Source organism: Streptomyces sp. CRN 30, assembly GCF_034105845.1.
This window is the reverse complement of the sequence record NZ_JAVRHI010000571.1, coordinates 1-57,671: the sequence shown is the minus strand read 5'-3', so window position 1 is coordinate 57,671 and position 57,671 is coordinate 1. Positions and strand designations below refer to the sequence as shown.

Genomic DNA, 57,671 nt, shown 5'->3' with positions numbered 1-57,671 from the left:
AACGGCTGGCCAAGGCGTTGCAGGAGCACGTCGAGGCGGCGGCCTTCTTCGAGGAGTCCTTCGAGGAGCGCGGCGAGGGCCCCGGCTAGCAATGATTTCGCGGGCAAGGGTGCCGGGTCGGTACGATCGCCCTTGCGAGCGCTCCGGTATGGCGCCGCGACCCACTTCAGTCAGGAGAGACCGGTGTCAGACGTCCGTGTGATCATCCAACGCGATTCCGAGCGGGACGAACGCGTGGTGACGACGGGCACCACGGCCGCCGAGCTCTTCGCCGGTGAGCGTTCGATCGTGGCCGCCCGCGTCGGCGGCGAGCTCAAGGACCTCGCGTACGTCGTCCAGGACGGCGAGACCGTCGAGGGCGTCGAGCTGTCCTCCCAGGACGGCCTGAACATCCTGCGCCACTCCACCGCGCACGTCATGGCCCAGGCCGTGCAGGAGCTGTTCCCCGAGGCCAAGCTGGGCATCGGCCCGCCCATCAAGGACGGCTTCTACTACGACTTCGACGTCAAGGAGCCCTTCACCCCCGAGGACCTCAAGCGCGTCGAGAAGAAGATGCAGGAGATCCAGAAGCGGGGCCAGCGCTTCTCCCGCCGCGTCACCACCGACGACGCGGCCCGCGAGGAGCTGGCGGACGAGCCGTACAAGCTGGAGCTGATCGGCCTCAAGGGCAACGCCGCGCAGGCCGCCGACGGCGCCGACGCGGAGGTGGGCGGTGGTGAGCTGACCATCTACGACAACCTCGACGCCAAGACCGGTGACCTGTGCTGGAAGGACCTCTGCCGCGGTCCGCACCTGCCCACCACCCGGAACATCCCGGCGTTCAAGCTGATGCGCTCGGCCGCCGCCTACTGGCGGGGCAGCGAGAAGAACCCGCAGCTCCAGCGCATCTACGGCACCGCATGGCCGTCCAAGGACGAGCTGAAGGCGCACCTCGACTTCCTCGCCGAGGCCGAGAAGCGCGACCACCGCAAGCTCGGCGCCGAGCTGGACCTCTTCTCCTTCCCCGACGAGCTGGGCCCCGGCCTCGCGGTCTTCCACCCCAAGGGCGGTGTGATCCGCAAGGTCATGGAGGACTACTCGCGCCGCCGGCACGAGGTCAACGGGTACGAGTTCGTGAACACCCCGCACATCTCGAAGGAGCACCTCTTCGAGATCTCCGGGCACCTGCCGCACTACGCGGAGGGCATGTTCCCGCCCATCCAGTTCGACGAGCAGAACTACCGCCTCAAGGCGATGAACTGCCCGATGCACAACCTGATCTTCAAGTCCCGGGGCCGCTCCTACCGCGAGCTGCCGCTGCGCCTGTTCGAGTTCGGCACGGTCTACCGGTACGAGAAGTCGGGCGTCGTGCACGGCCTGACCCGCTCCCGCGGCTTCACCCAGGACGACTCGCACATCTACTGCACCAAGGAGCAGATGCCCCAGGAGCTGGACACGCTCCTGACCTTCGTCCTGGACCTGCTGCGCGACTACGGCCTGACCGAGTTCGAGCTGGAGCTGTCCACCCGCGACGACTCCGACAAGTTCATCGGCTCCGACGAGGACTGGGAGGAGGCCACCGAGGCGCTCCGCCAGGCCGCCGAGAAGCAGAACCTGCCGCTCGTGGCCGATCCGGGCGGTGCCGCCTACTACGGCCCGAAGATCTCCGTCCAGGTCAAGGACGCCATCGGCCGCTCCTGGCAGATGTCGACGCTCCAGGTCGACTTCAACCAGCCCAAGCGGTTCGGCCTTGAGTACACCGCGGCCGACGGCTCCCGGCAGCAGCCGGTCATGCTGCACCGTGCGCTGTTCGGCTCCATCGAGCGGTTCTTCGGCGTCCTTCTGGAGCACTACGCGGGCGCCTTCCCGGCGTGGCTCGCGCCCGTCCAGGCGCTCGGCATCCCGATCGGCGACGCGCACGTGCCGTACCTGGAGGAGTTCGCCGTCAAGGCCCGCGCCGCCGGGCTGCGGGTGGAGGTCGACGGCTCCTCGGACCGGATGCAGAAGAAGATCAGGACGGCTCAGAAGCAGAAGGTGCCGTTCATGATCATCGTCGGGGATGAGGACATGAACGCGGACACCGTGTCGTTCCGCTACCGCGACGGATCGCAGGAGAACGGCATCCCGCGTGACCAAGCAATCGCCAAAATCGTTGACGTGGTCGAACGTCGCGTGCAGGTGTAGTCGTCGTCCCCGCTGGCGCGGGGATGCTCCAAAGATCCGCAAGGCGCACAGGCACAAGGTGCCGTCGTCCCCGCTGGTGCGGGGTTGAGGCCCCCGGGAATACCCGGGGGCCTTCCCCGTCCCCCCAGGCGGACGCCATATGCTGCACGTATGACGAGTGAGCCGGAGCAGCAGCTGGGAGTGGGAACGCCGGACGCGTTCCAGCGCCTGTGGACGCCCCACCGGATGGCGTACATCCAGGGCGAGAACAAGCCGAGCGGCCCGGGGGCCGACGACGGCTGTCCCTTCTGCTCGATCCCGGCCAAATCCGACGAGGACGGCCTGGTCGTCCGGCGCGGTGAGCACGTCTACGCGGTGCTCAACCTGTACCCGTACAACGGCGGCCACCTCATGACCGTGCCCTACCGGCACGTCGCCGACTACACCGAGCTGAACGCGGCGGAGACCACCGAGCTGGCGGAGCTGACCAAGCAGGCGATGACGGCGCTGCGCACCGCGTCCGGCGCGCACGGCTTCAACATCGGCATGAACCAGGGCTCGGTCGCGGGCGCGGGCATCGCCGCCCACCTCCACCAGCACGTCGTGCCCCGCTGGGGCGGTGACACCAACTTCATGCCGGTGGTCGGCCACACGAAGGTGCTGCCGCAGCTGCTGGGCGACACCCGCACGATGCTGGCGGAGGCATGGCCTCCGGCCTGACGATCCGGCGATATCCCAGCCCGTCCGGCGTCTGAGGACAAGGCCGCCAGGCCGTCAGGCAGTCACCCTGTACAGGGGGTCGTGGGCGCACCGCCCACGACCCCTACGCGTTGTACGTGTCCGCCTTGCCCGGTGTCGGGTCCTGCACCGCCCCGCTGAGGGATGCCGAGCGCGAACCGAACTTCTCCACGTTCACGCCGTTGTCCTCCAGCACCCGGATCGCCGCCGCGTGGACCACCCGCAGGACCGGCGTCGCGGCGCGCAACGCGTCGTCGGCCATGAAACGGTGCCGCCAGGGCTGCTCGGCCCAGGCGTGCCGCAGACCGAACGGCTCGGGCAGGGCCATCGAGCCGCCGAGCCAGTTCAGCGGCTTCGGGAACCGGTTGAGCGGGGCCCGCACGGCGAGGCGTACGACCTCCTGCGGCGGGACCAGCGGCAGCTTGACCGTGCGGCTCTCCCACGGCTTGAACGACTTGGGGACCGACTTGCTGGGCGCCGACGGCCCGCCGTAGAAGAGCCGGTGGACGGGGCCCAGCGCGTGGCCGGTGATCTCGATGCGCAGGGTCGAGTGCAGCACGGTCACCGTGACCAGCATCGTGAGGACCAGCTCGCCGTCCCACAGCACCCACTGGACGCCGAGGTAGTGGCGGTCGCCGCTGCCGAACTGCTGCTTGTTGCAGATCTCCTGCACCGCGTGCGGCTTGACCTGGTACGCCTCGACGTCCGTGCCGCCCGGCCGGCTCACCGCCCCGGCGTTCTCGTCGACCGGGGTGACGACCCAGTGCCGCAGCGACGGCTTGGGGAATCCGCCGGTGTTCAGCGGGCCGCGCTCCAGCATGCGCAGCTGGTCGTGGATGGACCGGATGACGTCCCAGCTCCGGAACGGGTTGATCTCCCGGGTCGGGTCGGCCGGCACCAGCTCCTCGGCCAGCTGCCAGCTGCCCCAGCGGGTGCCCATGCCGAGTATGCCCTTGGGGCCGGCGTAGAAGACCGAGTTGGACTGCTGCTCGGCGCCCAGCTCGGCCAGGGACTGGCGGAGCTTCTCGGCGTGCGTCTCACCGGGGTTGCTGGGCACCGCCTCGGGGATCTTGGCGCCCATGCCGCTGCCGGAGAGGACACCGCTCCAGCGGCTGCGCAGGTCCTTCGCCGTGCGCTCGCAGATCAGCTTGGCCCAGTACCAGCCGACGACGGGCATGATCACCGTCGCCCGCGCGTACCAGCCCCAGAAGCCGCCGAACGGCAGCTTGACCAGGAACAGCACGGCCAGCGCGCCGATCGCGAAGAGCAGGGCGGTGGCCAGGGCCCCGGCCTGCTTGTTGCTCGATCTGGCCACGGACGCCCGGATCTGGAAGATCAGCAGTCCGATGAGCAGCCCCGGCAGGAACAGCACCCCGCAGATCACGATCACCGCGGTCAGCTTGTCGTCCCGCTCCCGGCGGATGCGCAGCGCCGCCAGGCAGTGCTCGACGACCACCTGCGGCTCGGTCCCGAAGGACTGGATCAGGGGCTTGCGCCCGGACCCCAGCATGCGGTCCACGACGGCACGGGAGTACGCCTCGCCGAGCCGGGGACGGAAGAGCGCGAGCTTGCCCTTCTTGACCGTCGTCTTGTGCCACTCGTTGTCGGCCTTCTTGATCTCCTCCATCTCGCTGTCCCGGTACGCGGCCGAGGCCAGCGCGGCGGTCGGCGCCTGGCTGCCGTCCCCCGTCCGGGGCACCTGAGGCCCGAAGAAGTCCGCGTACCCGCCGTCGGTCATTCCCGCCCCCACTCGAAGCCGCTCTCGCATCTGCGGCCTTCCCGACTTCCGTGCTCCGCAACCCTGTTGATCAGGTCGTCAGCGTAACCCGCCGTTCCGGCGCACGTCGGCGGACGGCCGAGGCCGCCCGCCGACGGGAGGAAGGCGCCCCGCACGGAGACCGCCGGAGTGCGCCGGAGGCCGGCTACGCGCTCCCGCGCGCCTCCTCCCGGACCCGCTCCGCCACCTGCGGCGGCATCGGTTCGTGCCGGGCGTAGCGGCGGTCGAACCGGGCCGTGCCGTGCGAGAGGGAGCGCAGGTCCACCGCGTACCGCCCGATCTCGATCTCCGGTACCTCGGCCCGCACCAGGGTGCGCCCGCCGGCCGTCTGCTCGGTGCCGAGGACCCGGCCGCGCCGCCCGGACAGGTCGCTCATCACCGCGCCCACGTACTCCTCGCCGACCAGCACCGTCACCTCGGCCACCGGCTCCAGCAGATGGATGCGGGCGCCGGCCGCCGCCTCCCGCAGCGCCAGCGCCCCGGCCGTCTGGAAGGCCGCGTCGGAGGAGTCCACCGAGTGCGCCTTGCCGTCCAGCAGCGTCACCCGTACGTCGATCAGCGGGTGGCCGGCGGCGACGCCCTTGCGGGCCTGGGCCCGGACTCCCTTCTCCACGGACGGGATGAACTGGCGGGGCACGGCGCCGCCGACGACCTTGTCCACGAACTCGATGCCCGTCCCGCCCGGCAGCGGCTCCACCTCGATCTCGCAGATCGCGTACTGCCCGTGCCCGCCGGACTGCTTGACGTGCCGCCCCCGCCCGGCCGACCTGGTGCCGAACGTCTCCCGCAGCGACACCTTGTGCGCGACGACGTCGACCTGGACGCCGTACCGGCTGCGCAGCCGCTCCAGGGCCACGTCGGCGTGTGCCTCGCCCAGACACCACAGCACCACCTGGTGGGTGTCCTGGTTCTGCTCCAGGCGCATCGTCGGGTCCTCGGCGACCAGCCGGGCCAGCCCCTGGGAGAGCTTGTCCTCATCGGGTTTGCTGTGCGCCTGGATGGCCAGCGGCAGCAGCGGGTCCGGCATCTCCCACGGCTCCATCAGGAGCGGGTCGTCCTTGGCGGAGAGCGTGTCGCCGGTCTCCGCGCGGGCCAGCTTCGCCACGCACGCCAGGTCGCCCGCGATGACGTGCGTCACCGGGCGCTGCTGCTTGCCGAACGGCGTGGACAGCGCGCCGATCCGCTCGTCCGCTTCGTGGAGGGCGCGGCCCTCGTGGCCGCGGTCGGCCAGCCCGTGCCCGGAGACGTGCACCGTCCGGTCGGCGCGGAGCGTGCCGGAGAACACCCGCACCAGCGAGATCCGGCCGACGTAGGGGTCGGACGACGTCTTGACGACCTCCGCGGCCAGTGACTCCTCCGGGTCGCACGGCTTCAGCTCCCGCGCCCGGCCGTCCGGGGTGGTCACCCGGGGCGCCGCGCGCTCCAGCGGGGTGGGGAAGCCGCGCGTGACCAGCTCCAGCAGCTCCACCGTGCCGAGCCCCTGCCGGGCGCCCTCGGCCGCGGGGGCGGCGGCCAGGACGGGGAAGAACACCCCGCGCGCCACGGCCCGTTCCAGATCCTGCACGAGTGTCTTCACGTCGATCGGTTCGCCGCCGAGATAGCGGTCCATGAGGGTCTCGTCCTCGCTCTCCGCGATGATCCCCTCGATCAGCCGGTTGCGGGCCTCCTCGATCAGCGGCAGCTGGTCCTCGCCCGGCTCGGACTCCTTGCGCTCCCCGGTCGAGTAGTCGAACAGCTTCTGCGTCAGCAGCCCGGTGAGGCCCGTCACGGGCGCGTGCCCGTCGGGTGTCCGCGGTCCGTGCAGCGGCAGGTACAGCGGGAGCACGGCGTCGGGGTCGTCGGCGCCGAACGCCGCCGCGCAGATCCGCGTCATCTCCTCGAAGTCCGCCCGCGCGGCCTCCAGGTGTGTGATCACGATGGCGCGCGGCATGGAGACGGCCGCGCACTCGTCCCACATCATGCGGGTCGAGCCGTCCACGCCGTCCGAGGCCGAGACGACGAAGAGGGCCGCGTCCGCCGCCCGCAGACCGGCCCTCAGTTCACCGACGAAGTCGGCGTAACCGGGTGTGTCCAGGATATTTATCTTGATCCCGTCCCATTCGACGGGCACCAGGGACAGCTGCACGGAGCGCTGCTGCCGGTGTTCGATCTCGTCGTAGTCCGAGACACAGCCGCCGTCCTCCACGCGGCCGGCCCGGTTCAGCGCCCCCGCCGTCAGGGCGAGAGCCTCCACCAGAGTCGTCTTGCCCGAACCGGAGTGGCCGACCAGCACCACATTCCGTACGGACGCGGGATGGTCGGCCGCCTGTGCCCTGCCGGCGGCCCCGGGGTGTGTGTGCGCCTTGTCGCCCATGACTTGCCTCCCGTGCACGGTGAGGTCACTGTGGGCGCGGACACGCGTGAGCCGCGTGCGAGCGGCTCCGGCGACGCCCGCGGTGGTTCGAGCTTTCCACTCCCGTCACGCTGCGTCCATACGACGGACCCGAAGCCCCCGCGCGCGAGGCCCGCGGACCGGGCTCCGGGTGCCCGTCCCTCGCCCCCGCGCGCGCGTGGCTACGATGGGCCAGCCGGTGGCCAGCAGGGGCCGCGCGGCGACACCGACCGTCGGGAAGGCCATGCTGAACAAGTACGCGCGTGCATTCTTCACGCGTGTCCTCACACCGTTCGCCGCGTTTCTCATCCGCAGGGGCGTCAGCCCCGACACCGTGACGCTGATCGGCACCGCGGGCGTGATGGCCGGAGCGCTGGTCTTCTACCCCATGGGCGAGTTCTTCTGGGGCACGGTCGTGATCACACTCTTCGTCTTCTCCGACCTCGTCGACGGCAACATGGCCCGCCAGCTCGGCCGCTCCAGCCGCTGGGGCGCCTTCCTGGACTCCACGCTCGACCGGGTCGCCGACGGGGCCGTCTTCGGCGGCTTCGCCCTGTGGTACGCGGGCGGCGGTGACGACATCGTGCTCTGCGCCGTCTCGATCTTCTGCCTGGCCAGTGGCCAGGTGGTGTCGTACACCAAGGCGCGCGGCGAGTCGATCGGCCTGCCCGTCGCCGTCAACGGCCTGGTGGAGCGCGCCGAACGGCTCGTCATCTCGCTGGTCGCGGCGGGCTTCGCGGGCCTGCACAAGTTCGGCGTGCCCGGCATCCAGTACCTGCTGCCCGTCGCCCTGTGGATCGTCGCCGTCGGCAGCCTCGTCACGCTGATCCAGCGCGTCGTCACGGTCCGCCGGGAGTCCGCCGAGGCCGAGGCCGCGGCCGCGCGGGAGGCCCAGGGGAGCGAGGCCGCCAAGTGAGCGCCCAGGAGCGGCTCACCGACGCGCTGTACGGCGCCGGCTGGAGCACCGTCAAGAAGCTCCCCGAACCGGCCGCGGTCCGGCTCGGCCGCACTGTCGCCGACGCCGCCTGGAAACGCCGCGGCAAGGGCGTACTGCGACTGGAGGGCAACTACGCGCGCGTGGTGCCCGACGCGAGTCCCGAACGGCTCGCGGCGCTCTCCCGCGCGGGCATGCGCTCCTACCTCCGCTACTGGATGGAGTCCTTCCGGCTCCCCGCCTGGAGCCGCGAGCGGATCGCCGAGGGCTTCGACCCCAAGGACCTGCACCACCTCACCGAGGCCATGGACGCGGGCAAGGGCGCGATCCTCGCCCTGCCGCACCTGGCCAACTGGGACCTGGCCGGCGCCTGGGTCACCACCCACCTCGGCATCCCGTTCACCACGGTCGCCGAACGCCTCAAGCCGGAGACGCTGTACGACCGCTTCGTCGCCTACCGCGAGGGCCTCGGCATGGAGGTCCTCCCGCACAGCGGCGGCACCGCGTTCGGCACCCTCGCCCGGCGGCTGCGCGACGGCGGCCTGATCTGCCTGGTCGCCGACCGTGACCTGTCCGCCTCGGGCGTGGAGGTCGGCTTCTTCGGCGAGACGGCCCGGATGCCCGCCGGCCCGTCCCTGCTCGCCCAGCAGACCGGCGCGGCCCTGCTGCCGGTGACGCTCTGGTACGACGACTCGCCCGTCATGCGGGGCCGCGTACACCCGCCCGTCGAGGTCCCCGAGTCAGGCAACCGGCGCGAGAAGACGTCTGTGATGACACAGGCGCTGGCCGACGCCTTCGCCACGGGGATCGCCGACCATCCGGAGGACTGGCACATGCTCCAGCGCTTGTGGCTCGCGGACCTCGACCCCGCGAAGGGCCCCTCATGAGGATCGGCATCGTCTGCCCCTACTCCTGGGACGTGCCCGGCGGCGTCCAGTTCCACATCCGGGACCTCGCCGAGTACTTCGTCCGCCTCGGCCACGAGGTCTCCGTCCTCGCGCCCGCCGACGACGACACCCCCCTGCCCCCGTACGTCGTCTCCGCGGGCCGCGCGGTGCCGGTGCCGTACAACGGCTCGGTGGCCCGGCTCAACTTCGGGTTCCTGAGCGCCGCGCGGGTACGCCGCTGGCTGCACGACGGCGCGTTCGACGTCATCCACATCCACGAGCCGACCTCGCCCTCCCTCGGCCTGCTGGCCTGCTGGGCGGCGCAGGGCCCGATCGTGGCCACCTTCCACACGTCCAACCCGCGCTCCCGCGCGATGATCGCCGCGTACTCCATCCTCCAGGCCGCCCTGGAGAAGATCAGCGCGCGGATCGCCGTGAGCGAGTACGCCCGCCGCACGCTGGTCGAGCACCTCGGCGGCGACGCGGTCGTCATCCCCAACGGCGTCGACGTCGACTTCTTCGCCAAGGCCGAGCCGCGCCCCGAGTGGCAGGGCGACACGATCGGCTTCATCGGCCGCATCGACGAGCCCCGCAAGGGCCTGCCGGTGCTGATGCGGGCCCTGCCGAAGATCCTCGCCGCCCGCCCGCGGGCCAGGCTGCTGGTCGCGGGCCGCGGTGACGAGGAGGAGGCCGTCGAGTCCCTGCCGAAGGAGCTCCGTTCCCGCGTGGAGTTCCTCGGCATGGTCAGCGACGAGGACAAGGCCCGCTTCCTGCGCAGCGTCGACCTGTACGTGGCGCCCAACACCGGCGGCGAGAGCTTCGGCATCATCCTGGTCGAGGCGATGTCCGCGGGCGCGCCCGTCCTCGCCTCCGACCTCGACGCGTTCGCGCAGGTCCTGGACCGGGGCGCGGCCGGCGAACTGTTCCCCAACGAGGACGCCGACGCACTGGCCGCGACGGCCGTCCGCCTCCTGGAGGACCCGGAGCGGCTGGCTGAACTGCGCGAGCGGGGCAGCGCGCACGTGCGGCGGTTCGACTGGTCGACGGTCGGGGCGGACATCCTGTCCGTCTACGAGACGGTGACGGACGGGGCAGCGGCGGTCGCCACGGACGACCGGGCAACGGGGTTGCGGGCACGCTTCGGGCTGGCCAGGGACTGAGGGTTCTTCGGCCGCGGGTCCGCTGTGGCCGGTCGCGCAGTTCCCCGCGCCCCTGACGGGGCGCTGTTCTTCGCCCGCGTATCAGGAAGAGGGCACCTTCCAGCCCGTCCGGCGTTCGAGGACGAGGCCGTTCAGGCCGACGGGGGTCCGGGGGCGGAGCCCCCGGTGACGACGCCCACCGAAATAGACCCGGGCAGAGCCCGGTAAGTTGGCGTGGTGTGACCGCAACCCTCATCTGGATCGTCGTCGCCCTCATCGCCGTCGGCCTGTACCTGAGCTGGACGGCGGGCCGCCTGGACCGCCTGCACGCCCGCATCGACGCGGCCCGCGCCGCACTCGACGCGCAACTGCTGCGCCGCGCCTCCGTGGCACAGGAACTGGCCACCTCCGGCGTCCTCGACCCGGCCGCCTCGATCGTCCTGTACGAGGCCGCGCACGCCGCCCGGCAGACCGAGGAGGAGCAGCGGGAGGTCGCCGAGAGCGAGCTGAGCCAGGCGCTGCGGGCGGTGTTCGAGGACCCCCGGCAGGTGGAGGCGGTCCGTGCGGCGCCCGGCGGAGAGCAGGCGGCCGGCGAGCTGACCGAGGCGGTGCGCCGCGTACCGATGGCCCGCCGCTTCCACAACGACGCCGTCGGCGCCGCCCGCCGGCTGCGCGAGCACCGCAAGGTCCGCTGGTTCCGGCTGGCCGGCCACGCCCCGTTCCCGCTGGCCTTCGAGATGGACGACGAACCGCCGGCGGCGCTCGTCGACCGGACCGCGTAGGGGCCCCGCCCGAAAACGATCCACCGCCTCCTCATTGGCCCTTGCTGTGGCCTGGTCCGTTCACGTTTCCTCAGTGCTGCAGAAACCCTCTTCTCGTCAGTGAGGTCACCGTGTCCACCACGCTCTCCGAAAACCAGACCGTCCCCGCCACCGGCACCGCGCGCGTGAAGCGCGGTATGGCCGAGCAGCTCAAGGGCGGGGTGATCATGGACGTCGTCACCCCGGAGCAGGCGAAGATCGCCGAGGACGCCGGGGCCGTGGCGGTCATGGCCCTGGAGCGGGTGCCGGCCGACATCCGCAAGGACGGCGGCGTCGCCCGCATGTCCGACCCGGACATGATCGAGGGCATCATCGGCGCGGTCTCCATCCCGGTGATGGCCAAGTCCCGCATCGGCCACTTCGTCGAGGCCCAGGTCCTGCAGTCGCTCGGCGTCGACTACATCGACGAGTCCGAGGTCCTCACCCCGGCCGACGAGGTCAACCACTCCGACAAGTGGGCCTTCACCACCCCCTTCGTCTGCGGCGCCACCAACCTGGGCGAGGCCCTGCGCCGCATCGCCGAGGGCGCCGCGATGATCCGCTCCAAGGGCGAGGCCGGCACCGGCAACGTCGTCGAGGCCGTCCGCCACCTGCGCCAGATCAAGCACGAGATCGCCCGGCTGCGCGGCTGCGACAACAACGAGCTGTTCGCCGCCGCCAAGGAGCTGCGCGCCCCGTACGAGCTGGTCAAGGAGGTCGCCGAGCTGGGCAAGCTGCCGGTGGTCCTCTTCTCCGCCGGCGGTGTCGCCACCCCGGCCGACGCGGCCCTGATGCGCCAGCTCGGCGCCGAGGGCGTCTTCGTCGGCTCCGGGATCTTCAAGTCCGGTGACCCCGCCAAGCGCGCCGCCGCCATCGTCAAGGCCACCACCTTCTACGACGACCCGAAGACCGTCGCCGACGCCTCCCGCAACCTCGGCGAGGCCATGGTCGGCATCAACTGCGACACCCTCCCCGAGGCCGAGCGCTACGCCAACCGCGGCTGGTGACCACGGAGTGGACGACATACCTGTGATCGGGGTCCTGGCCCTCCAGGGCGACGTCCGGGAGCACCTCGTGGCGCTGGCCGCGGCCGACGCCGTGGCCAGACCCGTACGGACCCCGGACGAACTCGCCGAGATCGACGGACTGGTCGTACCGGGCGGCGAGTCCACCACCATCTCCAAACTGGCCGTCCTCTTCGGAGTGATGGAACCGCTGCGCACGCGCGTGCGCGACGGTCTGCCCGTCTACGGCACCTGCGCCGGGATGATCATGCTCGCCGACAAGATCCTCGACCCCCGCTCGGGCCAGGAGACCATCGGCGGCATCGACATGATCGTGCGCCGCAACGCCTTCGGCCGGCAGAACGAGTCCTTCGAGGCGGCCCTCGACGTCAAGGGCGTACCGGGCGATCCTGTGGAGGGCGTCTTCATCCGCGCCCCCTGGGTGGAGTCCGTCGGCGCACGGGCCGAGGTGCTCGCCGAGCACGACGGCCACATCGTCGCGGTCCGCCAGGGCAACGCACTGGCGACGTCGTTCCACCCGGAGCTGACCGGCGACCACCGCGTGCACGGCCTCTTCGTCGACATGGTGCGCGCGAACCGGACGCGGGAGTCCTTGTAGGATCTCTGGGGTTCGTAAAGAGTTGGGTAACGCGAAGGAGACAGGCAGATGTCCGGCCACTCTAAATGGGCTACGACGAAGCACAAGAAGGCCGTGATCGACGCCAAGCGCGGCAAGCTCTTCGCGAAGCTGATCAAGAACATCGAGGTCGCGGCGCGCATGGGCGGCGTCGACATCGAGGGCAACCCGACGCTGTACGACGCCATCCAGAAGGCCAAGAAGCAGTCGGTCCCGAACAAGAACATCGACTCCGCGGTCAAGCGCGGCGGCGGCCTGGAGGCCGGCGGCGCCGACTACGAGACGATCATGTACGAGGGCTACGGTCCGAACGGTGTCGCGGTGCTCATCGAGTGCCTCACCGACAACCGCAACCGCGCCGCCTCCGACGTGCGCGTCGCCATGACCCGCAACGGCGGCTCCATGGCAGACCCGGGTTCGGTGTCGTACCTGTTCAACCGCAAGGGCGTCGTGATCGTCCCCAAGGGCGAGCTGAGCGAGGACGACGTCCTCGGCGCCGTCCTCGACGCGGGCGCCGAGGAGGTCAACGACCTCGGCGAGACCTTCGAGGTGATCAGCGAGGCCACCGACCTGGTCGCGGTCCGCACCGCGCTCGTCGACGCCGGCATCGACTACGAGTCCGCCGACGCCAACTTCGTGCCGACCATGCAGATCGAGCTGGACGAGGACGGCGCCCGGAAGATCTTCAAGCTGATCGACGCGCTGGAGGACAGCGACGACGTGCAGAACGTCTTCGCCAACTTCGACGTCAGCGACGAGGTCATGGAGAAGGTCGACGCGTAACGCGCGCGCACCGGTTCCTCGACGGGCCGACGGGACACGCCCCCGTCGGCCCGTCGCTCTGTCAGTGGCACCCGATAGCCTGCGCAAACAGGTATTCGAGGGCAGGTTGTCGAGGGGAAAGAGGCCGGCGTGCGCGTACTGGGGGTGGACCCGGGGCTGACCCGCTGCGGGGTCGGGGTCGTCGAGGGCGTCGCCGGCCGCCCGCTGACGATGATCGACGTCGGGGTCGTACGCACCCCGGCCGACGCCGACCTCGGCCACCGCCTCGTCGCCGTGGAGCGGGGCATCGAGCAGTGGCTCGACGAGCACCGCCCGGAGTGCGTCGCGGTCGAGCGCGTCTTCAGCCAGCACAACGTCCGCACCGTGATGGGCACGGCCCAGGCCAGCGCCGTCGCCATCCTCTGCGCCTCCCGGCGCGGCATCCCCGTCGCCCTGCACACCCCCAGCGAGGTCAAGGCCGCCGTCACCGGCTCGGGACGCGCCGACAAGGCACAGGTCGGCGCCATGGTCACCCGGCTGCTGCGACTCGCGGCCCCGCCGAAACCCGCGGACGCCGCCGACGCCCTCGCCCTTGCCATCTGCCACATCTGGCGGGCCCCCGCCCAGAACCGCCTCCAGCAGGCCGTCGCCCGGCACGCCCGCCCCGTACCGACCGCATCGAAAGCACCGAAGGGCCACCCCGCATGATCGCCTTCGTCAGCGGCACGGTCGCCGCCCTCGCCCCCGACGCCGCCGTGATCGAGGTCGGCGGTGTCGGCATGGCCGTCCAGTGCACGCCGAACACCCTCTCCACGCTCCGCGCCGGCCGGCCCGCCAAGCTCGCCACCTCCCTGGTCGTCCGGGAGGACTCGCTCACCCTGTACGGCTTCGCCGACGACGACGAGCGCCAGGTCTTCGAGCTGCTCCAGACCGCCAGCGGCGTCGGCCCCCGCCTCGCCCAGGCCATGCTCGCCGTGCACAGCCCCGACGCCCTGCGCCGCGCGGTGTCGACCGGCGACGAGAAGGCGCTCACCGCCGTCCCCGGCATCGGCAAGAAGGGCGCGCAGAAGCTGCTGCTGGAACTGAAGGACCGGCTCGGCGAACCGGTCGGCGCCCCCGCCGTCGGCGCCCCGGTCAGCACCGGCTGGCGCGATCAGCTGCACGCCGCCCTGATCGGCCTCGGCTACGCCACCCGCGAGGCCGACGAGGCCGTGACCGCCGTCACCCCGCAGGCGACGGCCGCGGGCGGTACGCCCCAGGTGGGCCAGTTGCTCAAGGCGGCCCTCCAGACGCTGAACCGCGCCCGATAGCCGTCCGCACAGCCGCAGCGACCGTAGCGAGAACCGAGGCAGATCACGTATGAACTGGGACGACACGACCGACGCCGACGCCGCGGGCGACCGGCTGGTCGGCTCGGCCGCCGACCGTGAGGACCAGGCCGTCGAGGCCGCCCTGCGCCCCAAGGACCTGGCCGAGTTCATCGGCCAGCAGAAGGTCCGCGAGCAGCTCGACCTCGTCCTGCGCGCCGCCCGCGCGCGGGGAGCCACCGCCGACCACGTCCTGCTCTCCGGCGCCCCCGGCCTGGGCAAGACCACCCTGTCGATGATCATCGCGGCCGAGATGGAGGCACCGATCCGGATCACCTCCGGCCCCGCCATCCAGCACGCCGGCGACCTCGCCGCGATCCTCTCCTCCCTCCAGGAGGGCGAGGTCCTCTTCCTCGACGAGATCCACCGCATGTCCCGGCCCGCCGAGGAGATGCTGTACATGGCGATGGAGGACTTCCGCGTCGACGTCATCGTCGGCAAGGGCCCCGGAGCCACCGCCATCCCCCTGGAGCTGCCCCCGTTCACCCTGGTGGGCGCCACCACCAGGGCCGGACTCCTGCCGCCCCCGCTCCGCGACCGCTTCGGCTTCACCGCCCACATGGAGTTCTACGAGCCGGCCGAGCTGGAGCGCGTCGTCCACCGCTCCGCGAGCCTCCTCGACGTCGAGATCGCCGCCGACGGCGCGGCCGAGATCGCCGGCCGCTCCCGCGGCACCCCCCGCATCGCCAACCGCCTGCTGCGCCGGGTCCGCGACTACGCCCAGGTCAGGGCCGACGGAGTGATCACCCAGGAGATCGCCGCGGCGGCGCTGAAGGTCTACGAGGTCGACGGCCGCGGTCTGGACCGCCTCGACCGGGCCGTCCTGGAGGCGCTGCTGAAGCTCTTCGGCGGCGGACCCGTCGGGCTGTCGACCCTGGCCGTCGCCGTCGGCGAGGAACGCGAGACGGTCGAGGAGGTCGCCGAGCCGTTCCTCGTCCGCGAGGGGCTGCTCGCCCGCACCCCGCGCGGCCGCGTCGCCACCCCCGCCGCCTGGTCCCACCTCGGACTGACCCCGCCGCGCTCCGGCGGCGGTGGAAACGGACAAGGGGACCTGTTCGGGGCGTGACCTCTCCGTGACGGCGCGCGCATTGGCCCGGGAGGGAACCCCGGTGCCATCCTGTGCGTTGTTCCCTGCGCGCGGACTCGCTTAGACTCCGCCGATGCCGCCCTTGTCGGCGGCGTACCACACCCCCAACCATCAGGCCGCTCACATCGCGGTCGTGTGAAGGAAGTACCGACCCGTGAGTCTCGTGACCCTCCTCCCGTTCATCGTGCTCATCGGGGCCATGTTCCTGATGACCCGGTCGGCGAAGAAGAAGCAGCAGCAGGCCGTCGACATGCGGAACCAGATGCAGCCCGGTTCGGGCGTCCGCACCATCGGGGGCATGTACGCCACGGTCAAGGAGGTCAACGACGACACGGTCCTCGTCGACGCCGGCCCCGGCGTCGAGCTGCTCTTCGCCAAGAACTCGATCGGCGCCGTCCTCACCGACGACGAGTACAACCGCATCGTCCACGGCGTCGAGCACGACCTGAAGTCCGACGCGGACCTCGTCCCGGACGACGCCTCCTCCCTCACCGGGACCGACGCCTCCGCCGACGCCCCGGCCGACGCCACCGCCGCCGACGACAAGGTCGAGCTCGGCAAGAAGGACGCGGCCGACGAGCCCGCCGCCGACGCGAAGCCCGCCGAGGCGAAGACGGACGAGCAGCCGAAGAAGTCCGAGGGCGACTCCGAGGCGAAGTAGCCGTGCCCCGGGGCGCGCGGGCAAGGTCCGCGCGCCCTCGGACATGCGCGGTTCCCACGGGATCCCGACACCATGTCATGGCCGTCGGCGCACCGGTGCGCGAGGCGGCCCGAGAGGGAGTACGAGAAGGTGGCAGCACCTAAAAAGGGCCGGAACGCGAGCGCCCAGAGCAAGCCGGGGCGCTCGCTGGCCCTGATCCTGATCGCCATCGTGGCGCTCACCGGAGGGATGTTCGCCTCCGGGCACACCACTCCGCGTCTCGGTATCGACCTGGCCGGCGGCACGAGCATCACGCTCCGGGCCGAATCGGAGCCCGGCCAGGAATCCGCGATCAACAAGACCAACATGGACACCGCGGTCGAGATCATGGAACGCCGTGTCAATGGTCTGGGTGTCTCCGAAGCCGAGGTGCAGACCCAGGGCAACCGGAACATCATCGTCAACATCCCCAAGGGGACGAACTCCTCGGAGGCCCGGGAGCAGGTCGGCACCACCGCCAAGCTCTACTTCCGTCCGGTCCTCGCCACGGAGGTCTCCGGCGCCGCCGCCACGGCCAGCCCCTCGGCCAGTGCCTCCGCGAGCGCCTCCGAGAGTGCCTCGGACGAGGCCACCGACGGTGAGAAGGCCACCGGCGACGAGAGCGCCTCCTCCTCCACCAGCCCGTCGGCGAGCACCACCTCCCAGGGCCGCGCCGTCACCGACGCCCTGAAGGCCGACGACACCCCGTCCGCGACCGCCTCCTCCTCCGCGAGCGCCGACGCCTCCTCCTCCGCCGAAGCCGACGCCAGCCCCTCCGCGTCCGCCTCCTCCGACGCCTCCGACAGCGCGCTGCAGGCCGCCTACACCAAGCTGGACTGCACCGACGAGGCGCAGCGCGCCAAGGCCGGCGAGGGCGCCAAGGACACCGACTCCATGGTGGCCTGCGGCCAGAACTCGCAGGGCCAGTGGCAGAAGTACATCCTCGGTGCCGCCGAGGTCGACGGCACCGACGTCGACAAGGCCTCGGCCGTCTTCAACACGCAGACCGCCGCCGGCTGGACCGTCACGATGGACTTCACCAAGGGCGGCACCAAGAAGTTCGCGGACATCACCGGCAAGCTGGCGCAGAACCAGTCCCCGCAGAACCAGTTCGCGATCGTCCTGGACAACGAGGTCGTCTCCGACCCGTACGTCAGCCAGGCGCTGACCGGCGGCAACGCCGAGATCTCCGGCAGCTTCACGCAGGAGGAGGCGCAGAGCCTGGCCAACATGCTCTCCTACGGCGCCCTCCCGCTGAGCTTCAAGGAGGACAGCGTCACCACCGTCACCGCCGCGCTCGGCGGTGACCAGCTCCGCGCGGGTCTCATCGCCGGCGCCATCGGCCTGGCCCTGGTCGTCATCTACCTGCTGGTCTACTACCGCGGCCTGTCGATCATCGCGCTGCTCTCGCTGCTGATCTCGGCGGTACTCACCTACGTGATCATGGCGCTGCTCGGCCCGACCATCGGCTTCGCGCTGAACCTCCCGGCCGTCTGCGGAGCCATCGTCGCCATCGGCATCACAGCGGACTCGTTCATCGTGTACTTCGAACGCGTCCGCGACGAGATCCGCGAGGGCCGCTCGCTGCGCCCCGCCGTCGAGCGCGGCTGGCCGCGGGCCCGGCGCACCATCCTGGTCTCCGACTTCGTGTCGTTCCTCGCCGCCGCGGTGCTCTTCATCGTCTCCGTCGGCAAGGTCCAGGGCTTCGCGTTCACCCTGGGTCTGACCACGGTCCTGGACGTCGTCGTGGTGTTCCTCTTCACCAAGCCGCTGCTGACGCTGCTGGCCCGCCGCAAGTTCTTCGCGAGCGGCCACAAGTGGTCCGGTCTCGACCCCAAGAGCCTCGGGGCGAAGCCTCCGCTGCGTCGCACCCGTACCTCCCGTCCCGCCGGCCCTGTCGACCCGAAGGAGGCGTGAGAGATGTCGAAACTCGGCAACCTCGGCGCCCGACTCCACCACGGCGAGGTCGGCTACGACTTCGTCAAGAACCGCAAGCTCTGGTACGGCATCTCGATCCTGATCACCATCACGGCCATCGTCGGCCTGGCGGTGCGCGGCCTGCACATGGGCATCGAGTTCCAGGGCGGCGCGGTCTTCACCACCCCGAAGAACACCAGCGCCTCGGTCACCCAGGCCGAGGAGCACGCCGAAGCGGCCTCCGGGCACGACGCGATCGTGCAGAAGCTCGGCGACGGCAGCCTGCGCATCCAGATCGCCGGTATCGACACCGACAAGTCGGACCAGATCAAGGCGGAGCTGTCCAAGGACCTGAAGGTCGACGCCGAGCAGATCAACGCCGAGCTGGTCGGCCCCAGCTGGGGTGACCAGATCGCCAACAAGGCGTGGCAGGGACTGGGGATCTTCCTGGTCCTGGTGGTGATCTATCTGGCGATCGCCTTCGAGTGGCGGATGGCACTGGCCGCCTTCGTCGCGCTGATCCACGACATCACCATCACCGTCGGCGTCTACGCCCTCGTCGGCTTCGAGGTCACCCCGGGCACGGTGATCGGTCTGCTGACGATCCTCGGCTACTCGCTGTACGACACGGTGGTCGTCTTCGACAGCCTCAAGGAACAGACCAAGGGCGTCACCAAGCAGACCCGCTGGACCTACTCGGAGATCGCCAACCGGTCGATCAACAGCACCCTGGTCCGCTCCATCAACACCACGGTGGTCGCGCTGCTGCCGGTCGCGGGCCTGCTCTTCATCGGTGGCGGTGTCCTCGGCGCCGGCATGCTCAACGACATCTCCCTGTCGCTCTTCGTCGGCCTCGCGGCCGGCGCGTACTCCTCGATCTTCATCGCCACGCCGCTCGTCGCCGACCTCAAGGAGCGCGAGCCGGCGATAAAGGCGCTGAAGAAGCGCGTCCTGGCCAAGCGCGCTCAGGGCGCCGCGCAGGGCGAGTCCCCGGCGGCGGCCGACGCCGACGTCCCCGACACCTACGAGGACGACGAGCCCGAGGACGCCGCCCCCGCGGTTGTCGGCCCCCGCAACCAGCCCGCGGCCCGCAACCGGGGCCGCGGCCGACCCTCCGGGAAGCGCCGATGACCACGCCGGACAACCTGACGGAGCTGCTGCTCAGCCGCATCCGGGACGTGCGGGACCACCCGACGCCCGGCGTGGTGTTCAAGGACATCACCCCGCTCCTGGCGGACCCGGAGGCCTTCGGCGCCCTCACCGACGCCCTGGCCGGGATCGCGAAGGACACGGGCGCCACCAAGGTCGTCGGCCTGGAGGCCCGCGGCTTCATCCTGGGCGCCCCGGTCGCCCTGCGCGCGGGGCTCGGCTTCATCCCCGTACGCAAGGCCGGCAAGCTCCCCGGAGCCACCCTGAGCCAGTCCTACGACCTGGAGTACGGCTCCGCGGAGATCGAGATCCACGCCGAGGACCTCACCGCCGACGACCGCGTCCTGGTCGTCGACGACGTCCTCGCCACCGGCGGCACCGCCGAGGCGTCGCTGCAGCTGATCCGCCGGGCCGGCGCGCGGACCGCCGGGGTGGCCGTCCTGATGGAGCTGGGCTTCCTCGACGGCCGCGCCCGCCTGGAGCCCGCCCTGGAGGGCGCTCCGCTGCACGCGCTGATCACCGTGTAGACACCCTGGAGCCGCGCCCCGGACACCGGCGCGGCACCGCCGAGGCGGGCCCGGAGGAATCCGGCGCCCGCCTCAGGTGTTTCTCCAGTTGACGGGCCTCACAGCGGCCTGAAAGCGATCCCGGGAGCCGGGATGGCTACCATGGGGTTTCCGGAGCCTGACCGGGGGACCCGGATCGCGCACGAGGAGTCCTCTTGCCAGACGAGGCCCAGCCACTGACCGCCGCCAAGCCCGAGTCCGTCTCGGCGTCCGCGGCCAAGCCCGCGCCGACCGCGCCGCACGCGAAGAACGACACCCGCGGGACGCTCCAGCACACCCAGTCCGCGCCCGTCGACAAGCCGGCGGAGCAGCGGGCCCGCCCCAAGCCGGCCCCCCCGGAGCACACGCAGAACGCCCCCGTGGTCCGCACGCCCGCGGGCCAGCCCGCCCGCAGCGGCTCCTCCAACCGCGTCCGCGCCCGCCTCGCCCGTCTCGGCGTGCAGCGCGCCAACCCCTACAACCCGGTCCTGGAGCCCCTGCTGCGCATAGTCCGCGGCAACGACCCCAAGATCGAGACGTCGACGCTCCGCCAGATCGAGCGCGCCTACCAGGTCGCCGAGCGCTGGCACCGCGGCCAGAAGCGCAAGAGCGGCGACCCGTACATCACGCACCCCCTCGCCGTCACCACCATCCTCGCCGAGCTGGGCATGGATCCGGCCACGCTGATGGCCGGGCTGCTGCACGACACCGTCGAGGACACCGAGTACGGCCTGGACGACCTGCGCCGTGACTTCGGCGACGTCGTCGCGCTGCTCGTCGACGGCGTCACCAAGCTGGACAAGGTCAAGTTCGGTGAGGCCGCGCAGGCCGAGACGGTCCGCAAGATGGTCGTCGCCATGGCCAAGGACCCCCGCGTCCTGGTCATCAAGCTCGCCGACCGCCTGCACAACATGCGCACCATGCGCTACCTCAAGCGCGAGAAGCAGGAGAAGAAGGCGCGCGAGACCCTGGAGATCTACGCGCCGCTCGCCCACCGCCTGGGCATGAACACCATCAAGTGGGAACTGGAGGACCTCGCCTTCGCGATCCTCTACCCCAAGATGTACGACGAGATCGTCCGCCTGGTCGCCGAGCGCGCCCCCAAGCGCGACGAGTACCTCGCGGTCGTCACCGACGAGGTCCAGCAGGACCTGCGGGCCGCCCGCATCAAGGCGACCGTCACCGGCCGCCCCAAGCACTACTACAGCGTTTACCAGAAGATGATCGTCCGCGGCCGGGACTTCGCGGAGATCTACGACCTGGTGGGCATCCGCGTCCTGGTCGACACCGTCCGCGACTGCTACGCCGCGCTCGGCACGGTCCACGCCCGCTGGAACCCGGTTCCGGGGCGGTTCAAGGACTACATCGCGATGCCCAAGTTCAACATGTACCAGTCGCTGCACACGACGGTCATCGGACCCAGCGGCAAGCCGGTCGAGCTGCAGATCCGCACCTTCGACATGCACCGCCGCGCGGAGTACGGCATCGCCGCGCACTGGAAGTACAAGCAGGAGGCCGTCGCCGGCGCCTCCAAGGTGCGCTCCGACGCGCCCAGGTCCACCGGCAAGGACGACCACCTCAACGACATGGCGTGGCTGCGCCAGCTCCTGGACTGGCAGAAGGAGACCGAGGACCCCGGCGAGTTCCTGGAGTCCCTGCGCTTCGACCTCTCCCGCAACGAGGTCTTCGTCTTCACCCCCAAGGGCGACGTCATAGCTCTCCCGGCCGGCGCGACACCGGTCGACTTCTCCTACGCGGTGCACACCGAGGTCGGCCACCGGACCATAGGAGCCCGGGTCAACGGCCGCCTGGTCCCGCTGGAGTCCACCCTGGACAACGGCGACCTGGTGGAGGTCTTCACCTCCAAGGCACCCGGCGCCGGCCCCTCCCGCGACTGGCTGGGCTTCGTCAAGTCACCGCGCGCCCGCAACAAGATCCGCGCCTGGTTCTCCAAGGAGCGCCGCGACGAGGCCATCGAGCAGGGCAAGGACGCCATCGTCCGCGCGATGCGCAAGCAGAACCTGCCGATCCAGCGCATCCTCACCGGTGACTCCCTGGTCACGCTCGCGCACGAGATGCGCTACTCCGACATCTCCGCGCTGTACGCGGCGATCGGCGAGGGCCACGTCTCCGCGCAGAACATCGTGCAGAAGCTGGTGCAGGCGCTCGGCGGCGAGGAGGCGGCCACCGAGGAGATCGACGAGGCGGTACCGCCGTCCCGGGGCCGCGGGCGCAAGCGGCGCAGCAACGCCGACCCCGGCGTCGTGGTCAAGGGCGTCGACGACGTCTGGGTCAAGCTGGCCCGATGTTGCACGCCCGTCCCCGGCGACCCGATCATCGGCTTCGTCACCCGCGGCAGCGGCGTCTCCGTCCACCGCAGCGACTGCGTCAACGTGGACTCGCTCTCCCGCGAGCCCGAGCGCATCCTGGAGGTCGAGTGGGCGCCCACCCAGTCCTCGGTCTTCCTGGTCGCCATCCAGGTCGAGGCCCTCGACCGCTCCCGGCTGCTGTCGGACGTCACCCGGGTCCTGTCCGACCAGCACGTCAACATCCTCAGCGCGGCCGTGCAGACCTCCCGTGACCGGGTGGCCACCTCCCGCTTCACCTTCGAGATGGGCGACCCCAAGCACCTGGGACACGTCCTGAAGGCCGTACGCGGGGTGGAGGGCGTCTACGACGTGTACCGCGTGACGTCGGCGCGCAGGCCCTCGTAGGACGGGCTCCACGCACGGAGAAGGGGCCCCGGACAGGGGCCCCTTCCTCGTCGTCGTCCGGACCGCGTCAGCCGCCGAACTCCTCCAGGCCCTTCAGCGCCTGGTCCAGCAGTGCCTGGCGGCCCTCCAGCTCACGCTCCAGCTTGTCCGCGCGGGCGTTGTTGCCCTGGGCGCGGGCCTGCTCGATCTGGCCCTTGAGCTTGTCCACGGCGGCCTGGAGCTGACCGGTCAGACCCGCGGCACGCGCGCGTGCCTCCGGGTTGGTCCGGCGCCACTCGCTCTCCTCGGCCTCCTGCAGCGCCCGCTCGACCGCGTGCATCCGGCCCTCGACCTTCGGCCGGGCGTCGCGCGGCACATGACCGATCGCCTCCCAGCGCTCGTTGATCGCGCGGAACGCGGCGCGGGACGCCTTCAGATCCGTGACCGGAAGGAGCTTCTCGGCCTCCTCGGCCAGCTCCTCCTTGAGCTTGAGGTTCTCGGTCTGCTCGGCGTCGCGCTCGGCGAACACCGCGCTGCGCGCGGCGAAGAACACGTCCTGGGCGCCGCGGAAGCGGTTCCACAGGTCGTCCTCGTGCTCCCGCTGCGCGCGGCCCGCGGCCTTCCACTCCGTCATCAGCTCGCGGTAGCGCGCGGCCGTCGGACCCCAGTCCGTCGAACCGGAGAGTGCCTCGGCCTCGCCGACCAGCCGCTCCTTGGCCTGCCGGGCGTCCTCGCGCTGCGCGTCCAGCTGCGCGAAGTGCTGCTTGCGCCGCTTGGAGAACGCCGAGCGCGCGTGCGAGAAGCGGTGCCACAGCTCGTCGTCGGACTTGCGGTCAAGGCGCGGCAGCCCCTTCCAGGTGTCCACCAGCGCCCGCAGCCGCTCACCGGCGGCCCGCCACTGGTCGGACGCGGCCAGCTGCTCGGCCTCGGTGACCAGGTCCTCCTTGGCCTGACGGGCCTCGTCGGACTGCTTCGCGCGCTGCGCCTTGCGCTCCTCGCGACGGGCCTCCACCAGCGCGACGAGCTTGTCCAGCCGCTCCCTCAGCGCCTGCAGGTCGCCGACCGCGTGGTGCGCGTCCACCTGCTCGCGCAGGTGGTCCACTGCGGCCTGGGCGTCCTTGGCCGACAGATCGGTGGTCTTCACTCGCTTCTCGAGGAGGCCGATCTCGACCACCAGGCCCTCGTACTTGCGCTCGAAGTAGGCAAGTGCCTCCTCGGGGGAGCCTGCCTGCCAGGAACCGACGACCTGCTCGCCGTCGGCCGTACGCACGTACACGGTCCCCGTCTCGTCGACGCGGCCCCACGGGTCGCTGCTCACAGCGCCTCCTCCACATGATGCCTGCGGAGGGCTTTCCCACCCCCGGGCATCGTCCACAGTTTCGTCACGGCCAACATAGGCGACCGGCGGGGGGCCTGTCCGCATCCCGCGCGACCGAAATTCCGCAGTTGACAGTCAGGATTTCGCGACGGTCGCCTTGTCGATCACGACCGTCGCGTTCGGCGCCCCGTCACCCGCGCCGGTGCTCTCACCGGCGGCGGCGATCTTCTTCAGGACCTTCATGCCGGCGTCCGAGATCGTGCCGAACGGCGTGTAGCTGGGCGGCAGCTGACTGTCCTGGTAGACGAGGAAGAACTGGCTGCCGCCGGTGTCCGCCTGGCCGGTGTTGGCCATCGCGACCGTGCCCGCCGGGTAGACGTTGTCCTTCAGGCTTTTGTCCTTCAGGTTCTCGTCCGGGATCGTGTAGCCGGGACCGCCGGTGCCCTGCCCGGTCGGGTCACCGCACTGCAGCACGTAGATGCCGCTGGTCGTGAGCCGGTGGCAGTTGGTGTGGTCGAAGTAGCCCTTGCCGGCCAGGAACTCGAACGAGTTGACCGTGTGCGGTGCCGCCGAGGTCTTCAGCGCGACGTCTATCTCGCCGCACGTCGTGTCCAGCTTCATGGTGTAGTCGGCCGACTTGTCGATGGACATGGCCGGCTCCTTCTTCCACGTCTTCGTCGCGGGCTTGCCCGAAGCGGCCTTGTCGCACGGGTCGGCGGCCTTGCTCGCCTCCGCGCTCGGGCTCGCCTCGGCGCTCGTGTTCGACTTGTCGTCGTCGTCGCCCTTGAGTGTTCCGGTCGTGTACAGCGCGAGGCTGCCCACCAGAATCACGCCGAGCACCGACGCGATCACCGAATTCCGCATCCGTGCCTTGCGCCGCGCTGACGTGCGCCGCTGCTGCTGCCGCAAGAACTTCTCCCGGGCGAGCTGACGCCGCCGCTGCTCCTGGCTGACCACCGGGTTGTCTCCTCATGCGTCTTCGTGTGCCGACCGGTACGCGTGCGTGCTCGTGGGCCGACCGCCTGCGTTAGCCCCGTACCGTATATGGGTTCGCTGAGGAATCGGCACCGCCGGTAGGCTCTGACCACGGGCGCAGCCCGCTCACAAGCCACCCGTTTCGACACAACGAAGGACGATCGTGCTCATTGCCGGGTTCCCCGCCGGGGCCTGGGGGACGAACTGTTACCTCGTCGCCCCGGCCGCCGGTGCGGAGTGCGTGATCATCGACCCTGGCCACCAGGCCGCCCCGGGCGTCGCCGAAGCGCTGCAGAAGCACCGGCTCAAGCCGGTCGCCGTCGTCCTCACCCACGGCCACATCGACCACGTCGCCTCGGTGGTCCCGGTCTGCGGGGCCAACGACGTGCCCGCGTGGATCCACCCGGCCGACCGCTACATGATGAGCGACCCCGAGAAGGGGATCGGCCGGTCGATCGGGATGCCGCTGATGGGCGAGCTGACCGTGGGGGAGCCGGACGACGTCCGGGAACTGTCCGACGGCGCGAGGCTGGAGCTGGCGGGCCTGGAGCTGACCGTCGCGCACGCGCCGGGCCATACCAAGGGGTCGGTGACCTTCGGCCTGCCCGGGGCGGCGGACATCCCGCCGATCCTGTTCTCGGGCGACCTGCTGTTCGCCGGCTCCATCGGACGCACCGACATGCCCGGTGGCTCCATGGACGACATGGTCGAGTCCCTGACCCGCGTGGTCCTGCCGCTCGACGACCAGACCGTGGTGCTGTCCGGACACGGCCCCCAGACGACCATCGGCCAGGAACGCGCCGCCAACCCGTATCTGCGGCAGGCGGCAGCGGCCGGCCAGGAGGCCCCCGAGGCCCCCCGACGAGGAATGTGACGAGACTCTTCCCGTGAGCACCTTCAAGGCCCCCAAGGGCACGTACGACCTGCTGCCGCCGGACTCCGCCCGCTACCTGGCGGTCCGCGAGGCGATCGCGGCCCCGCTGCGCGCCTCCGGCTACGGCTACATCGAGACGCCCGGCTTCGAGAACGTCGAGCTGTTCGCGCGCGGTGTCGGCGAGTCCACCGACATCGTGACCAAGGAGATGTACGCCTTCGAGACCAAGGGCGGCGACCGGCTCGCCCTGCGCCCGGAGGGCACGGCCTCCGTCCTGCGCGCCGCCCTGGAGGCCAACCTGCACAAGGCGGGCAATCTCCCGGTCAAGCTCTGGTACTCGGGCTCCTACTACCGCTACGAGCGCCCGCAGAAGGGCCGTTACCGCCACTTCTCGCAGGTCGGCGCCGAGGCGATCGGCGCGGAGGACCCGGCGCTCGACGCCGAGCTGATCATCCTGGCCGACCAGGCGTACCGCTCGCTGGGCCTGAGCCGGTTCCGCATCCTGTTCAACAGCCTGGGCGACAAGGAGTGCCGGCCGGTCTACCGCGCGGCGCTCCAGGAGTTCCTGCGCGGGCTGGACCTCGACGAGGAGACGCTGCGCCGCGCGGACATCAACCCGCTGCGCGTCCTGGACGACAAGCGCCCGGAGGTGCAGAAGCAGCTCACCGGCGCCCCGCTCCTGCGCGACTACCTCTGCGACGCCTGCAAGGCGTACCACGAGGAGGTCCGCGAGCTGATCACGGCGGCGGGCGTCGCTTTCGAGGACGACCCCAAGCTGGTCCGCGGCCTGGACTACTACACGCGCACCACCTTCGAGTTCGTCCACGACGGGCTCGGCTCGCAGTCCGCGGTGGGCGGCGGCGGCCGCTACGACGGTCTCTCCGAGATGATCGGCGGCCCCGCGCTGCCGTCCGTCGGCTGGGCCCTCGGCGTCGACCGCACCGTCCTCGCCCTGGAGGCGGAGGGCGTCGAGCTGGACATCCCCGCCGCCACGTCGGTCTTCGCGGTGCCGCTCGGCGAGGAGGCCCGGCGCGTGCTGTTCGCCAAGGTCACCGAGTTGCGCAAGAACGGCATCGCCGCGGACTTCTCCTACGGCGGCAAGGGCCTCAAGGGCGCGATGAAGAACGCCAACCGCAGCGGCGCGCGGTACACCGTCGTCGCCGGCGAGCGTGACCTCGCCGAGGGCGTCGTCCAGCTCAAGGACATGGAGTCCGGCGAGCAGACGGCGATCGGCGTCAACGAGATCGTCGCGGAACTGGAGAGCCGCCTCGGCTGAAGGCCCGCTGTGGCCGCTCGCGCAGTTCCCCGCGCCCCTCGAAGGGGCGCGGGGAACTGCGCGAGAACCACAGCGGACCCGCACGCGCATTCGGCACCGGCACACGCATCGGCCGGAATCCGGCCCTTGAGGGCGACCGAAGGTCCCTCCTTATGCCCAGCGAACGGTGGAAACACGCATACGTGCGGCACAATGGCGGAGCCCGAAGCAACCCCGAGACTCTAGTGACGGAATCGGCGTGATGAGCAAGACGACAGTGAAGGACGTCTCCACGGAGCCCGACCCCGAGCCGTCCACGGGCCCCGAGGTCCCCGCGCCCCGCGCCGAGGGCGGCAGCCGCGCCTTCGCCCTGCTGCTGGTGATCACCGGCGCCGCCGGACTGCTCGCCGCGTGGGTCATCACGATCGACAAGTTCAAGCTGCTGGAGGCCAAGGTCGCGGGGACCACCTTCGTCCCCGGGTGCAGCCTGAACCCCGTCGTCTCCTGCGGCAGCGTCATGGAGAGCGACCAGGCGTCCGCGTTCGGCTTCCCCAACCCGATGCTGGGCCTCGCCGCCTACGCCGTCGTCATCTGCGTCGGCATGAGCCTGCTGGCCCGCGCCCGCTTCCCGCGCTGGTACTGGCTCACCTTCAACGCCGGCACCCTCTTCGGCGTCGGCTTCTGCACCTGGCTCCAGTTCCAGTCCCTGTACCGGATCAACGCCCTGTGCCTGTGGTGCTCCCTCGCCTGGGTCGCGACGATCATCATGTTCTGGTACGTGACCAGCTTCAACGTCCGCAAGGGCTTCCTGCCCGCCCCGGGCTGGCTGCGCGGCTTCTTCGGCGAGTTCACCTGGGTGCTGCCGGTGCTGCACATCGGCATCATCGGCATGCTGGTCCTGACCCGCTGGTGGGACTTCTGGACCAGCTGACGGGCCGGCCGACGGCGCCCGCCGCGCTGTCGGTGCGGTGATTTAGGGTTTCCGTGTGGAGCCCGATCTGTTCACCGCCGCAGCCGAAGAACGCCAGGAGAAGGACCCGTCCGGGAGCCCCCTGGCCGTCCGGATGCGCCCGCGCACCCTCGACGAGGTGGTGGGCCAGCAGCACCTGCTGAAGCCGGGCTCCCCGCTGCGCCGCCTGGTCGGCGAGGGGGCGTCCGGCCCCGCGGGCCCCTCCTCGGTGATCCTCTGGGGCCCGCCCGGCACCGGGAAGACCACCCTGGCGTACGTCGTCTCCAAGGCCACCGACAAGCGGTTCGTGGAGCTGTCGGCGATCACCGCCGGCGTCAAGGAGGTCCGTACGGTCATCGACGGCGCCCGCCGCGCCGTCGGCGGGTACGGCAAGGAGACCGTCCTCTTCCTCGACGAGATCCACCGCTTCAGCAAGGCCCAGCAGGACTCCCTGCTGCCCGCCGTGGAGAACCGCTGGGTCACCCTGATCGCCGCGACCACCGAGAACCCCTACTTCTCGATCATCTCCCCGCTCCTGTCCCGCTCGCTCCTGCTCACCCTGGAGTCGCTCACCGACGACGACATCAGGGGCCTGCTCCGCCGCGCCCTCACCGACGACCGCGGCCTCAAGGGCGCCGTCGCGCTCCCCGAGGGCACCGAGGACCACCTGCTGCGGATCGCCGGGGGCGACGCCCGCCGCGCGCTGACCGCCCTGGAGGCCGCCGCCGGCGCCGCGCTCGACAAGGGCGAGGCGGACATCTCCCTGGAGACCCTGGAGGAGACGGTCGACCGGGCGGCCGTGAAGTACGACCGCGACGGCGACCAGCACTACGACGTCGCCAGCGCCCTGATCAAGTCCATCCGCGGCTCCGACGTCGACGCCGCCCTGCACTACCTGGCCCGCATGATCGAGGCCGGCGAGGACCCCCGCTTCATCGCCCGCCGCCTGATGATCTCCGCCAGCGAGGACATCGGCCTCGCCGACCCCACCGCCCTGCCGACCGCGGTCGCCGCCGCCCAGGCCGTCGCCATGATCGGCTTCCCCGAGGCCGCGCTCACCCTCAGCCACGCCACCATCGCCCTGGCCCTCGCCCCGAAGTCCAACGCCGCGACCACCGCGATCGGCGCCGCCCTGGAGGACGTGCGCAAGGGGCACGCCGGGACCGTCCCCGCCCACCTGCGCGACAGCCACTACCAGGGCGCGGGCAAGCTCGGCCACGGCCAGGGCTACGTCTACCCGCACGACCTCCCCGAGGGCATCGCCACCCAGCAGTACGCGCCCGACGCCCTGAAGGACCGCGAGTACTACACCCCGACCCGGCACGGCGCCGAGGCGCGCTACGCCGACGCCGTCGAGTGGACCAGGAAGCACCTCGGTCGGAAGCAGTCCTGACCACCCTGTAGAATCGCTCGGAGTGCCGAGTCCCGCGCAGTCAGAGCGGGACACCCGGCCGGAACCCCCTCAGCGGGGTTCCAGGAGCGTCGCGCACCGTCGAACGGTGTCGCGGGCAGCCCACCACCACCCTCGTATCCGTACGACGGGACCGGTCGGTGGGCCACTCGCGTGCTGCACGTATGTGCCCAGTACAGGGGAGCGGCTGCCCACCCCGTCCCGCGGGACGAGGAGGGTTTCCCCGGCTGCGGATGCGACCTCCCTCCCACCCTGACAAGCCGAACACCAGGAAATGAGAGACAGTGGCGAACCAGTCCCGCCCCAAGGTCAAGAAGTCGCGTGCCCTCGGCATCGCGCTGACCCCGAAGGCCGTCAAGTACTTCGAGGCCCGCCCCTACCCGCCGGGCGAGCACGGCCGTGGCCGCAAGCAGAACTCGGACTACAAGGTCCGTCTGCTGGAGAAGCAGCGCCTGCGCGCCCAGTACGACGTCTCCGAGCGTCAGCTCGTCCGTGCCTACGAGCGTGCCTCCAAGGTCCAGGGCAAGACCGGTGAGGCCCTGATCGTGGAGCTGGAGCGCCGCCTCGACGCCCTGGTCCTGCGCTCGGGCATCGCCCGCACGATCTACCAGGCCCGCCAGATGGTCGTCCACGGCCACATCGCGGTCAACGGCCAGAAGGTCGACAAGCCGTCCTTCCGCGTCCGTCCGGACGACGTCATCCAGGTGCGCGACCGCTCCAAGGAGAAGACGCTCTTCCAGGTCGCCCGCGAGGGTGGCTTCGCCCCCGACGGCGAGACCCCGCGCTACCTCCAGGTGAACCTCAAGGCCCTGGCGTTCCGCCTGGACCGTGAGCCGAACCGCAAGGAGATCCCGGTGATCTGCGACGAGCAGCTCGTCGTCGAGTACTACGCCCGCTGATCCAGCCGGACGCAGTCACTTCCGCGGTACTTCGGGCCCGCCGTCCCCCGCCTTCGGGCGAGGGGCGGCGGGCTCCGTCGTGTCAGGCCCCCGGCGCCGTGGCCTGCGGGACCGCGCCGCGCGGACCCGGCAGCGCCGCCGGCTCCCCGGGCCGCCGCAGCGCCCGGACCACCGCCTCGTCCCGGCCCAGCAGCCCGCCGAGCCGCAGGTACTCCTCGTAGCACCCGTCGCCGAGCAGCTCCCGCGCGGCGGCCTCGCACAGCTCGTGCGGCGCGTTGTAGTGCGCCGAACCGAAGAGCGGCAGGCCCACCGCGGGCCACATCCGGGCCGCCGCCCCCTGGAGCACCGCCGCCTCCGCCGCGTCGCCCTCCGTCAGCGTGACCAGGGCGAGCAGCTCCAGCGCCAGCACCGACCCCAGCAGGTCGTGGAAGCCGTGCGCGTCGTCCAGGCAGACGGTCAGCAGCCGCCGGGCCCCTCCCGGATCGCCCTCGTACCACGCGGCGTAGGCCAGGACGTACAGCGCGTACGTCCGCGCCCAGCGCTCGCCGTGGTCGTCGCAGACCCGGCGCACGTCCTCGCACAGCCGCACCGCGTCCGCGAGGTCGCCCTGGAAGGCCCGCGCCATCGCCAGCTCGACCTGCCCCATCAGGACATTGCTGTTCAGCTCGCCGATCTCCTGGTAGCGCTCCAGCGCCGAGCGCAGCAGCGTCTCGGCGCCCGCCATGTCGTCGGTGACCAGCGCGAGGCAGCCCGTGCGGTGCACCGCGTACGCCACCGCCGTCGGATTCCCGGCGTGCTCCGCCTCCTCCCGGCACTCCTGGAGCGCCGCCAGCGCCGGCACCGTGTCGCCCTGGAGGATGGCCACGTAGGCCAGCACCCACAGCGCCTTCAGCCGGGACTGCTCGTGGGCGGTCCGCTCGGCGTCCAGCTGCACCGCCTGGTCCAGCCAGTGCCGGCCCTCCGCCAGCCGTCCGCAGCCCACCCAGTGGAACCACAGCGAACCCGCCAGGTACTGGCCCAGATGCGCGCCGTCCGGATCGGCCAGGCAGTACTCCAGGGCACTGCGCAGGTTCGGCAGCTCCGCCTCGACACGGGCCGCGACCTCAGGCTGGCGCGGTGAGAACCAGTCCAGCTCGCACCAGGTCGCCAGCCCCACGTACCAGTCGCGGTGCCGCCGCCTGAGCCGCACCGCGTCCCCGGTCGCCTCCAGCCACTCGGCGCCGTACGCCCGGACCGTGTCCAGCATCCGGTAGCGCACCCCCGCCGGGGTCTCCTCGCGGGTCAGCACCGACTGGGCGAGCAGCGCCGCGAGCACGTCGAGCACGTCGTCGGCGTGCAGACCGCCGCCGCTGCACACGTACTCGGCGGCCTCCAGGTCGAACCGCCCCGCGAACACCGACAGGCGCGCCCACAGCAGCCGCTCCTCGGGCGTGCACAGCTCGTGGCTCCAGCCGATCGCCGTGCGCAGCGCCCGGTGCCGGGGGAGCACCGTCCGGTTCTCCCCGGCCAGCAGCCGGAAGCGGTCGTCCAGCCGGCTCAGCACCTGCCCCGGCGTCAGCGCGCCCAGCCGGCCCGCGGCCAGCTCGATCGCCAGCGGAATGCCGTCGAGACGCGCGCACAGCTCCCGCGCCTCGGCGGTGTCACCGCGGCCGACCTCCACGCCCTGCTGCGCCGCGCGGACCGCCAGCAGCGTGACCGCCTCCTCCGCGGCCAGCGGCGCCAGCGGGAACAGCCGCTCCCCGGAGACCGCCAGCGGTCTGCGCCCCACCGCCAGCACCCGCAGCCCGGGGGCCCGGCCCAGCAGCTCGGTCACCAGCTCCGCGCAGGCGTCCACCAGGTGCTCGACCCCGTCGAGGACGAGCAGCAGCTCGCGCTCGGCGAGATGGGCCGTGAGCGTCTCGCGGGGGAGCCGGGTGGTGTGGTCGGTCAGGCCCAGCGCCTCCACGACCGCGTACTCCACGAACTCCGGGTCGCGCACCGGGGCCAGCTCCACCCGCCAGACGCCGTCCCGCGGCGCCGACCGGGCCGCGGCCCGCTCCGCCAGCCGCGACTTGCCCACTCCGCCCACCCCGGTGACGGTCACCAGCCGCGCCGCGCGCAGCGCCCGGTCCAGTCCGGCGAGCTCCGCGGCACGCCCCACGAAGGCGTCGAGCTCCAGCGGCAGGTTCCCGACCGGGACGGTTCTGTCATGCCGTTGATCACCCATAGGCAACGCAGCGTACTCAACCGCTTGCGCTCCGTACAATCAGATCGCCGAACCGCGCCGCGCGCGGGCGGTAATCCGGTACGGAGCCCCACCCGTGGCGCTGTAGGCTCGGGGAACGACTTTCTCGATGTTCAGGCACGTTTCGTTCAGGAACGTTTAAGGGAGCGGGTGCACGCGGTGTCCGGTGGAGAGGTGGCCGGGATCCTGGTGGCCGTCTTCTGGGCGATCCTGGTCTCCTTCCTCGCCGTCGCACTGGTGAGGCTGGCCCAGACGCTCAAGGCGACCACCAAGCTCGTGGCGGATGTGACCGACCAGGCCGTCCCGCTGCTGGCCGACGCCTCCACGGCGGTGCGTTCCGCGCAGACCCAGATCGAGCGGGTCGACGCGATCGCCTCCGACGTCCAGGAGGTCACGTCGAACGCCTCCGCGCTGTCGACCACCGTCGCCTCCACCTTCGGCGGCCCCCTGGTCAAGGTCGCGGCCTTCGGCTACGGCGTGCGCCGGGCGATGGGCGGCCGCAAGGAGGACGCCCCGGCCGAGTCGGCCCGGCGCACCGTCGTGGTCGGCCGCACCGTCCCGTCGTCGCGTCGCGCGAAGCGGAAGAAGGACTGACCCAGAGATGTTCCGCCGTACCTTCTGGTTCACCAGCGGCGTCGCCGCCGGAGTGTGGGCCACCACCAAGGTCAACCGCAAGCTGAAGCAGCTCAGCCCCGAGAACCTCGCCGTCACCGCGGCCAACAAGGCCGTCGAGGCGGGCGGCCGGCTGAAGGACCGCGCGGTGGGCTTCGCGCTCGACGTCCGCGACAACATGGCACAGCGCGAGGAGGAGCTGGGCGAGGCGCTGGGGATCAACGCCCCCGTCGACCCCGACCGCGAACTCCCCGCCCCCCGGCGGTACACCGCCATCGAGAACCGCAGCAAATCGACGTATGTCGACAGGACGACGTACTCGTACAACCGGAATGAGGACCACTGATGGAGTCGGCCGAGATCCGCCGCCGCTGGCTGAGCTTCTTCGAGGAGCGCGGGCACACCGTCGTCCCTTCGGCGTCGCTCATCGCGGACGACCCGACTCTGCTCCTCGTCCCGGCCGGCATGGTGCCGTTCAAGCCCTACTTCCTGGGCGACGTCAAGCCGCCCTTCGACCGCGCCACCAGCGTCCAGAAGTGCGTGCGCACCCCGGACATCGAAGAGGTCGGCAAGACCACCCGCCACGGCACGTTCTTCCAGATGTGCGGCAACTTCTCCTTCGGCGACTACTTCAAGGAAGGCGCCATCAAGTACGCCTGGGAGCTGCTCACCGGCGCCCAGGACAAGGGCGGTTACGGCCTCGACCCCGAGCGCCTGTGGATCACCGTGTACCTGGAGGACGACGAGGCCGAGCGCATCTGGCGCGACGTCGTGGGCGTCCCCGCCGAGCGCATCCAGCGCCTCGGCAAGAAGGACAACTACTGGTCGATGGGCGTCCCCGGCCCCTGCGGCCCCTGTTCCGAGATCAACTACGACCGCGGCCCCGAGTTCGGCGCCGAGGGCGGCCCCGCCGTCAACGACGAGCGGTACGTGGAGATCTGGAACCTCGTCTTCATGCAGTACGAGCGGGGCGAGGGCATCGGCAAGGAGGACTTCGAGATCCTCGGGGAGCTGCCGAGCAAGAACATCGACACCGGGCTCGGCCTGGAGCGGCTCGCCATGATTCTGCAGGGCGTGCAGAACATGTACGAGATCGACACCTCCATGGCCGTCATCAAGAAGGCCACCGAGCTGACCGGTGTCGCCTACGGCGACGCCCACGCCTCCGACGTCTCGCTGCGCGTGGTGACCGACCACATGCGCACCTCCGTGATGCTCATCGGCGACGGCGTCACCCCCGGCAACGAGGGCCGCGGTTACGTGCTGCGCCGCATCATGCGCCGCGCCATCCGCAACATGCGCCTCCTCGGCGCCACCGGTCCGGTCGTCAAGGACCTGATCGACGTCGTGATCGACATGATGGGGCAGCAGTACCCCGAGCTGATCACCGACCGCGAGCGGATCGAGAAGGTCGCCCTCGCCGAGGAGAACGCCTTCCTGAAGACGCTGAAGGCCGGCACCACCATCCTCGACACCGCCGTGAGCGAGACCAAGCAGTCCGGCGGCACCGTACTCGCCGGCGACAAGGCCTTCCTGCTCCACGACACCTGGGGCTTCCCGATCGACCTCACCCTGGAGATGGCCGCCGAACAGGGCCTCTCCGTGGACGAGGACGGCTTCCGGCGCCTGATGAAGGAGCAGCGGGAGCGCGCCAAGGCCGACGCCCAGGCCAAGAAGACCGGCCACGCCGGGCTCGGCGCCTACCGGGAGATCGCCGACCGGGCCGGCGCCACCGACTTCATCGGCTACACGGACACCGAGACCGAGTCCACGGTCGTCGGCATCCTCGTCGACGGCGCCTCCTCGCCGGCCGCCTCCGAGGGCGACGAGGTCGAGATCGTCCTCGACCGCACCCCGTTCTACGCCGAGGGCGGCGGTCAGATCGGCGACACCGGCCGCATCCGCACCGAGTCCGGCGCCGTCATCGAGATCCGCGACTGCCAGAAGCCGGTCCCGGGCGTCTACGTCCACAAGGGCGTCGTCCAGGTCGGCGAGGTCACCGTCGGCGCCAAGGCCGAGGCCGCCATCGACGCCCGGCGCCGCACGGCCATCGCCCGCGCCCACTCCGCCACCCACCTCACCCACCAGGCGCTGCGCGACGCCCTCGGCCCGACGGCCGCCCAGGCCGGTTCCGAGAACCAGCCCGGCCGGTTCCGCTTCGACTTCGGCTCCCCGTCCGCCGTCCCGACGGCCGTGATGACCGACGTCGAGCAGAAGATCAACGAGGTGCTCGCCCGCGACCTCGACGTCCGCGCCGACGTCATGGGCATCGACGAGGCCAAGAAGCAGGGCGCCATCGCCGAGTTCGGCGAGAAGTACGGCGAGCGCGTGCGCGTCGTCACCATCGGCGACTTCTCCAAGGAGCTGTGCGGCGGCACCCACGTGCACAACACCGCCCAGCTCGGTCTGGTGAAGCTGCTCGGCGAGTCCTCCATCGGCTCCGGTGTGCGCCGTATCGAGGCCCTCGTCGGGGTGGACGCCTACAACTTCCTCGCCCGCGAGCACACGGTCGTCGCCCAGCTCCAGGAGCTGATCAAGGGCCGTCCGGAGGAGCTGCCGGAGAAGGTCTCCGCCATGCTCGGCAAGTTGAAGGACGCCGAGAAGGAGATCGAGAAGTTCCGCGCGGAGAAGGTGCTTCAGGCCGCCGCCGGTCTCGCCGAGTCGGCCAAGGACGTACGGGGTGTGGCCTTGGTCACGGGGCAGGTCCCGGACGGCACCACCGCCGACGACCTGCGCAGGCTCGTCCTCGACGTCCGCGGCCGCATCCAGGGCGGCCGGGCCGCCGTGGTGGCCCTGTTCACCACGGCCAACGGCAAGCCGCTCACCGTCATCGCCACCAACGACGCCGCCCGTGACCGCGGCCTCAAGGCCGGTGACCTGGTCCGCACCGCCGCCAAGACCCTCGGCGGCGGCGGTGGCGGCAAGCCGGACGTCGCCCAGGGCGGCGGCCAGAACCCGGCCGCCATCGGCGACGCCGTGGCCGCCGTGGAGCGCCTGGTCGGGGAGACGGCGAAGTAATGCGCAGAGGACGTCGGCTCGCGATCGACGTCGGGGACGCCCGGATCGGGGTCGCCTCGTGCGACCCCGACGGGATCCTCGCCACACCCGTGGAGACGGTGCCGGGCCGGGACATCCCGGCCGCGCACCGGCGGCTGCGCGCGATCGTGGAGGAGTACGAGCCGATCGAGGTCGTCGTCGGGCTCCCGCGTTCCCTCAAGGGGGGCGAGGGCCCGGCCGCGGCCAAGGTCCGCCGTTTCGCCCAGGAGCTGGCCAAGGGCGTCGCCCCCGTCTCCGTACGGCTCGTCGACGAGCGTATGACGACCGTCACGGCGAGCCAGGGGCTGCGCGCGTCCGGGGTGAACTCCAAGAAGGGCCGCAAGGTCATCGACCAGGCCGCCGCTGTGATCATCCTTCAGCAGGCACTTGAATCCGAACGGGTGTCAGGTAATCCGCCTGGCGAGGGCGTCGAAGTGGTCATCTGATCGCTGTACGGTAACGTTCCGCGCGATGCGGCGGTGTTCGAACAGCCACCGCACAGAGAGAGGCGGAACGGTAAGCGGTCGGTGAGAGCCGCGTGACCGCCGCCTCGCGGCTCTAGGGGATCCATGACTGAGTATGGCCGTGGCCAGGGCTCCGAACCGTGGGATCCGCAGGACCCGTTGTACGGGAACGGCGGATGGGCAGAGCAGCAGACCCACGGGGGTCAGCAGCACCCGCACGGCGGCCAGCAGCACTATCCGCAGCAGCCGCAGCACGGCGACTGGGGAGACGGCGACCAGGCCGCGTACGGCCAGACGCAGCAGTACCCGTACGACAATCAGCAGTACGACGGTCAGCAGTACGGCGGACAGTACGACCAGCAGCAGTACGACCAGCACTACGCCCAGCAGCAGTACCCGGCGCAGCAGCAGGATCCCCAGCAGTACCCGGTACAGCAGCAGGGCTCGTCACAGTACGACGCCGGTGAGTGGTCCACCGGTTCCCAGCAGCCGCCCGCGTATCCCGCCGACCCCGCCGACCCGTACGGGCAGCAGGCCGCCCCCGGCGCCGAGCAGCCCGACTTCTACGGCACCCAGGACGCCTACCCGCCGCCGGAGCCGCCGAGCCGCCGGCGCACCGAGCCGGAGCCGGAGCGCACCGACTGGGACCCGGGCCCCGACCAGGGGGAACACGCCTTCTTCGCGGGCGGGGACGGGGAGGGCGACGACGACGCCGGGGACGACGGACCCGGGCGCGGCGACCGCCGGGGCGGCCGGGGAGGCAAGAAGCCGAAGAAGAGGCGGAACGGTTGTGCGTGCCTCGTGGTCTGCCTCGTGCTCGGCGGCGGCGCGGTCGGCGTCACCTACTTCGGCTACCAGTTCTACCAGGACCGTTTCGGCGAGGCCCCGGACTTCGCGGGGGACGGCAACGGCACGCAGGTGACCGTCACCGTCCCCAAGGGCGCCGGCGGCTCCGTCATCGGACAGGAGCTGAAACGCAAGGGCGTCGTCAAGAGCGTCGACGCGTTCATCACCGCGCTGCAGGGCAACCCCGACGCCAAGGGCATCCAGGACGGCGTCTACACGCTGCAGAAGGAGATGTCCGCCGACAGCGCGGTGAAGCTGATGCTCAGCCCCGAGAGCCGCAACACGCTGGTCATTCCCGAGGGCACGCGCAACGCCTCCGTCTACAAGCTGATCGACAAGCGCCTGGAAGTCGCGGACGGCACCACCGAGAAGATCGCCGAGACCAAGTGGAAGAACCTCGGCCTGCCCGACTGGGCGAAGAACCACCCGAACGTCAAGGACCCGCTGGAGGGCTTCCTCTACCCGTCGAGCTACTCCGCCGCCAAGGGCCAGAAGCCCGAGGAGGTCCTGAAGGAGATGGTGGGCCGGGCCACCGACAAGTACGAGGAGCTGGGCTTCGCGAAGAAGTCGGAGGAGCTGGGGCTCGACGGGCCGTGGCAGCTCGTGACGGTCGCCAGCCTGGTGCAGGCGGAGGGCAAGACCCACGACGACTTCCGCAAGATGGCCGAGGTGGTCTACAACCGTCTCAAGACGGACAACTACGAGACGAACCAGCTGCTCCAGTTCGACTCCACGTACAACTACCTCATGAAGCAGAGCAACATCCACATCAGCGAGTCCGAGATCAACAGCAACAAGGACCCGTACAACACCTACACGAACAAGGGCCTGCCGCCCGGTCCCATCGGCAACCCCGGTGACGAGGCGCTCGAAGCGGCGCTGAAGCCGACGGACGACGGCTGGATCTACTTCGTGGCCACCGACGGCGAACACAAGACCGAGTTCGCCAAGACGAACGCCGAGTTCGAGCAGCTCAAGGACAAGTTCAATGCCAGTACCAGCGACTGACGGCCGCCGGGCCGCCGTCCTCGGCTCCCCGATCGCCCACTCCCTCTCACCGGCCCTGCACCGGGCCGCCTACGCCGAACTGGGCCTCGCGGAGTGGACGTACGACCGTTTCGACGTGGACGAGGCGGCGCTGCCCGGCTTCCTCGGGAAGCTGGGGCCCGAGTGGGCCGGGCTGTCGCTGACCATGCCGCTCAAGCGCGCCGTGATCCCGCTGCTCGACGAGATCAGCGACACGGCCTCCGCCGTGGACGCGGTCAACACCGTCGTGTTCACCGCCGACGGACGCAGGACCGGCGACAACACCGACATCCCCGGGATGGTCGCCGCCCTGCGCGAGCACGGTGTCGAGAAGGTCGAGAGCGCCGCGATCCTGGGCGCCGGCGCCACCGCCTCCTCCGCGCTCGCCGCGCTCGCCCGGATCTGCACGGGCGACATCACCGTCTACGTGCGCAGCGCGGCCCGCGCCGACGAGATGCGCGGCTGGGCCGAGCGGCTGGGCACCGGCATCCGCGTCGCCGACTGGGAGCGCGCCGAGGAGGCGCTGCGCGCCCCGCTGGTGATCGCCACCACCCCCGCCGGCACCACCGACGCCCTCGCCGCCGCCGTGCCGGAGATGCCCGCCACCCTCTTCGACGTGCTCTACGAACCCTGGCCGACCACGCTCGCCGCCCGCTGGTCGGCGCACGGCGGGGCCGTCGTCAGCGGCCTCGACCTGCTGCTGCACCAGGCGGTGCTCCAGGTCGAACAGATGACGGGCCGCACCCCGGCGCCGCTCGCCGCCATGCGCACGGCGGGGGAGCGCGCGCTCGCCGAGCGCTAGGCCTGTCGTTCACGGAACCGGTGGACCGGGGCGGGGCGTGTCCGCAGGCATGTCCTCGGCATCCGGAAAGACCGAGATCGTCCAGTTCGCCGCGGGGTTCGGGCCCGACTGGCTGCGGACCGCGGTCCTCGTCCTGATCGTCCTCGCCGTCGTGGCGCGCTGGACCGTCAAGCTGCGGCGCGGCATCGACCACCGCCGCGCGGCCCGCGCCGGTGAACCCGGCCACCAGGGCAGGGGCACCGACTACCTCGGCTCCTACGCCCCGCAGCGCGTCCGCGACGACGGCCGGGGCTGATTCCCGCCGTTCTTCCCGTGCCGCTGTCCGGGTGGTGGACCGGCGCCCGGACCGCCCGGAAGGACATGGGAGGATTGAGCCCGGCGGATCAGGGCCGCGCACCCTGCTCGCGCCGTGATGGAACAGGGCGCGAGCACTGAGGAGCACCGTTGAGCAGGTTGCGCTGGCTGACCGCGGGGGAGTCCCACGGACCCGCACTCGTCGCGACGCTGGAGGGTCTTCCCGCCGGCGTGCCGATCACCACGGAGATGGTGGCGGACCACCTGGCGCGGCGGCGGCTCGGCTACGGGCGCGGCGCTCGGATGAAATTCGAGCGGGACGAGGTCACCTTCCTCGGCGGTGTCCGGCACGGCCTGACCCTCGGCTCGCCGGTCGCGATCATGGTCGGCAACACCGAGTGGCCCAAGTGGGAGCAGGTCATGGCCGGCGACCCGGTCGACCCGGAGATTCTCGCCGGTCTCGCCCGCAACGCGCCGCTGACCCGGCCCCGCCCCGGCCACGCCGACCTCGCGGGTATGCAGAAGTACGGCTTCGACGAGGCCCGCCCGATCCTGGAGCGCGCCTCCGCGCGGGAGACCGCGGCCCGTGTCGCGCTCGGCGCGGTCGCCCGGTCCTACCTGAAGGAGACGGCCGGCATCGAGATCGTCTCCCACGTGGTGGAGCTGGCCGCCGCCAAGGCCCCCTACGGTGTGCTGCCGACCCCGGCCGACGTCGAGCGGCTGGACGCCGACCCGGTGCGCTGCCTCGACGCGGACGCCTCGAAGGCGATGGTCGCGGAGATCGACCAGGCCCACAAGGACGGCGACACCCTCGGCGGCGTCGTCGAGGTGCTCGCCTACGGCGTGCCCGTCGGGCTCGGCTCGCACGTGCACTGGGACCGCCGCCTCGACGCGCGCCTCGCCGCCGCGCTCATGGGCATCCAGGCCATCAAGGGCGTCGAGGTCGGCGACGGCTTCGACCTGGCCCGCGTGCCCGGCTCCAAGGCGCACGACGAGATCCTCGCCACACCCGAGGGCATCAAGCGGGCCTCCGGCCGCAGCGGTGGCACCGAGGGCGGCCTGACCACCGGCGAGCTGCTGCGGGTACGGGCGGCGATGAAGCCCATCGCGACCGTGCCGCGCGCGCTGAAGACGGTCGACGTCGTCACCGGCGAGGAGACCGCCGCCCACCACCAGCGCTCCGACGTGTGCGCGGTCCCGGCGGCCGGCATCGTCGCCGAGGCCATGGTCGCCCTCGTCCTCGCGGACGCCGTCGCGGAGAAGTTCGGCGGCGACAGCGTGCCGGAGACCCGCCGCAACGTCACCTCCTACCTCGACGCGCTGGCCATCCGATGAGCCGGCCCGTGCTCGTCCTGGTGGGGCCGATGGGCGTGGGCAAGTCGACGGTCGGCGCGCTCCTCGCCGAGCGGCTCGACAGCGGCTACCGGGACACCGACGAGGACATCGTCACCGCCGAGGGCCGCACCATCGCCGAGATCTTCGTCGAGGAGGGCGAGGACGCCTTCCGCGCGCTGGAGAAGGCGGCGGTGCACCGGGCCCTCGGCGCCCACGACGGCGTCCTCGCCCTCGGCGGCGGCGCGATCCTCGACGCCGACACCCGCGCGCTGCTCGCCGGGCACCGCGTCGTCTACCTCTCGATGGACGTCGAGGAGGCCGTCAAGCGCACCGGCCTCAACGCCGCCCGCCCGCTGCTCGCGGTCAATCCGCGCAAGCAGTGGCGCGAGCTGATGGAGGCCCGGCGGCACCTGTACGAGTCCGTCGCCACGGCGGTCGTCGCGACCGACGGCCGTACGCCCGAAGAGGTCACCCAGGCCGCCCTGGACGCACTGGAGCTGAAGGAAGCATGAGCAGCGAGGCAGTCACGAGGATCGCGATCGGCGGCACTGCCGGCAGCGACCCCTACGAGGTACTGGTGGGCCGGCAGCTCCTCGGCGAGCTGGGCGGACTCATCGGCCCGAAGGCCAAGCGGGTCGCGGTGATCCACCCCGAGGCGCTCGCCGAGACCGGCGAGGCCCTGCGCGGCGACCTCGCCGACCAGGGCTACGACGCGATCGCGATCCAGGTGCCCAACGCCGAGGAGGCCAAGACCGCCGAGGTCGCCGCCTACTGCTGGAAGGCGCTCGGCCAGTCCGGGTTCACCCGGACCGACGTCATCGTGGGCGTCGGCGGCGGCGCCACCACGGACGTGGCCGGCTTCGTCGCCGCGTCCTGGCTGCGCGGCGTGCGCTGGATCGCGGTCCCCACCACCGTGCTGGCCATGGTCGACGCGGCCGTCGGCGGCAAGACCGGCATCAACACCGCCGAGGGCAAGAACCTCGTCGGCGCGTTCCACCCGCCGGCCGGCGTCCTGTGCGACCTGGCCGCGCTGGACTCCCTCCCGGTCCACGACTACGTCTCCGGGCTCGCCGAGGTCATCAAGGCCGGGTTCATCGCCGACCCGGCGATCCTGGACCTCATCGAGTCCGACCCGGAGGCCGCCCGCACCCCGGCCGGGCCGCACACCGCCGAGCTGATCGAGCGGGCCATCCGGGTCAAGGCCGAGGTCGTCTCCTCGGACCTGAAGGAGGCGGGCCTGCGGGAGATCCTCAACTACGGCCACACGCTCGGCCACGCCATCGAGAAGAACGAGCGCTACAAGTGGCGGCACGGCGCCGCGGTCTCCGTGGGCATGCACTTCGCCGCCGAGCTGGGGCGGCTCGCCGGACGCCTGGACGACGCGACCGCCGACCGGCACCGCACCGTCCTCGAAGCGGTCGGGCTGCCGCTGTACTACCGCCACGACCAGTGGCCCAAGCTGGTCGAGAACATGAGGCTGGACAAGAAGTCCCGCGGTGACCTGCTGCGCTTCATCGTCCTGGACGGCCTGGCCAAGCCCACCGTCCTGGAGGGCCCCGACCCGGCGGTGCTGCTCGCCGCGTACGGCGAAGTGGGCCAGTAGCTCCCGCGGCGCGTGTTCCGCCCCGATCCGCCCCGCGCACCGGGCACTTCGGACCGCCCCCGGCCGTTCACCACGAGACGGCCGGGGGCGGTACCGTTCGGTGGCGAACAGCGGGCCGGCCCCGCTGTTCAGCGCCATCGCCCGCGGTGAGTGAGCCGAAGGGGGAGCGGCGGTGCCGGCTCTCCGGCACCGGTCGGCACCCCGGAGGACCGACCCCCGAGAACGAGACGGAGTGGCACCGGATGCAGCACGCAGTGGGTTCTCCGCTGCCGCCGCCCCACCAGCCGGGGCACGGACCGGCCACCGGCTGGTCACCGGCCGCACAACATCCCGCCCCGCCCCCGGACGCGCACGGAGCCTCGGCGCCCGTGCCGCCGCCACCGGCCCCGGGCTACCCGGACCGCCCGCCCCAGCCGCCGCCGCCCCCGCCGCACGCCCCCGCGCCGCCGCGGCAGGTCCCGTCGGTACCGTCGGGTCCGCCGGTCGCGCCGGTGTCGCAGGGGCTGCCCGCGCCGGACACCACCGGGCACGTTCCGCTGCCTCCGGGCCGGCCCGTCGCCGCGCCCGGCGTACCCCCCGCCCACGCGCCGGGGGCCGCCGTCGACCCGGCGACCACCGTCCTCGCCGTCCTGCTGATCGGTCCCGCGGGCGCGGGCAAGACCAGCGTCGCCAAGTACTGGGCCGACCATCGCCGGGTCCCCACCGCCCACATCAGCCTCGACGACGTACGCGAGTGGGTGCGCTCCGGGTTCGCCGACCCGCAGTCCGGGTGGAACGACCACTCGGAGGCGCAGTACCGCCTGGCGCGCCGCACCTGCGGCTTCGCCGCGCGGAACTTCCTCGCCAACGGCATCTCCTGCATCCTCGACGACGCCGTCTTCCCCGACCGTCCGGTGGTCGGCCTCGGCGGCTGGAAGCGGCACGTGGGCCCCGGCCTGCTCCCGGTCGTGCTGCTGCCCGGCCTGGACGTCGTCCTGGAGCGCAACGCCGAGCGGGCGGGCAACCGCCGGCTCACCGACGAGGAGGTCGCCCGCATCCACGGCCGCATGGCCGGCTGGTACGGCTCGGGCCTCCCGATCATCGACAACTCCCAGCTCGACATCGCCGAGACGGCCCGCATCCTGGACGACGTACTGACCCGCTCGATAGCGAGCCCCCCGACCTGGTAACCCCGAGGCCGACCACACCGCCACCCTGGTTGTTCTTCGCCCGGCTGCCGCTGGCGCCCCATGAGGGGCGCGGGGAACTGCGCGCTCAGCCCCAACTGGCCGTCGGCCGATGAACAACCCGCCCCGGCTGCCGCTGCCTTTGAGGGGCGCGGGGAACTGCGCGCTTAGCCCCAACTGGCCGTCGGCCGATGAACAACCCACCCCGGCTGCCGCTGCCTTTGAGGGGCGCGGGGAACTGCGCGCTCAGCCCCCACCGACCGTCGGCCGAAGAACAACCAACCCACCCACCCCCCACCCCCCCCGGCGGGGAGGCCGACCGCCCACTCGGCCTCTCCCAGGCGGCGAGGCCAGCCCCGTGCTCCTACGCTCGGGAGCATGTCAGAGGTGTACGCGGCCCGCCGGACGCGCCTACGTGAACGCTGCAACGCGGGCGGCAGCGCGGCGGCGCTCGTCTCCCGCCCCGCCAACGTGCGCTACCTCGCGGGCGCCGCTCCGCGCGGCGCCGTCCTGCTGCTCGGCAGCACCGAGGAGATCCTCCTCTGCGGCGAGCCACCGGACGACCGCCCTACCACCGGACGGCCCGACGAGGCTCTGCGCCTGAAGATCCTGCCGGGCACCGGCACAGGCAACGGCACCGACGCCGCCGTCGCGGCCACCGGCATCGCCGCGGCCCAGGGCGCCGACTCCCTCGCGGTCGAGGAGCACCACCTCACCGTGGCCCGCCACCGCGCCATGCGCTCCTCCGCCCCCGCCCTCCGCCTCGCCGACCTCGGCGGCGCGGTCGAACAGCTCCGGGTCGTCAAGGACGAGGAGGAGATCTCCTGCCTCCGCATCGGCGCTGAGATCACCGACCAGGCCCTCGGCGAACTCCTCGAATCGATCCTCGTCGGCCGCACCGAACGCCACCTCGCCCTGGAGCTGGAGCGCCGCCTCGTCGACCACGGCGCCGACGGCCCCGCCTTCCCCACCTCCGTCGGCACCGGCCCGAACTCCGGCCGCCCGGGACACCGTCCCACCGACCGCCGGGTGGAGGAGGGCGATTTCCTCTCCGTCTGCCTCGGCGCCACCTACCGCGGCTACCGCTGCGAGATCGGCCGTACCTTCGTCATCGGCACCTCGCCCGCGGACTGGCAGATCGAGCTGTACGACCTCGTCTTCGCCGCCCAGCGGGCCGGCCGCGAGGCCCTCGTGCCCGGCGCCGGCCACCGTGACGTGGACCGCGCGGCCCGCCAGGTGCTGGACTCCGCCGGGTACGGCGAGAACCTCCCCGCCCGCACCGGGCACGGCGTCGGACTCGAAATCGACGAGGACCCTCAATTGACCCCGGCGGCCATGGGTAAACTGGACGCTTGTGTGCCGGTCACCGTCGAACCGGGGGTCCACCTCCCCGGCCGGGGCGGTGTCCGGATCGATGACACGCTCGTCGTACGCCCCGAGGCGGACGGCGGACCCGAGCTACTCACCATCACGACCAAGGAGCTGCTCGCGCTCTAGCCACGGGCTGGACGCAGGCGCCGGGGTCGTCCATGTCAGTCCAGTCCAGGAGATTCCTCAACCGTGGCTTCCACGAACGACCTCAAGAACGGCATGGTGCTCAAGCTCGAAGGCGGCCAGCTCTGGTCCGTCGTCGAGTTCCAGCACGTCAAGCCCGGCAAGGGCCCGGCCTTCGTGCGCACCAAGCTCAAGAACGTGCTCTCCGGCAAGGTGGTCGACAAGACCTTCAACGCCGGTGTCAAGGTCGAGACGGCCACTGTCGACAAGCGCGACATGCAGTTCTCGTACATGGACGGCGATTACTTCGTCTTCATGGACATGGAGACCTACGACCAGCTCCACGTCGACCGCAAGGCCGTCGGCGACACCGCGAACTTCCTGATCGAGGGCTTCGAGGCCACCGTCGCGCAGCACGAGGGCGAGGTGCTCTTCGTCGAGCTGCCCGCCGCCGTCGAGCTCGTCGTCCAGGAGACCGAGCCGGGCGTGCAGGGCGACCGCTCCACCGGCGGCACCAAGCCCGCCACCCTGGAGACCGGTCACCAGATCCAGGTCCCGCTCTTCATCACCACCGGTGAGAAGATCAAGGTCGACACCCGCTCCAGCGACTACCTCGGCCGGGTGAACAGCTAACCGTGGCCGCCCGCAACACGGCCCGCAAGCGTGCCTTCCAGATCCTCTTCGAGGGCGACCAGCGCGGCGCCGACGTCCTGACCGTCCTCGCGGACTGGGTGCGGCACGCCCGTTCCGACACCCGGCAGCCGCCGGTGAGCGAGTACACGATGGAGCTGGTCGAGGGGTACGCGGAGCACGCGACCCGGATCGACGAGCTGATCGCCCAGTACTCGGTCGGCTGGACGCTGGACCGCATGCCGGTCGTCGACCGCAACATCCTGCGCCTCGGGGCGTACGAGCTGATCTGGGTCGACGAGACGCCGGACGCCGTCGTCCTCGACGAGGCGGTGCAGCTGGCCAAGGAGTTCTCCACGGACGAGTCGCCCTCGTTCGTGAACGGTCTGCTGGGCCGGCTGAAGGAACTGAAGCCGACGCTTCGGCGCTCGTAGCGCCTGGTTCTCTTCAGGGTGTGTCGGGGGACTGCGGCAGTCCGGGCATCTGCGGGTGCGTCGTGGCTGGTCGCTCAGTTCCCCGCGCCCCTGGAGGGGCGCGTTCCGGCGCCCGGCGTCAGAACAGCCCCACATGCCGCCGGGGTGGCCCGAACCGAATGGTTCCGGCCACCCCGGCGGCACGTTTCTGCTGGTGTGGAGGAGGGTCAGACTTCCTCGTGGGACGCCACCGCGCGGCGCGCGTCCGCGTCCAGGACGCCCCAGCTGATCAGCTGCTCGGTGAGGACCGAGGGCGACTGGTCATAGATCACGGCGAGCGTGCGCAGGTCGTCCTGGCGGATCGAGAGCACCTTGCCGTTGTAGTCGCCGCGCTGCGACTGGATGGTGGCCGCGTAGCGCTGCAGCGGGCCCGCCTTCTCGGCCGGCACCGTGGCCAGCCGCTCCAGGTCCAGGACCAGCTTCGGCGGCGGCTCGGCGGCACCGCCCGGCGTGGTGCCCGGGAGCAGCTCCTGCACCGGAACGCCGTAGAAGTCCGCCAGCTCGGCGAGGCGCTGCACGGTCACGGCACGGTCGCCGCGCTCGTACGAACCGACCACGACGGCCTTCCAGCGCCCCTGGGACTTCTCCTCGACACCGTGGAGGGAAAGGCCCTGCTGGGTGCGGATGGCGCGGAGCTTGGCCCCGAGCTGTTTGGCGTATTCGCTGGACATATGGCTCCCCGGACACTGTGTCGACGCGACGGGCTGGTGTCCTGCCGCGCGGCTGGTAACTCACTGTGAGGTTACGCAGCGTTACTCTGCCGCGTCAAGCCGAATGGTCCGCACCGACGCTTCCGGGTTCGTGGCCACCGGTTGGGCCATCCGAGTGACGCGAGTCCACCGATGGGGTGACAGGGGGCCGGTCGGGGTGGCGAGCCGCACCTGCTACCGTGGATGGCGCAAATCCGACGTCCTTTAAGGTCCGTCCCGTGAGGCGGAGAAGGAGGTCCGTTTCTTATGGACAAGCAGGACAGGCAGAACCCGCAGGACCAGGAGCAGCAGGACGCGCGGCCCGTGCTCGAAGGGCCCGACATCGCGCGCGTGCTGACCCGCATCGCCCACGAGATCGTTGAGCGCGCCAAGGGCGCCGACGACGTGGTGCTCCTCGGCATCCCGACCAGAGGCGTCTTCCTCGCCCGGCGGCTCGCCGACAAGCTGGAGCAGATCACCGAGCGCAAGGTGCCCTGCGGCTCGCTCGACATCACCATGTACCGCGACGACCTGCGCATGCACCCGCCGCGCGCGCTGGCCCGCACGGAGATCCCCGGTGACGGCCTCGACGGCCGCCTCGTCGTCCTCGTCGACGACGTCCTCTTCTCCGGCCGCACCATCCGCGCCGCCCTCGACGCCCTGAACGACATCGGCCGCCCCCGCGCGGTGCAGCTCGCCGTCCTCGTCGACCGCGGCCACCGCGAACTGCCCATCCGCGCCGACTACGTCGGCAAGAACCTCCCCACGTCGCTGCGGGAGACGGTCAAGGTCCAGCTCGCCGAGGAGGACGGTCGCGACACCGTGCTGCTCGGCGCCAAAGCCGACCAGTAGCGCCTCGGCCCGCCGGGCCGCCCCGCGCCCCGGCACGCCCCGAGCTGCCCGGAACCTCCCGATTGAACTGCCTTACGGAGCCTGACAGATGCAGCGTCATCTCATCTCGGCCGCCGACCTCACCCGCGACGACGCCGTCCTGATCCTCGACACCGCCGAGGAGATGGCCCGGGTCGCCGACCGGCCGATCAAGAAACTGCCGACCCTGCGCGGCCGGACCGTCGTCAACCTCTTCTTCGAGGACTCCACCCGCACCCGGATCTCCTTCGAGGCGGCCGAGAAGCGCCTCTCCGCCGACGTCATCAACTTCACCGCCAAGGGCTCCAGCGTCTCCAAGGGCGAGTCCCTGAAGGACACCGCGCAGACCCTGGAGGCCATGGGCGTCGACGCCGTGGTCATCCGGCACGGCGCCTCGGGGGCCCCGTACCGGCTGGCGACCTCCGGCTGGATCGACGCCGCCGTGATCAACGCCGGTGACGGCACCCACCAGCACCCCACCCAGGCGCTGCTCGACGCGTTCACCATGCGCCGCCGCCTGGTGGGCCGGGACACCGGCCTCGGCAAGGACCTGGACGGCCGGCGCATCACGATCGTCGGCGACGTCCTGCACAGCCGTGTCGCCCGCTCCAACGTCGACCTGCTGCACACGCTCGGCGCCGAGGTCACCCTCGTCGCGCCGCCCACCCTGCTCCCCGTCGGCGTCGGGAACTGGCCCTGCGAGGTCTCCTACGACCTCGACTCCACGCTTCCCAAGTCCGACGCGGTGATGATGCTGCGCGTGCAGCGCGAGCGCATGAACGCCGCGTTCTTCCCGACCGAGCGCGAGTACTCCCGCCGCTACGGCCTCGACGGCGACCGCATGGCGCGGATGCCCGAGCACGCCATAGTGATGCACCCCGGCCCGATGGTCCGCGGTATGGAGATCACCGCCGAGGTCGCCGACTCCGACCGCTGCACCGTCGTCGAGCAGGTCGCCAACGGCGTCTCCATCCGGATGGCCGTCCTCTACCTGCTGCTCGGCGGCAACGAGCCCGCCCAGACGAGCACCCAGACCGCCCAGACCCGCGCTGAGGAGAAGTAAGAGCATGAGCAAGATCCTGATCCGCGGCGCCAAGGTGCTCGGCGGCGAGCAGCGGGACGTGCTGATCGAAGGCGAAACGATCACGCAGGTCGGCACCGGTCTCGCGGCCGACGGCGCCGAGGTCGTCGAGGCGGCCGGCAAGGTGCTGCTGCCGGGCCTGGTCGACCTCCACACCCATCTGCGCGAACCCGGCCGCGAGGACTCCGAGACCGTACTGACCGGCACGCGCGCGGCGGCGAGCGGCGGCTACACCACCGTGTTCGCCATGGCCAACACCTTCCCCGTCGCCGACACCGCCGGCGTGGTGGAGCAGGTCTGGCGGCTCGGCAAGGAGTCCGGCTACTGCGACGTCAAGCCCATCGGCGCCGTCACCGTCGGCCTCGCGGGCGAGAAACTCGCCGAGCTGGGCGCCATGCACGAGTCCGCGGCCGGCGTCACCGTCTTCTCCGACGACGGCAAGTGCGTGCACGACGCTGTGATCATGCGCCGCGCCCTGGAGTACGTGAAGGCGTTCGGCGGCGTCGTCGCCCAGCACGCGCAGGAGCCCCGGCTCACCGAGGGCGCCCAGATGAACGAGGGTGTCGTCTCCGCCGAGCTGGGCCTGGGCGGCTGGCCGGCCGTCGCCGAGGAGTCGGTCATCGCGCGGGACGTCCTGCTCGCCGAGCACGTCGGCTCCCGCGTCCACATCTGCCACCTCTCCACGGCGGGCAGCGTCGAGATCGTCCGCTGGGCCAAGTCCCGGGGCATCCAGGTCACCGCCGAGGTCACCCCGCACCACCTGCTCCTCACCGACGAGCTGGTACGCAGCTACAACCCCGTCTACAAGGTGAACCCGCCGCTGCGCACCGAGCGTGACGTGCACGCGCTGCGCGAGGCGCTCGCCGACGGCACGATCGACATCGTCGCCACCGACCACGCCCCGCACCCGCACGAGGACAAGGACTGCGAGTGGGCCGCCGCCGCCATGGGCATGGTCGGCCTGGAGACCGCGCTGTCAGTGGTGCAGGAGACCATGGTGGACACGGGTCTGCTGGACTGGGCCGGCGTCGCCGACCGTATGTCCGTCAAGCCCGCGCAGATCGGACAGGCCGCCGGCCAGGGCCGTCCCGTCTCGGCAGGTGAGCCCGCCAACCTCACCCTCGTCGATGCGGCATACCGTGGTCAGGTGGATCCCGCGGGCTTCGCCTCGCGCAGCCGCAACACCCCCTACCAGGGGCGCGAGCTGCCGGGCCGTGTGACGCACACGTGGCTGCGGGGCAAGGCGACGCTCGTCGACGGGAAGCTCACGTGACACCTGTACTCCTGCTGGCCGCCGAGAAGGAATCGGCGGAAGTGACCGACTGGGCCGCCCGCGTCGGCTGGGTCGTCGGCCTCGGCCTGTTCGTCGCGCTCCTGTACTGGCTGATGCGCGAGGGCTGGAAGTGGCGCGGCACCCTCCAGGGCGACCTCCCCGAGCTGCCCGCCCGCCCGTCGCCCACCACCACCCTTGAAGGAGGCGGCGAGCCGCCCCAGCCTGGGATGCCGGACGGCCCGGGTCCGGCGAGACTGACGATGGAGGGCCGCTACCACGGCTCCACCACCGCCGGACAGTGGCTTGACCGGATCGTGGCCCGGGGCCTGGGCACCCGCAGCCGGGCCGAGCTGACCCTGACCGACGCGGGACTGGACGTCGTGCGCCCCGGCGCCGCCGACTTCTTCGTCCCCGCCGCCGCACTGCGCGAGGCACGGCTCGACAAGGGCATCGCCGGCAAGGTGCTGACCGAGGGCGGCCTGCTCGTCGTCACCTGGGAGCACGGCGGCAAGCTGATCGACTCCGGCTTCCGCTCCGACCGCGCGGCCGAGCACACCGAGTGGGTCCGCACCCTGAACGACATGATCGACAACAAGAGGGAAACGGAAGGCGCACGATGACGACCTCCACCAGGGGAACCGGCAAGGTTCCCGCAGTACTCGTCCTGGAGGACGGCCGGATCTTCCGCGGCCGTGCTTACGGGGCCGTGGGGGAGACCTTCGGCGAAGCCGTCTTCTCCACCGGCATGACCGGCTACCAGGAGACCCTGACCGACCCGTCCTACGCCCGGCAGATCGTCGTGGCGACCGCCCCGCAGATCGGCAACACCGGGTGGAACGACGAGGACGACGAGTCCCGCCGCATCTGGGTCTCCGGCTACGTCGTCCGCGACCCCGCGCGCGTGCCGTCCAACTGGCGCTCCCGCCGTTCCCTGGACGACGAGCTGACCCGCCAGGGCGTCGTCGGCATCTCCGGCATCGACACCCGCGCCCTCACCCGCCACCTGCGCGAGCGCGGCTCCATGCGGGCCGGCGTCTTCTCCGGCGACACGCTCGCCGACGACGCGGCGCTCCTCGCGCGCGTCCGGGAGCAGCCGCACATGAAGGGCGCGAGCCTCTACGAGGAGGTCGCCACCAAGGAGGCGTACGTCGTCCCCGCGGTCGGCGAGAAGCGGTTCACCGTGGCCGCCATCGACCTCGGCATCAAGGGCATGACCCCGCAGCGGATGGCCGAGCGCGGCATCGAGGTGCACGTCCTGCCCGCCACCGCCACACCGGAGGACGTGTACGCGGTCGAGCCCGACGGAGTGTTCTTCTCCAACGGCCCCGGCGACCCGGCCACCGCCGACGGACCCGTGTCCCTGATGTCCGCCGTCCTGGAGCGCCGGACCCCCCTGTTCGGCATCTGCTTCGGCAACCAGATCCTCGGCCGCGCCCTCGGCTTCGGCACCTTCAAGCTGAAGTACGGCCACCGCGGCATCAACCAGCCCGTGCAGGACCGCACCACCGGCAAGGTGGAGGTCACCGCGCACAACCACGGCTTCGCCGTCGACGCGCCGACCGACAAGGTCAGCGAGACGAAGTTCGGCCGCGCCGAGGTCTCCCACGTCTGCCTCAACGACGACGTGGTCGAAGGACTCCAGCTGCTCGACCAGCCCGCCTTCAGCGTCCAGTACCACCCCGAAGCGGCCGCGGGCCCGCACGACGCCGCCTACCTGTTCGACCGCTTCGTTTCCCTGATGGAGGGCCAGCGTGCCTAAGCGCACCGATATCCAGTCCGTCCTGGTCATCGGCTCCGGCCCGATCGTCATCGGCCAGGCCGCCGAGTTCGACTACTCCGGCACCCAGGCGTGCCGCATCCTGCGGTCCGAGGGCCTCAGGGTGATCCTGGTCAACTCCAACCCGGCGACGATCATGACCGACCCGGAGATCGCCGACGCCACCTACGTCGAGCCGATCACCCCCGAGTTCGTCGAGAAGATCATCGCCAAGGAGCGCCCCGACGCGCTGCTGCCGACCCTCGGCGGCCAGACGGCCCTGAACACCGCGATCTCCCTCGACGAGAGCGGCGTCCTCGCGAAGTACGGCGTCGAGCTGATCGGCGCCAACGTCGAGGCCATCAACAAGGGCGAGGACCGCGACCTCTTCAAGGAGGTCGTCGAGGAGGTCCGCAAGAAGATCGGCCACGGCGAGTCCGCCCGGTCCTACATCTGCCACTCCATGGACGACGTCCTCAAGGGCGTCGAGGCGCTCGGCGGCTACCCCGTCGTCGTCCGCCCCTCCTTCACCATGGGCGGCGCCGGCTCCGGCTTCGCCCACGACGAGGAGGAGCTGCGCCGCATCGCCGGCCAGGGCCTCACCCTCTCGCCGACCACCGAGGTGCTCCTGGAGGAGTCCATCCTCGGCTGGAAGGAGTACGAGCTGGAGCTGATGCGCGACAAGAACGACAACGTCGTGGTCGTCTGCTCCATCGAGAACTTCGACCCCATGGGCGTGCACACCGGCGACTCGATCACCGTGGCGCCCGCGATGACGCTGACCGACCGCGAGTACCAGATCCTGCGCGACGTCGGCATCGCGATCATCCGCGAGGTCGGCGTCGACACCGGCGGCTGCAACATCCAGTTCGCGGTCAACCCCGAGGACGGCCGGGTCATCGTCATCGAGATGAACCCGCGTGTCTCGCGCTCCTCGGCGCTCGCCTCCAAGGCGACCGGCTTCCCCATCGCGAAGATCGCCGCCAAGCTGGCCGTCGGCTACACGCTCGACGAGATCCCCAACGACATCACGCAGGAGACCCCGGCCTCCTTCGAGCCGACCCTCGACTACGTGGTCGTCAAGGCGCCCCGCTTCGCCTTCGAGAAGTTCCCCTCCGCCGACTCCAGCCTCACCACCACCATGAAGTCGGTCGGCGAGGCCATGGCCATCGGCCGCAACTTCACCGAGGCGTTCCAGAAGGCGCTGCGCTCCCTGGAGAAGAAGGGCAGCCAGTTCACCTTCGTGGGCGAGCCCGGCGACAAGCAGACGCTCCTGGAGGAGTCCGTCCGCCCCACCGACGGCCGCGTCAACACGGTCATGGGAGCCATCCGCGCGGGCGCCACACCCGAGGAGATCTTCGAGTACACGAAGATCGACCCCTGGTTCGTCGACCAGCTCTTCCTGATCAAGGAGACCGCCGACGAGCTGGCCGAGGCACCCGAGCTGACCACCGGCCTGCTCGCGGAAGCGAAGCGCCACGGCTTCTCCGACCAGCAGATCGGCGAGATCCGCGGCCTGCGCGAGGACGTCGTCCGCGAGGTCCGGCACGCCCTCGGCGTCCGCCCGGTCTACAAGACGGTCGACACCTGCGCCGCCGAGTTCGCCGCGAAGACCCCGTACTTCTACTCCTCCTACGACGAGGAGAGCGAGGTCGCGCCGCGCGAGAAGCCCGCGGTGATCATCCTGGGCTCCGGCCCGAACCGCATCGGCCAGGGCATCGAGTTCGACTACTCCTGCGTCCACGCCTCCTTCGCGCTGCGGGACGCCGGGTACGAGACCGTGATGGTCAACTGCAACCCCGAGACCGTCTCCACCGACTACGACACCTCCGACCGGCTCTACTTCGAGCCGCTCACCCTGGAGGACGTGCTGGAGATCGTGCACGCGGAGGCGCAGGCCGGCCCGATCGCCGGCGTCGTCGTCCAGCTCGGCGGCCAGACCCCGCTGGGCCTGGCGCAGGCCCTGAAGGACAACGGCGTGCCGGTCGTCGGCACCCCGCCCGAGGCGATCCACGCCGCCGAGGACCGCGGCGCCTTCGGCCGGGTCCTCGCCGAGGCCGGCCTCCCGGCCCCCAAGCACGGCACCGCCACCACCTTCGCCGGCGCCAAGGCCATCGCCGACGAGATCGGCTACCCGGTCCTGGTACGGCCCTCCTACGTCCTCGGCGGACGCGGCATGGAGATCGTCTACGACGAGACCCGCCTGGAGTCCTACATCGCCGAGTCCACCGAGATCAGCCCCTCCCGGCCGGTCCTGGTCGACCGCTTCCTCGACGACGCCATCGAGATCGACGTCGACGCCCTGTACGACGGCGAGGAGCTGTACCTCGGCGGCGTCATGGAGCACATCGAGGAGGCCGGCATCCACTCCGGCGACTCGGCGTGCGCCCTGCCCCCGATCACCCTCGGCGGCTTCGACATCAAGCGGCTGCGCGCCTCCACCGAGTCCATCGCCGCGGGTGTCGGCGTACGCGGCCTGATCAACATCCAGTTCGCGCTGGCCGGGGACATCCTCTACGTCCTGGAGGCCAACCCGCGCGCCTCCCGCACCGTCCCCTTCACCTCGAAGGCGACCGCGGTGCCGCTGGCCAAGGCCGCCGCCCGCATCTCGCTCGGCGCGACCGTCGCCGAGCTGCGCGCCGAGGGCCTCCTGCCGGCCACCGGCGACGGCGGCGAGCTGCCGCTGGACGCGCCGATCTCCGTCAAGGAGGCCGTGATGCCGTGGTCCCGCTTCCGGGACATCCACGGCCGCGGCGTCGACACCGTCCTCGGCCCGGAGATGCGCTCCACCGGCGAGGTCATGGGCATCGACTCCGTCTTCGGCACGGCGTACGCCAAGTCGCAGGCGGGCGCCTACGGGCCGCTGCCCACCAAGGGCCGCGCCTTCATCTCCGTCGCCAACCGCGACAAGCGCTCGATGATCTTCCCGGCCCGCGAGCTGGTCGCCCACGGCTTCGAACTGCTCGCCACCTCCGGCACCGCCGAGGTCCTGCGCCGCAACGGCATCCAGGCCACGGTCGTCCGCAAGCAGTCCGAGGGCACCGGGCCGAACGGCGAGAAGACCGTCGTCCAGCTCATCCACGACGGCGAGGTCGACCTCATCGTCAACACCCCGTACGGCACCGGCGGCCGCCTCGACGGCTACGACATCCGGACGGCGGCGGTGGCCCGCTCCGTGCCCTGCCTGACCACGGTCCAGGCGCTCGCCGCCGCGGTCCAGGGCATCGACGCCCTCACCCACGGCGACGTGGGCGTCCGATCGCTCCAGGAACACGCGGAATTCCTGACCGCGGCCCGCGACTAGCAGCCCCGAGGGGGACACCGAAAACGGTGTCCCCCTCTTCATGAGACTCATGAGGCTCATGAGGCTCTTCCTGAGGACACCATGTACCCGTACTTCTTCCGGCTCGTCTTCCGGCGCATGGACGCCGAGCGCGCCCACCACCTCGCCTTCCGCTGGATCCGGCTGGCCGCCCGCCTCCCCGGCCTGCGCACCTTCGCCGCCGCCGCGCTCGCGCCCCGGTACAAGGAGCTGCGCACCGAGGCGTTCGGCCTGCGCATGCACGGCCCCTTCGGCCTCGCCGCCGGCTTCGACAAGAACGCCGTGGCGATCGACGGCATGGCGATGCTCGGCTTCGACCACGTCGAGATCGGCACCGTCACCGGGGAGGCACAGCCCGGCAACCCGAAGAAGCGGCTGTTCCGCCTGGTCCCCGACCGCGCGCTGATCAACCGCATGGGCTTCAACAACGACGGCTCCCGCGTCGTCGCCGCCCGCCTGGCCTCCCGTACGCCGGTCTTCCGGACCACCGTCGGCGTCAACATCGGCAAGACCAAGGCCGTCCCCGAGGAGGAGGCCGCCGCCGACTACGTGAAGTCCGCCGAGCGGCTCGCGCCCTACGCCGACTACCTCGCCGTCAACGTCTCCTCGCCCAACACGCCCGGTCTGCGCGACCTCCAGGCGACCGAGGCGCTGCGCCCGCTCCTCGCCGCCGTCCGCGAGGCCGCCGACCGAGCGGTGACCGCCCGGCGCGTGCCGCTGCTGGTGAAGATCGCGCCGGACCTCGCCGACGAGGACGTCGACGCGGTGGCCGACCTCGCCGTCGAGCTGGGCCTGGACGGCATCATCGCCACCAACACCACCATCGCCCGCGACGGACTCGGCCTGACCTCACCGGCCGAGCTGGTCCAGGAGACCGGCGGCCTGTCCGGCGCGCCGCTCAAGGCCCGCTCCCTGGAGGTGCTGCGGCGCCTGTACGCGCGCGTGGGCGACCGGATCACCCTGGTCGGGGTCGGCGGCATCGAGACCGCCGAGGACGCCTGGGAGCGCATCCTGGCCGGTGCCACGCTGATCCAGGGCTACAGCGCCTTCATCTACCAGGGGCCGTTCTGGAGCCGCGCCGTCCACAAGGGGCTCGCCGCCCGCCTGCGGCAGAGCCCGTACGCCACCCTCGCCGACGCGGTCGGCGCCGACGTCAGGGAGACCGCATGACCGAGCCCTTCGGCGCACGGCTGCGCCGCGCCATGGACCAACGCGGCCCGCTCTGCGTGGGCATCGACCCGCACGCCTCGCTGCTCGCCGAGTGGGGCCTGAGCGACGACGTGGCCGGTCTGGAGCGGTTCAGCCGCACGGTGGTGGAGGCGGTGGCCGACCGGGTCGCCGTGCTGAAGCCGCAGAGCGCCTTCTTCGAGCGGTTCGGCTCGCGGGGCGTGGCCGTGCTGGAGAAGTCCGTCGCGGAGGCAAGGGAAGCGGGCGCGCTGGTCGTCATGGACGCCAAGCGCGGCGACATCGGCTCCACCATGGCCGCGTACGCCGAGTCCTTCCTGCACCGGGACGCGCCGCTCTTCTCGGACGCGCTGACGGTCTCGCCCTACCTCGGCTACGGCTCGCTGAAGCCGGCCGTCGACACCGCCCGGGAGAACGGCGCGGGTCTGTTCGTGCTGGCCCTCACCTCCAACCCGGAGGGCGCCGAGGTCCAGCACGCGGTCCGCGCGGACGGCCGGAGCGTCGGCGCGACGATGCTCGCCCGCCTCGCGGCCGAGAACGAGGGGGAGGAGCCGCTCGGCTCCTTCGGCGCGGTGGTCGGCGCCACCCTCGGCGACCTCTCCTCGTACGACCTGGAGATCGGCGGGCCGCTCCTCGCGCCCGGCATCGGCGCCCAGGGCGCCACCCCGGCGGACCTGCCCGGGGTCTTCGGGACGGCCGTGCGCAACGTGGTGCCGAACGTCAGCCGAGGCGTCCTGCGCCACGGTCCCGACACCGGCGCGCTGCGGGCGGCGGCCGACCGTTTCGCGCGCGAGATCGCCGCCGCGGTGGCCGGTGTGTGACGTACACCGCATTTCCCGGACCCCTCCCGCGGCCTCGTCGGGGCGGGTCCGGCACCGGCCTGAGCGGCATACACCCTCAAATCCGGTGCTTTATGTCCTGAATGTCCGGCCCTACAGAGGCTGACCAGGACTTTTCCGCTGTTCTCGCTGACTCCGGCGGCCTTGACCGCTAGTCTCCGGGAAGAGTCAACGGGCGAGCGTGTTGCTCGTAGCTCCCCTGGTGTGGGGCGACTAGGTTCCTCACCGGTCCGTATCCGACAGTTCGACATCCGAGGTGACGTAGGCGTGGCTCTTCCGCCCCTTACCCCTGAACAGCGCGCAGCCGCGCTCGAAAAGGCCGCCGCGGCTCGCCGGGAGCGG

At 71.4% G+C, this 57,671-nt stretch carries 50 protein-coding genes and 2 pseudogenes (1 of these 52 running past the window's edge); 46 read left to right on the top strand and 6 right to left on the bottom strand.

The annotated features are described in order from the left end of the window. From UW392_RS66510 to UW392_RS66500, 3 genes and pseudogenes are all read left to right on the top strand, one after another. Positions 1-89: pseudogene (locus tag UW392_RS66510) on the top strand (hypothetical protein) (its annotated part extends 664 nt beyond the left edge of the window); the annotation flags it as partial. Between the two features lie 94 nt (positions 90-183). Beyond that, positions 184-2,163: a threonine--tRNA ligase gene (thrS, locus tag UW392_RS66505; protein WP_320785173.1), complete on the top strand. Its 1,980-nt coding sequence runs from the start codon at positions 184-186 to the stop codon at positions 2,161-2,163. 150 nt (positions 2,164-2,313) lie between these two features. Beyond that, positions 2,314-2,862, top strand: coding sequence for an HIT domain-containing protein (locus tag UW392_RS66500; RefSeq protein ID WP_320785172.1), 549 nt, complete (start codon positions 2,314-2,316; stop codon positions 2,860-2,862). Between the two features lie 103 nt (positions 2,863-2,965). Here UW392_RS66500 and UW392_RS66495 read toward each other — a convergent pair whose 3' ends face one another. Both UW392_RS66495 and UW392_RS66490 read right to left on the bottom strand, forming a co-directional pair. Continuing rightward, entirely contained in the window at positions 2,966-4,618 is a 1,653-nt protein-coding gene (locus tag UW392_RS66495) for a hypothetical protein (protein ID WP_320785171.1), read from the bottom strand. A 184-nt stretch (positions 4,619-4,802) separates the two neighbouring features. Further along, complete coding sequence (locus UW392_RS66490) at positions 4,803-7,010, bottom strand: elongation factor G-like protein EF-G2 (protein WP_320785170.1); 2,208 nt, start codon at positions 7,008-7,010, stop codon at positions 4,803-4,805. Between the two features lie 205 nt (positions 7,011-7,215). Between UW392_RS66490 and pgsA the strand changes: the two genes are divergently transcribed. The 15 genes from pgsA to relA all read left to right on the top strand — a co-directional run bounded on the left by pgsA (position 7,216) and on the right by relA (position 22,649). Then, on the top strand, positions 7,216-7,944 hold the full coding sequence (gene pgsA, locus UW392_RS66485; protein ID WP_320785174.1) for a phosphatidylinositol phosphate synthase: 729 nt from the start codon (positions 7,216-7,218) through the stop codon (positions 7,942-7,944). Further along, on the top strand, positions 7,941-8,849 hold the full coding sequence (locus tag UW392_RS66480) for a phosphatidylinositol mannoside acyltransferase (protein WP_320785169.1): 909 nt from the start codon (positions 7,941-7,943) through the stop codon (positions 8,847-8,849). The genes pgsA and UW392_RS66480 overlap by 4 nt, the downstream gene beginning before the upstream one ends. Further along, entirely contained in the window at positions 8,846-10,009 is a 1,164-nt protein-coding gene (locus UW392_RS66475) for a glycosyltransferase family 4 protein (RefSeq protein ID WP_320785168.1), read from the top strand. Before UW392_RS66480 ends, UW392_RS66475 begins: the two co-directional genes overlap by 4 nt. A 218-nt stretch (positions 10,010-10,227) precedes the next feature. Then, the gene (locus UW392_RS66470; protein WP_320785167.1) at positions 10,228-10,770 is read left to right on the top strand and encodes a hypothetical protein; all 543 of its coding nucleotides are present in this window, start codon (positions 10,228-10,230) and stop codon (positions 10,768-10,770) included. Positions 10,771-10,880: 110 nt separating this feature from the next. After that, positions 10,881-11,795: a pyridoxal 5'-phosphate synthase lyase subunit PdxS gene (gene pdxS, locus UW392_RS66465; RefSeq protein WP_320785166.1), complete on the top strand. Its 915-nt coding sequence runs from the start codon at positions 10,881-10,883 to the stop codon at positions 11,793-11,795. Positions 11,796-11,802: 7 nt separating this feature from the next. Next, a complete protein-coding gene (gene pdxT, locus UW392_RS66460) occupies positions 11,803-12,411 on the top strand; it encodes a pyridoxal 5'-phosphate synthase glutaminase subunit PdxT (RefSeq protein ID WP_320785165.1) in 609 nt (202 codons plus the stop codon). A gap of 48 nt (positions 12,412-12,459) precedes the next feature. Next, positions 12,460-13,212, top strand: coding sequence for a YebC/PmpR family DNA-binding transcriptional regulator (locus UW392_RS66455; RefSeq protein ID WP_320785164.1), 753 nt, complete (start codon positions 12,460-12,462; stop codon positions 13,210-13,212). 129 nt (positions 13,213-13,341) lie between these two features. Then, positions 13,342-13,899, top strand: a complete 558-nt coding sequence (gene ruvC, locus UW392_RS66450; RefSeq protein ID WP_320785163.1) for a crossover junction endodeoxyribonuclease RuvC — start codon at positions 13,342-13,344, stop codon at positions 13,897-13,899. Further along, entirely contained in the window at positions 13,896-14,501 is a 606-nt protein-coding gene (gene ruvA / locus UW392_RS66445) for a Holliday junction branch migration protein RuvA (RefSeq protein ID WP_320785162.1), read from the top strand. The genes ruvC and ruvA overlap by 4 nt, the downstream gene beginning before the upstream one ends. 49 nt (positions 14,502-14,550) lie before the next feature. Next, on the top strand, positions 14,551-15,624 hold the full coding sequence (gene ruvB / locus UW392_RS66440; RefSeq protein WP_320785161.1) for a Holliday junction branch migration DNA helicase RuvB: 1,074 nt from the start codon (positions 14,551-14,553) through the stop codon (positions 15,622-15,624). A gap of 175 nt (positions 15,625-15,799) precedes the next feature. Beyond that, positions 15,800-16,306 carry a preprotein translocase subunit YajC gene (gene yajC / locus UW392_RS66435; RefSeq protein WP_320785160.1) on the top strand — a complete coding sequence of 169 codons (507 nt, stop codon included), beginning with the start codon at positions 15,800-15,802 and terminating at the stop codon, positions 16,304-16,306. Positions 16,307-16,435: 129 nt separating this feature from the next. Continuing rightward, a complete protein-coding gene (gene secD / locus UW392_RS66430; RefSeq protein WP_320785159.1) occupies positions 16,436-18,241 on the top strand; it encodes a protein translocase subunit SecD in 1,806 nt (601 codons plus the stop codon). Positions 18,242-18,244: 3 nt separating this feature from the next. Further along, positions 18,245-19,372, top strand: a complete 1,128-nt coding sequence (secF, locus tag UW392_RS66425) for a protein translocase subunit SecF (RefSeq protein WP_320785158.1) — start codon at positions 18,245-18,247, stop codon at positions 19,370-19,372. Then, a complete protein-coding gene (locus UW392_RS66420; RefSeq protein WP_320785157.1) occupies positions 19,369-19,917 on the top strand; it encodes an adenine phosphoribosyltransferase in 549 nt (182 codons plus the stop codon). The genes secF and UW392_RS66420 overlap by 4 nt, the downstream gene beginning before the upstream one ends. A gap of 194 nt (positions 19,918-20,111) precedes the next feature. Next, positions 20,112-22,649 (top strand): GTP pyrophosphokinase, encoded by a 2,538-nt coding sequence (gene relA / locus UW392_RS66415; protein WP_320785156.1) that lies wholly within the window; start codon positions 20,112-20,114, stop codon positions 22,647-22,649. A gap of 67 nt (positions 22,650-22,716) precedes the next feature. On the opposite strand, the gene UW392_RS66410 is transcribed toward relA, so the two are convergent. Together UW392_RS66410 and UW392_RS66405 are read right to left on the bottom strand one after the other, a co-directional pair. Continuing rightward, complete coding sequence (locus UW392_RS66410) at positions 22,717-23,946, bottom strand: DUF349 domain-containing protein (RefSeq protein ID WP_320785155.1); 1,230 nt, start codon at positions 23,944-23,946, stop codon at positions 22,717-22,719. 135 nt (positions 23,947-24,081) lie between these two features. Continuing rightward, positions 24,082-24,903, bottom strand: a complete 822-nt coding sequence (locus UW392_RS66405; RefSeq protein ID WP_320785154.1) for a peptidylprolyl isomerase — start codon at positions 24,901-24,903, stop codon at positions 24,082-24,084. A gap of 181 nt (positions 24,904-25,084) precedes the next feature. Here UW392_RS66405 and UW392_RS66400 point away from each other — a divergent pair, with 181 nt between their 5' ends. The 5 genes from UW392_RS66400 (at position 25,085) to rpsD (ending at position 30,309) form a co-directional block, all read left to right on the top strand. Then, positions 25,085-25,795, top strand: a complete 711-nt coding sequence (locus UW392_RS66400) for an MBL fold metallo-hydrolase (RefSeq protein WP_320785153.1) — start codon at positions 25,085-25,087, stop codon at positions 25,793-25,795. Between the two features lie 13 nt (positions 25,796-25,808). Beyond that, entirely contained in the window at positions 25,809-27,071 is a 1,263-nt protein-coding gene (gene hisS / locus UW392_RS66395; protein ID WP_320785152.1) for a histidine--tRNA ligase, read from the top strand. Positions 27,072-27,312: 241 nt separating this feature from the next. Beyond that, positions 27,313-27,981: a vitamin K epoxide reductase family protein gene (locus UW392_RS66390; protein ID WP_320785151.1), complete on the top strand. Its 669-nt coding sequence runs from the start codon at positions 27,313-27,315 to the stop codon at positions 27,979-27,981. A 55-nt stretch (positions 27,982-28,036) separates the two neighbouring features. Then, positions 28,037-29,392: a replication-associated recombination protein A gene (locus UW392_RS66385; protein ID WP_320785150.1), complete on the top strand. Its 1,356-nt coding sequence runs from the start codon at positions 28,037-28,039 to the stop codon at positions 29,390-29,392. A 302-nt stretch (positions 29,393-29,694) separates the two neighbouring features. Beyond that, positions 29,695-30,309, top strand: coding sequence for a 30S ribosomal protein S4 (gene rpsD, locus UW392_RS66380; protein WP_320785149.1), 615 nt, complete (start codon positions 29,695-29,697; stop codon positions 30,307-30,309). Positions 30,310-30,391: 82 nt separating this feature from the next. On the opposite strand, the gene UW392_RS66375 is transcribed toward rpsD, so the two are convergent. Next, positions 30,392-32,515 carry an ATP-binding protein gene (locus tag UW392_RS66375; protein ID WP_320785148.1) on the bottom strand — a complete coding sequence of 708 codons (2,124 nt, stop codon included), beginning with the start codon at positions 32,513-32,515 and terminating at the stop codon, positions 30,392-30,394. A 168-nt stretch (positions 32,516-32,683) separates the two neighbouring features. Here UW392_RS66375 and UW392_RS66370 point away from each other — a divergent pair, with 168 nt between their 5' ends. The 14 genes from UW392_RS66370 to nusB all read left to right on the top strand — a co-directional run bounded on the left by UW392_RS66370 (position 32,684) and on the right by nusB (position 46,275). After that, complete coding sequence (locus UW392_RS66370; RefSeq protein ID WP_320785147.1) at positions 32,684-33,127, top strand: DUF948 domain-containing protein; 444 nt, start codon at positions 32,684-32,686, stop codon at positions 33,125-33,127. 7 nt (positions 33,128-33,134) lie between these two features. After that, the gene (locus tag UW392_RS66365) at positions 33,135-33,491 is read left to right on the top strand and encodes a hypothetical protein (protein ID WP_320785146.1); all 357 of its coding nucleotides are present in this window, start codon (positions 33,135-33,137) and stop codon (positions 33,489-33,491) included. Next, positions 33,491-36,163, top strand: a complete 2,673-nt coding sequence (gene alaS, locus UW392_RS66360; protein WP_320785145.1) for an alanine--tRNA ligase — start codon at positions 33,491-33,493, stop codon at positions 36,161-36,163. Before UW392_RS66365 ends, alaS begins: the two co-directional genes overlap by 1 nt. Continuing rightward, the gene (gene ruvX, locus UW392_RS66355) at positions 36,163-36,627 is read left to right on the top strand and encodes a Holliday junction resolvase RuvX (RefSeq protein WP_320785144.1); all 465 of its coding nucleotides are present in this window, start codon (positions 36,163-36,165) and stop codon (positions 36,625-36,627) included. The genes alaS and ruvX overlap by 1 nt, the downstream gene beginning before the upstream one ends. Positions 36,628-36,750: 123 nt before the next feature. Continuing rightward, positions 36,751-38,499: an endolytic transglycosylase MltG gene (gene mltG, locus UW392_RS66350; RefSeq protein ID WP_320785143.1), complete on the top strand. Its 1,749-nt coding sequence runs from the start codon at positions 36,751-36,753 to the stop codon at positions 38,497-38,499. Continuing rightward, positions 38,480-39,319, top strand: coding sequence for a shikimate dehydrogenase (locus UW392_RS66345; RefSeq protein WP_320785142.1), 840 nt, complete (start codon positions 38,480-38,482; stop codon positions 39,317-39,319). The genes mltG and UW392_RS66345 overlap by 20 nt, the downstream gene beginning before the upstream one ends. Positions 39,320-39,368: 49 nt before the next feature. Next, complete coding sequence (locus tag UW392_RS66340; protein WP_320785141.1) at positions 39,369-39,614, top strand: hypothetical protein; 246 nt, start codon at positions 39,369-39,371, stop codon at positions 39,612-39,614. 149 nt (positions 39,615-39,763) lie between these two features. After that, positions 39,764-40,948 (top strand): chorismate synthase, encoded by a 1,185-nt coding sequence (aroC, locus tag UW392_RS66335; RefSeq protein ID WP_320785140.1) that lies wholly within the window; start codon positions 39,764-39,766, stop codon positions 40,946-40,948. Further along, complete coding sequence (locus UW392_RS66330) at positions 40,945-41,460, top strand: shikimate kinase (protein ID WP_320785139.1); 516 nt, start codon at positions 40,945-40,947, stop codon at positions 41,458-41,460. The genes aroC and UW392_RS66330 overlap by 4 nt, the downstream gene beginning before the upstream one ends. Next, positions 41,457-42,551, top strand: a complete 1,095-nt coding sequence (gene aroB, locus UW392_RS66325) for a 3-dehydroquinate synthase (RefSeq protein WP_320785138.1) — start codon at positions 41,457-41,459, stop codon at positions 42,549-42,551. The genes UW392_RS66330 and aroB overlap by 4 nt, the downstream gene beginning before the upstream one ends. A 242-nt stretch (positions 42,552-42,793) precedes the next feature. Then, on the top strand, positions 42,794-43,720 hold the full coding sequence (locus UW392_RS66320; RefSeq protein ID WP_320785137.1) for a Pro-rich N-terminal domain-containing protein: 927 nt from the start codon (positions 42,794-42,796) through the stop codon (positions 43,718-43,720). A 375-nt stretch (positions 43,721-44,095) separates the two neighbouring features. After that, a complete protein-coding gene (locus UW392_RS66315) occupies positions 44,096-45,214 on the top strand; it encodes an aminopeptidase P family protein (protein ID WP_320785136.1) in 1,119 nt (372 codons plus the stop codon). 63 nt (positions 45,215-45,277) lie between these two features. Next, entirely contained in the window at positions 45,278-45,844 is a 567-nt protein-coding gene (gene efp / locus UW392_RS66310; protein ID WP_320785135.1) for an elongation factor P, read from the top strand. Between the two features lie 2 nt (positions 45,845-45,846). Continuing rightward, positions 45,847-46,275, top strand: coding sequence for a transcription antitermination factor NusB (gene nusB, locus UW392_RS66305; protein WP_320785134.1), 429 nt, complete (start codon positions 45,847-45,849; stop codon positions 46,273-46,275). A 206-nt stretch (positions 46,276-46,481) separates the two neighbouring features. Here the strand turns inward: nusB and bldD are convergent, their stop codons facing one another. Continuing rightward, the gene (bldD, locus tag UW392_RS66300) at positions 46,482-46,985 is read right to left on the bottom strand and encodes a transcriptional regulator BldD (RefSeq protein WP_190206437.1); all 504 of its coding nucleotides are present in this window, start codon (positions 46,983-46,985) and stop codon (positions 46,482-46,484) included. Positions 46,986-47,270: 285 nt separating this feature from the next. On the opposite strand from bldD, the gene pyrR reads away from it, so the two are divergent. The 9 genes and pseudogenes from pyrR to UW392_RS66255 all read left to right on the top strand — a co-directional run. Next, positions 47,271-47,855 (top strand): bifunctional pyr operon transcriptional regulator/uracil phosphoribosyltransferase PyrR, encoded by a 585-nt coding sequence (gene pyrR, locus UW392_RS66295; protein ID WP_320785133.1) that lies wholly within the window; start codon positions 47,271-47,273, stop codon positions 47,853-47,855. An 88-nt stretch (positions 47,856-47,943) separates the two neighbouring features. Beyond that, positions 47,944-48,936: an aspartate carbamoyltransferase catalytic subunit gene (locus UW392_RS66290; protein ID WP_320785132.1), complete on the top strand. Its 993-nt coding sequence runs from the start codon at positions 47,944-47,946 to the stop codon at positions 48,934-48,936. Positions 48,937-48,940: 4 nt separating this feature from the next. Next, positions 48,941-50,227, top strand: coding sequence for a dihydroorotase (locus tag UW392_RS66285; RefSeq protein ID WP_320785131.1), 1,287 nt, complete (start codon positions 48,941-48,943; stop codon positions 50,225-50,227). Continuing rightward, entirely contained in the window at positions 50,224-50,847 is a 624-nt protein-coding gene (locus UW392_RS66280; protein ID WP_320785130.1) for a hypothetical protein, read from the top strand. Before UW392_RS66285 ends, UW392_RS66280 begins: the two co-directional genes overlap by 4 nt. After that, positions 50,844-51,986 (top strand): glutamine-hydrolyzing carbamoyl-phosphate synthase small subunit, encoded by a 1,143-nt coding sequence (carA, locus tag UW392_RS66275; RefSeq protein WP_320785129.1) that lies wholly within the window; start codon positions 50,844-50,846, stop codon positions 51,984-51,986. Before UW392_RS66280 ends, carA begins: the two co-directional genes overlap by 4 nt. Then, a complete protein-coding gene (carB, locus tag UW392_RS66270; protein ID WP_320785128.1) occupies positions 51,979-55,287 on the top strand; it encodes a carbamoyl-phosphate synthase large subunit in 3,309 nt (1,102 codons plus the stop codon). The genes carA and carB overlap by 8 nt, the downstream gene beginning before the upstream one ends. 81 nt (positions 55,288-55,368) lie before the next feature. Next, positions 55,369-56,475, top strand: coding sequence for a quinone-dependent dihydroorotate dehydrogenase (locus tag UW392_RS66265; RefSeq protein WP_320785127.1), 1,107 nt, complete (start codon positions 55,369-55,371; stop codon positions 56,473-56,475). Further along, positions 56,472-57,311 carry an orotidine-5'-phosphate decarboxylase gene (gene pyrF, locus UW392_RS66260; protein WP_320785126.1) on the top strand — a complete coding sequence of 280 codons (840 nt, stop codon included), beginning with the start codon at positions 56,472-56,474 and terminating at the stop codon, positions 57,309-57,311. Before UW392_RS66265 ends, pyrF begins: the two co-directional genes overlap by 4 nt. A 285-nt stretch (positions 57,312-57,596) precedes the next feature. Next, positions 57,597-57,671, top strand: a pseudogene (locus UW392_RS66255) (nucleoid-associated protein); the annotation flags it as partial.

Excerpts from the sequence above, each read along its gene's own strand:
- UW392_RS66500 (WP_320785172.1), top strand. The coding sequence starts at position 2,314 with ATGACGAGTGAGCCGGAGCAGCAGCTGGGAGTGGGAACGCCGGACGCG.
- UW392_RS66495 (WP_320785171.1), bottom strand. The coding sequence starts at position 4,618 with ATGACCGACGGCGGGTACGCGGACTTCTTCGGGCCTCAGGTGCCCCGG.
- UW392_RS66490 (WP_320785170.1), bottom strand. The coding sequence starts at position 7,010 with ATGGGCGACAAGGCGCACACACACCCCGGGGCCGCCGGCAGGGCACAG.
- pgsA (WP_320785174.1), top strand. The coding sequence starts at position 7,216 with ATGGGCCAGCCGGTGGCCAGCAGGGGCCGCGCGGCGACACCGACCGTC.
- UW392_RS66475 (WP_320785168.1), top strand. The coding sequence starts at position 8,846 with ATGAGGATCGGCATCGTCTGCCCCTACTCCTGGGACGTGCCCGGCGGC.
- UW392_RS66455 (WP_320785164.1), top strand. The coding sequence starts at position 12,460 with ATGTCCGGCCACTCTAAATGGGCTACGACGAAGCACAAGAAGGCCGTG.
- ruvA (WP_320785162.1), top strand. The coding sequence starts at position 13,896 with ATGATCGCCTTCGTCAGCGGCACGGTCGCCGCCCTCGCCCCCGACGCC.
- ruvB (WP_320785161.1), top strand. The coding sequence starts at position 14,551 with ATGAACTGGGACGACACGACCGACGCCGACGCCGCGGGCGACCGGCTG.
- secF (WP_320785158.1), top strand. The coding sequence starts at position 18,245 with ATGTCGAAACTCGGCAACCTCGGCGCCCGACTCCACCACGGCGAGGTC.
- UW392_RS66420 (WP_320785157.1), top strand. The coding sequence starts at position 19,369 with ATGACCACGCCGGACAACCTGACGGAGCTGCTGCTCAGCCGCATCCGG.
- UW392_RS66390 (WP_320785151.1), top strand. The coding sequence starts at position 27,313 with ATGAGCAAGACGACAGTGAAGGACGTCTCCACGGAGCCCGACCCCGAG.
- UW392_RS66375 (WP_320785148.1), bottom strand. The coding sequence starts at position 32,515 with ATGGGTGATCAACGGCATGACAGAACCGTCCCGGTCGGGAACCTGCCG.
- UW392_RS66365 (WP_320785146.1), top strand. The coding sequence starts at position 33,135 with ATGTTCCGCCGTACCTTCTGGTTCACCAGCGGCGTCGCCGCCGGAGTG.
- alaS (WP_320785145.1), top strand. The coding sequence starts at position 33,491 with ATGGAGTCGGCCGAGATCCGCCGCCGCTGGCTGAGCTTCTTCGAGGAG.
- ruvX (WP_320785144.1), top strand. The coding sequence starts at position 36,163 with ATGCGCAGAGGACGTCGGCTCGCGATCGACGTCGGGGACGCCCGGATC.
- mltG (WP_320785143.1), top strand. The coding sequence starts at position 36,751 with ATGACTGAGTATGGCCGTGGCCAGGGCTCCGAACCGTGGGATCCGCAG.
- UW392_RS66345 (WP_320785142.1), top strand. The coding sequence starts at position 38,480 with ATGCCAGTACCAGCGACTGACGGCCGCCGGGCCGCCGTCCTCGGCTCC.
- UW392_RS66340 (WP_320785141.1), top strand. The coding sequence starts at position 39,369 with ATGTCCTCGGCATCCGGAAAGACCGAGATCGTCCAGTTCGCCGCGGGG.
- UW392_RS66330 (WP_320785139.1), top strand. The coding sequence starts at position 40,945 with ATGAGCCGGCCCGTGCTCGTCCTGGTGGGGCCGATGGGCGTGGGCAAG.
- aroB (WP_320785138.1), top strand. The coding sequence starts at position 41,457 with ATGAGCAGCGAGGCAGTCACGAGGATCGCGATCGGCGGCACTGCCGGC.
- UW392_RS66320 (WP_320785137.1), top strand. The coding sequence starts at position 42,794 with ATGCAGCACGCAGTGGGTTCTCCGCTGCCGCCGCCCCACCAGCCGGGG.
- UW392_RS66315 (WP_320785136.1), top strand. The coding sequence starts at position 44,096 with ATGTCAGAGGTGTACGCGGCCCGCCGGACGCGCCTACGTGAACGCTGC.
- bldD (WP_190206437.1), bottom strand. The coding sequence starts at position 46,985 with ATGTCCAGCGAATACGCCAAACAGCTCGGGGCCAAGCTCCGCGCCATC.
- pyrR (WP_320785133.1), top strand. The coding sequence starts at position 47,271 with ATGGACAAGCAGGACAGGCAGAACCCGCAGGACCAGGAGCAGCAGGAC.
- UW392_RS66290 (WP_320785132.1), top strand. The coding sequence starts at position 47,944 with ATGCAGCGTCATCTCATCTCGGCCGCCGACCTCACCCGCGACGACGCC.
- UW392_RS66285 (WP_320785131.1), top strand. The coding sequence starts at position 48,941 with ATGAGCAAGATCCTGATCCGCGGCGCCAAGGTGCTCGGCGGCGAGCAG.
- carA (WP_320785129.1), top strand. The coding sequence starts at position 50,844 with ATGACGACCTCCACCAGGGGAACCGGCAAGGTTCCCGCAGTACTCGTC.
- UW392_RS66265 (WP_320785127.1), top strand. The coding sequence starts at position 55,369 with ATGTACCCGTACTTCTTCCGGCTCGTCTTCCGGCGCATGGACGCCGAG.
- pyrF (WP_320785126.1), top strand. The coding sequence starts at position 56,472 with ATGACCGAGCCCTTCGGCGCACGGCTGCGCCGCGCCATGGACCAACGC.